The 46,455-nt window shown below is 71.1% G+C and carries 40 protein-coding genes, 3 tRNA genes and 2 pseudogenes; 21 read left to right on the forward strand and 24 right to left on the reverse strand.

The features are described from left to right. Positions 1-114: 114 nt before the first annotated feature. The 5 genes from LCD31_RS14790 to LCD31_RS14810 are packed head-to-tail and all read right to left on the reverse strand — an operon-like array spanning position 115 to position 5,398. Positions 115-1,095 carry a glycine betaine ABC transporter substrate-binding protein gene (locus tag LCD31_RS14790; RefSeq protein ID WP_224958790.1) on the reverse strand — a complete coding sequence of 327 codons (981 nt, stop codon included), beginning with the start codon at positions 1,093-1,095 and terminating at the stop codon, positions 115-117. 14 nt (positions 1,096-1,109) lie between these two features. Then, entirely contained in the window at positions 1,110-1,877 is a 768-nt protein-coding gene (locus tag LCD31_RS14795) for an ABC transporter permease (protein WP_224958791.1), read from the reverse strand. Continuing rightward, the gene (locus tag LCD31_RS14800) at positions 1,874-3,085 is read right to left on the reverse strand and encodes an ABC transporter ATP-binding protein (protein WP_224958792.1); all 1,212 of its coding nucleotides are present in this window, start codon (positions 3,083-3,085) and stop codon (positions 1,874-1,876) included. Before LCD31_RS14800 ends, LCD31_RS14795 begins: the two co-directional genes overlap by 4 nt. Continuing rightward, positions 3,078-3,725: an ABC transporter permease gene (locus LCD31_RS14805; RefSeq protein ID WP_224958793.1), complete on the reverse strand. Its 648-nt coding sequence runs from the start codon at positions 3,723-3,725 to the stop codon at positions 3,078-3,080. The genes LCD31_RS14800 and LCD31_RS14805 overlap by 8 nt, the downstream gene beginning before the upstream one ends. After that, the gene (locus LCD31_RS14810; protein ID WP_308011284.1) at positions 3,722-5,398 is read right to left on the reverse strand and encodes a BCCT family transporter; all 1,677 of its coding nucleotides are present in this window, start codon (positions 5,396-5,398) and stop codon (positions 3,722-3,724) included. Before LCD31_RS14810 ends, LCD31_RS14805 begins: the two co-directional genes overlap by 4 nt. Before the next feature lie 948 nt (positions 5,399-6,346). On the opposite strand from LCD31_RS14810, the gene LCD31_RS14815 reads away from it, so the two are divergent. Both LCD31_RS14815 and LCD31_RS14820 read left to right on the forward strand, forming a co-directional pair. Then, on the forward strand, positions 6,347-7,096 hold the full coding sequence (locus LCD31_RS14815) for a YcnI family protein (protein ID WP_224958796.1): 750 nt from the start codon (positions 6,347-6,349) through the stop codon (positions 7,094-7,096). After that, positions 7,093-7,614 carry a copper resistance CopC family protein gene (locus LCD31_RS14820; protein WP_224958798.1) on the forward strand — a complete coding sequence of 174 codons (522 nt, stop codon included), beginning with the start codon at positions 7,093-7,095 and terminating at the stop codon, positions 7,612-7,614. Before LCD31_RS14815 ends, LCD31_RS14820 begins: the two co-directional genes overlap by 4 nt. 203 nt (positions 7,615-7,817) lie before the next feature. Here the strand turns inward: LCD31_RS14820 and LCD31_RS14825 are convergent, their stop codons facing one another. The 3 genes from LCD31_RS14825 to LCD31_RS14835 all read right to left on the reverse strand — a co-directional run bounded on the left by LCD31_RS14825 (position 7,818) and on the right by LCD31_RS14835 (position 10,634). After that, the gene (locus tag LCD31_RS14825) at positions 7,818-8,123 is read right to left on the reverse strand and encodes a hypothetical protein (protein WP_224958800.1); all 306 of its coding nucleotides are present in this window, start codon (positions 8,121-8,123) and stop codon (positions 7,818-7,820) included. 131 nt (positions 8,124-8,254) lie between these two features. Further along, positions 8,255-9,163: a phosphotransferase enzyme family protein gene (locus LCD31_RS14830; RefSeq protein WP_224958802.1), complete on the reverse strand. Its 909-nt coding sequence runs from the start codon at positions 9,161-9,163 to the stop codon at positions 8,255-8,257. 100 nt (positions 9,164-9,263) lie between these two features. Continuing rightward, positions 9,264-10,634, reverse strand: a complete 1,371-nt coding sequence (locus tag LCD31_RS14835; RefSeq protein ID WP_224958804.1) for a helix-turn-helix transcriptional regulator — start codon at positions 10,632-10,634, stop codon at positions 9,264-9,266. 230 nt (positions 10,635-10,864) lie between these two features. On the opposite strand from LCD31_RS14835, the gene LCD31_RS14840 reads away from it, so the two are divergent. Together LCD31_RS14840 and LCD31_RS14845 are read left to right on the forward strand one after the other, a co-directional pair. After that, positions 10,865-11,140 carry a hypothetical protein gene (locus tag LCD31_RS14840; protein ID WP_224958806.1) on the forward strand — a complete coding sequence of 92 codons (276 nt, stop codon included), beginning with the start codon at positions 10,865-10,867 and terminating at the stop codon, positions 11,138-11,140. A 13-nt stretch (positions 11,141-11,153) separates the two neighbouring features. Beyond that, positions 11,154-11,492, forward strand: a complete 339-nt coding sequence (locus LCD31_RS14845) for a hypothetical protein (RefSeq protein WP_184483943.1) — start codon at positions 11,154-11,156, stop codon at positions 11,490-11,492. 469 nt (positions 11,493-11,961) lie between these two features. Here the strand turns inward: LCD31_RS14845 and LCD31_RS14850 are convergent, their stop codons facing one another. Next, positions 11,962-15,120, reverse strand: a complete 3,159-nt coding sequence (locus LCD31_RS14850; protein WP_224958808.1) for an L-tyrosine/L-tryptophan isonitrile synthase family protein — start codon at positions 15,118-15,120, stop codon at positions 11,962-11,964. Between the two features lie 704 nt (positions 15,121-15,824). Here LCD31_RS14850 and LCD31_RS14855 point away from each other — a divergent pair. Then, on the forward strand, positions 15,825-16,472 hold the full coding sequence (locus tag LCD31_RS14855) for a TetR family transcriptional regulator (RefSeq protein ID WP_224958810.1): 648 nt from the start codon (positions 15,825-15,827) through the stop codon (positions 16,470-16,472). Here the strand turns inward: LCD31_RS14855 and LCD31_RS14860 are convergent. Continuing rightward, the gene (locus LCD31_RS14860; protein WP_224958812.1) at positions 16,442-17,665 is read right to left on the reverse strand and encodes an amino acid deaminase/aldolase; all 1,224 of its coding nucleotides are present in this window, start codon (positions 17,663-17,665) and stop codon (positions 16,442-16,444) included. The two genes, LCD31_RS14855 and LCD31_RS14860, sit on opposite strands and share 31 nt — an antisense overlap. 120 nt (positions 17,666-17,785) lie before the next feature. Between LCD31_RS14860 and LCD31_RS14865 the strand changes: the two genes are divergently transcribed. Continuing rightward, positions 17,786-19,090 (forward strand): D-arabinono-1,4-lactone oxidase, encoded by a 1,305-nt coding sequence (locus LCD31_RS14865; protein WP_224958813.1) that lies wholly within the window; start codon positions 17,786-17,788, stop codon positions 19,088-19,090. A 71-nt stretch (positions 19,091-19,161) separates the two neighbouring features. On the opposite strand, the gene LCD31_RS14870 is transcribed toward LCD31_RS14865, so the two are convergent. The 3 genes from LCD31_RS14870 to LCD31_RS14880 form a co-directional block, all read right to left on the reverse strand. Next, complete coding sequence (locus tag LCD31_RS14870) at positions 19,162-19,818, reverse strand: SDR family oxidoreductase (RefSeq protein ID WP_224958814.1); 657 nt, start codon at positions 19,816-19,818, stop codon at positions 19,162-19,164. 51 nt (positions 19,819-19,869) lie between these two features. Continuing rightward, a complete protein-coding gene (locus LCD31_RS14875) occupies positions 19,870-20,499 on the reverse strand; it encodes a hypothetical protein (RefSeq protein ID WP_224958841.1) in 630 nt (209 codons plus the stop codon). Between the two features lie 256 nt (positions 20,500-20,755). Continuing rightward, complete coding sequence (locus tag LCD31_RS14880) at positions 20,756-21,538, reverse strand: IclR family transcriptional regulator (RefSeq protein ID WP_224958815.1); 783 nt, start codon at positions 21,536-21,538, stop codon at positions 20,756-20,758. A 288-nt stretch (positions 21,539-21,826) separates the two neighbouring features. Here LCD31_RS14880 and LCD31_RS14885 point away from each other — a divergent pair, with 288 nt between their 5' ends. Further along, complete coding sequence (locus LCD31_RS14885; protein WP_224958816.1) at positions 21,827-22,060, forward strand: hypothetical protein; 234 nt, start codon at positions 21,827-21,829, stop codon at positions 22,058-22,060. 341 nt (positions 22,061-22,401) lie between these two features. Further along, on the forward strand, positions 22,402-23,550 hold the full coding sequence (locus LCD31_RS14890) for a YqcI/YcgG family protein (protein ID WP_224958817.1): 1,149 nt from the start codon (positions 22,402-22,404) through the stop codon (positions 23,548-23,550). A gap of 42 nt (positions 23,551-23,592) precedes the next feature. Here the strand turns inward: LCD31_RS14890 and LCD31_RS14895 are convergent, their stop codons facing one another. Beyond that, on the reverse strand, positions 23,593-24,891 hold the full coding sequence (locus tag LCD31_RS14895) for an APC family permease (RefSeq protein WP_224958818.1): 1,299 nt from the start codon (positions 24,889-24,891) through the stop codon (positions 23,593-23,595). A gap of 124 nt (positions 24,892-25,015) precedes the next feature. On the opposite strand from LCD31_RS14895, the gene LCD31_RS14900 reads away from it, so the two are divergent. Continuing rightward, positions 25,016-25,909: a LysR family transcriptional regulator gene (locus LCD31_RS14900; RefSeq protein WP_224958819.1), complete on the forward strand. Its 894-nt coding sequence runs from the start codon at positions 25,016-25,018 to the stop codon at positions 25,907-25,909. A gap of 50 nt (positions 25,910-25,959) precedes the next feature. Here the strand turns inward: LCD31_RS14900 and LCD31_RS14905 are convergent. Further along, positions 25,960-26,045: transfer RNA gene (locus tag LCD31_RS14905), tRNA-Leu, on the reverse strand. A 221-nt stretch (positions 26,046-26,266) separates the two neighbouring features. Here LCD31_RS14905 and LCD31_RS14910 point away from each other — a divergent pair. The 7 genes and pseudogenes from LCD31_RS14910 to pknB all read left to right on the forward strand — a co-directional run bounded on the left by LCD31_RS14910 (position 26,267) and on the right by pknB (position 35,999). Beyond that, positions 26,267-27,562, forward strand: coding sequence for a DUF3662 and FHA domain-containing protein (locus tag LCD31_RS14910; RefSeq protein ID WP_308011283.1), 1,296 nt, complete (start codon positions 26,267-26,269; stop codon positions 27,560-27,562). Between the two features lie 46 nt (positions 27,563-27,608). Next, entirely contained in the window at positions 27,609-28,073 is a 465-nt protein-coding gene (locus tag LCD31_RS14915; protein ID WP_184483956.1) for an FHA domain-containing protein, read from the forward strand. Beyond that, complete coding sequence (locus LCD31_RS14920) at positions 28,070-29,482, forward strand: PP2C family serine/threonine-protein phosphatase (RefSeq protein WP_224958822.1); 1,413 nt, start codon at positions 28,070-28,072, stop codon at positions 29,480-29,482. Before LCD31_RS14915 ends, LCD31_RS14920 begins: the two co-directional genes overlap by 4 nt. Then, a complete protein-coding gene (locus LCD31_RS14925; protein ID WP_224958823.1) occupies positions 29,482-30,894 on the forward strand; it encodes an FtsW/RodA/SpoVE family cell cycle protein in 1,413 nt (470 codons plus the stop codon). The genes LCD31_RS14920 and LCD31_RS14925 overlap by 1 nt, the downstream gene beginning before the upstream one ends. Then, a complete protein-coding gene (locus LCD31_RS14930; protein ID WP_224958824.1) occupies positions 30,891-32,342 on the forward strand; it encodes a penicillin-binding protein 2 in 1,452 nt (483 codons plus the stop codon). Before LCD31_RS14925 ends, LCD31_RS14930 begins: the two co-directional genes overlap by 4 nt. Before the next feature lie 4 nt (positions 32,343-32,346). Next, positions 32,347-33,543 (forward strand): annotated as a pseudogene (locus tag LCD31_RS14935) (protein kinase); the annotation flags it as partial. Between the two features lie 470 nt (positions 33,544-34,013). After that, positions 34,014-35,999, forward strand: a complete 1,986-nt coding sequence (pknB, locus tag LCD31_RS14940) for a Stk1 family PASTA domain-containing Ser/Thr kinase (protein ID WP_224958825.1) — start codon at positions 34,014-34,016, stop codon at positions 35,997-35,999. Positions 36,000-36,138: 139 nt separating this feature from the next. Here the strand turns inward: pknB and LCD31_RS14945 are convergent, their stop codons facing one another. From LCD31_RS14945 to LCD31_RS14955, 3 genes are read right to left on the reverse strand one after another with little or no spacing between them, the layout of a single operon-like run. After that, positions 36,139-36,783 carry an aminodeoxychorismate/anthranilate synthase component II gene (locus LCD31_RS14945; protein ID WP_224958826.1) on the reverse strand — a complete coding sequence of 215 codons (645 nt, stop codon included), beginning with the start codon at positions 36,781-36,783 and terminating at the stop codon, positions 36,139-36,141. A 23-nt stretch (positions 36,784-36,806) separates the two neighbouring features. Then, positions 36,807-36,962, reverse strand: a complete 156-nt coding sequence (locus LCD31_RS14950) for a hypothetical protein (protein WP_224958827.1) — start codon at positions 36,960-36,962, stop codon at positions 36,807-36,809. After that, the gene (locus tag LCD31_RS14955; protein ID WP_224958828.1) at positions 36,962-37,762 is read right to left on the reverse strand and encodes a class E sortase; all 801 of its coding nucleotides are present in this window, start codon (positions 37,760-37,762) and stop codon (positions 36,962-36,964) included. The genes LCD31_RS14950 and LCD31_RS14955 overlap by 1 nt, the downstream gene beginning before the upstream one ends. Before the next feature lie 269 nt (positions 37,763-38,031). Here LCD31_RS14955 and crgA point away from each other — a divergent pair, with 269 nt between their 5' ends. Both crgA and LCD31_RS14965 read left to right on the forward strand, forming a co-directional pair. Then, entirely contained in the window at positions 38,032-38,298 is a 267-nt protein-coding gene (gene crgA, locus LCD31_RS14960; RefSeq protein ID WP_224958829.1) for a cell division protein CrgA, read from the forward strand. A 136-nt stretch (positions 38,299-38,434) separates the two neighbouring features. Then, positions 38,435-38,845, forward strand: a complete 411-nt coding sequence (locus tag LCD31_RS14965) for a PH domain-containing protein (RefSeq protein WP_224958831.1) — start codon at positions 38,435-38,437, stop codon at positions 38,843-38,845. Positions 38,846-38,848: 3 nt separating this feature from the next. Here LCD31_RS14965 and LCD31_RS14970 read toward each other — a convergent pair whose 3' ends face one another. Further along, positions 38,849-39,757, reverse strand: coding sequence for a rhomboid family intramembrane serine protease (locus tag LCD31_RS14970; protein ID WP_224958833.1), 909 nt, complete (start codon positions 39,755-39,757; stop codon positions 38,849-38,851). Between the two features lies 1 nt (position 39,758). Continuing rightward, positions 39,759-40,313 (reverse strand): peptidylprolyl isomerase, encoded by a 555-nt coding sequence (locus LCD31_RS14975; RefSeq protein WP_224958834.1) that lies wholly within the window; start codon positions 40,311-40,313, stop codon positions 39,759-39,761. A gap of 126 nt (positions 40,314-40,439) precedes the next feature. Here LCD31_RS14975 and LCD31_RS14980 point away from each other — a divergent pair, with 126 nt between their 5' ends. Both LCD31_RS14980 and LCD31_RS14985 read left to right on the forward strand, forming a co-directional pair. Beyond that, the gene (locus LCD31_RS14980) at positions 40,440-41,024 is read left to right on the forward strand and encodes a hypothetical protein (protein ID WP_224958836.1); all 585 of its coding nucleotides are present in this window, start codon (positions 40,440-40,442) and stop codon (positions 41,022-41,024) included. Between the two features lie 84 nt (positions 41,025-41,108). After that, the gene (locus tag LCD31_RS14985) at positions 41,109-41,609 is read left to right on the forward strand and encodes an SRPBCC family protein (RefSeq protein ID WP_224958838.1); all 501 of its coding nucleotides are present in this window, start codon (positions 41,109-41,111) and stop codon (positions 41,607-41,609) included. A gap of 38 nt (positions 41,610-41,647) precedes the next feature. Here the strand turns inward: LCD31_RS14985 and LCD31_RS14990 are convergent, their stop codons facing one another. Further along, positions 41,648-42,868, reverse strand: a complete 1,221-nt coding sequence (locus LCD31_RS14990; protein WP_224958839.1) for an aromatic acid/H+ symport family MFS transporter — start codon at positions 42,866-42,868, stop codon at positions 41,648-41,650. Between the two features lie 971 nt (positions 42,869-43,839). Here LCD31_RS14990 and dacB point away from each other — a divergent pair. Next, entirely contained in the window at positions 43,840-45,348 is a 1,509-nt protein-coding gene (gene dacB / locus LCD31_RS14995) for a D-alanyl-D-alanine carboxypeptidase/D-alanyl-D-alanine-endopeptidase (protein ID WP_224958840.1), read from the forward strand. A 460-nt stretch (positions 45,349-45,808) separates the two neighbouring features. Here the strand turns inward: dacB and LCD31_RS15000 are convergent. The 3 genes and pseudogenes from LCD31_RS15000 to LCD31_RS15010 form a co-directional block, all read right to left on the reverse strand. Further along, a tRNA-Ala gene (locus LCD31_RS15000) sits at positions 45,809-45,881 on the reverse strand. A gap of 131 nt (positions 45,882-46,012) precedes the next feature. Then, positions 46,013-46,120 (reverse strand): annotated as a pseudogene (locus LCD31_RS15005) (DLW-39 family protein); the annotation flags it as partial. Positions 46,121-46,193: 73 nt separating this feature from the next. Then, positions 46,194-46,267 (reverse strand) — tRNA-Ile (locus tag LCD31_RS15010). Positions 46,268-46,455 lie beyond the last annotated feature (188 nt).

Consider the following 46,455-nt stretch of genomic DNA (forward strand, 5'->3'; position numbering starts at 1 on the left):
CCCCCCCCCGCCCCCCGCGGGCGGGGGGGGGGGGCCCGGCCCCCCCCCCCCCCCCGCCGCGCGCCCCCCCCCCCCCCCCCCCCCCCCCCCCCCGCCCGCGTCGGAGGCGGGTCGTCAGAGCGTGACGAACCCCTGCCGCACCATCCAGTCGCGGGCGACGTCGGCCGGGTCCCGGCCGTCCACGTCGACCCCGGCGTTGAGGTCCAGCAGCTCCTGGTTGTTCAACCGGTCCGAGATCGGCTGGAACACGTCCTCCAGCTGCGGGTACTTCTCCAGCATGTCGACCCGCACCGTGACGGCCAGGTTGTAGCGCGGGAAGAACTTCTTGTCGTCCTCCAGCACCTTCAGGTCCAGCGCCTGGATCCGGCCGTCGGTGGTGAACACCTCACCGAAGTTGCAGGCCTTGCCGGTCGCCGTGGCCGTGTAGATGGTGCCGGTGTTCAGCGTCTCCACCCGGCCCGGATCGACCGCGAACCCGTAGGTCTCCGCGACGCCCGGCATGCCGTCGTTGCGGCTGGCGAACTCGCTCTCCAGGCAGAACGACAGCTCGTCCGGCTTCTCCTGGCCGAGCCGCTTGAGGTCGGACAGCGTGTGCACGCCGAGCCGGTCCGCGTTCTCCCGGTTCAGCGCGAGCGCGTAGGTGTTGTCCGAGTTCAGCGACGGCGCGAACCAGGTGACCCCGTTCTGCTCGATGTCGAGCTTGCGCACCGCCTCGTACTGGGCGATCGCGTCCGGGATCGGGTCGGTCTTGCCGTTGTAGCTGATCCAGGACGAGCCGGTGTACTCCCACACCACGTCGATCTGCTTGCTGACCAGCGCGTTGCGGGCGCTCGCGGAACCGGTGATGTTGCTCAGGTCCCGCACGTCCGCACCGGCGGCCACCAGCGCGAATTCGGCGATGTAGGCCAGCACGATCTGCTCGGTGAAGTCCTTGGAGCCGACGGTGAGCGGGACGCCTTCCAGCTCCGGGACCGGCTTGATCGAGCCGGGCCGGACGCTCAGCGGCACCGACGAGCCCGAGCTGAGCCCGCAGCCGGTGAGCGCCGCGCCCGCCGCGGCGGCCGAGAACAGCTTCAGCGCGCCTCGGCGGGACATCGGTGTTCCACGCATCATCGGAGCCCCCTCGGTGACAGGTACCGCTCGGCGAGCCCGCCGAGCCAGTCGACCAGCAGGGCCAGCGCCATGGCCAGCACCGCGCCGACGGAGAGCACCGTCCAGTTGCTCAGCTTGTACCCGGTGTCGATCAGCTCGCCGAGCCCGCCCGCGCCGACGAACCAGGCCAGCGTGGCGGTCCCGACCGCCAGCACCAGCGCGGTCCGCAGCCCGGCCAGGATGAACGGCACGGCCAGCGGCAGTTCGATGCGGACGAGCACCGAGAACCCGGACATGCCGATACCGCGCCCCGCGTCGATCAGCGACGGGTCGACCTGCTGGAGGCCGACCAGGGTGTTGCGCAGCACCGGCAGCAGGGCGTACACGGCGATCGGCAGCGTCGCGATCCAGAACCCGGTGGTTCCGTTGGTGAGCAGGAAGAACAGCACCAGCAGACCGACCGACGGCGCCGCCTGGCCCATGTTCGCCAGACCGATGATCAGCGGGCTCACCCGCCGCGCCCACGACCGGCTGAGCAGCATGCCCAGCGGCACCGCGACCAGCACCACGATCAACGCGACCGCCACGCTCATCAGCAGGTGCTGCCAGGTGAGCGTGAGCAGCGTGGAGGCGGTGATGTTCCGACTGGTGACGACGTTGTCCCGGTGGGTGAACGCCACGCCGACGACGACCACGACCAGCAGCAGCGCCACGAGCGGCTGCGCGAACAGGCGCAGCCGTTCCGCGGTGCGGGACCCGGAGTCGGCGGCGTAGGAACCGCTCATGACCGGTCCCCGGCGTCGGCGGGCTGATCGGCGTGGTCGTCGGCGTGCTCCTCGCGGAGGTCCTTGATCGTCGTCATCACGGTGTCGATGTCGACGACGCCGACGTACTCCCCGCGCGACCCGGTGACCACGGCGACGCCGTCGTCGTCGGTGAGGATGGCCTCCAGCGCGTCCTGCAGCGTGGAGGCGGGCGAGACGCTGTCCTCCACGGCGCGGCCGGCCCGCTCCAGCGAGGAGACGGCACCGGCTTCGCGGGCGGTGGCCCAGCGCAGCGGCCGCTTGCGGCGGTCCAGCACGAGGCCGATGGCGCCGCGCCGGGTGCCGAGGCGTTCCTGCAGCGCGCTGGGCTGCTCGTCGATCCCGGCGGTCGGCACCTGGCCGAGTTCGATCTCCCGCACCCGGCGCAGCGTGAGCTGCTTGAGCGCGGCACCGGCGCCGACGAAGCCCGCGACGGTGTCGTCGGCCGGGTTCGCCAGGATCGCCTCGGGCGTGTCGTACTGCAGGATCTTCGACCGCTCGCCGAGCACCGCGATGCGGTCGCCGAGCTTGACGGCCTCGTCGAAGTCGTGGGTGACGAACACGATCGTCTTGCCCAGGTCGGCCTGCAGCCGCATCAGCTCGTCCTGCAGCACGCCGCGGGTGATCGGGTCCACCGCGCCGAACGGCTCGTCCATCAGCAGCACCGGCGGGTCGGCCGCCAGCGCCCGGGCCACGCCCACGCGCTGCTGCTGCCCGCCGGAGAGCTGCCGCGGGTAGCGGCCGCGGTACTCGGCGGGGTCCAGGCCGACCAGGTCGAGCATCTCGTCGACCCGCTCCACGGTCCGCTGCTTGGTCCAGCCGACCAGGCCGGGCACCATGCCCACGTTCTCGCCCACCGTCATGTGGGGGAACAGCCCGGCCTGCTGGATCGAGTAGCCGATCTCGCGGCGCAGCTTGTCCGGGTCCAGGCCGAGCACGTCCTGGCCGCCGATGGTGATCCGGCCCGAGGTGGGCTCGATCAACCGGTTGATCATGCGCATGGTGGTGGTCTTGCCGCTGCCCGAGGGGCCCACGAACACGACGGTCTCACCGGCGGGGATCGTCATGGTGACCGATTCGACCGCGGACAGCTTCTGGCCCGGGTACCGCTTGGAGACCTCCTCCAGGCGGATTTCGACGCCGTGACCGCCGGCGCGGTCGTCGGTGTCGGGCTTGTTGTTCTCAGCCACGAATACCTCTCGAAGTCGTCAGGCGTCCGAGCAGCACGAACACCGCGTCCAGCAGCAGCGCCAGCACGATCACGCCGAGCGTGCCCGCGAGCGCCATGTTCAACGCGTTCGCGCTGCCGAGGCCGGACAGGCCGCTGAAGATCAGGTTGCCGAGGCCGGGCCCCTTCGCGTACGCGGCGATGGCGGCGATGCCCATCAGCATCTGGGTGCTCACCCGCATGCCGGCGAGGATCCCGGGCCAGGCGAGCGCCAGTTCGATCCTGGTCAGCACCCGGAACCGGTTCATGCCGATGCCGCGCGCGGCATCCAGGATCGGCTGGTCGACTGTAGACAGCCCGACGATGGTGTTGCGGACGATCGGCAGCAGCGCGTACAGCACCAAGGTCACCACCGACGGCGCGACGCCCAGCCCCAGCACGGGGATGAGCAGGCCGAACAGGGCGAACGAGGGGATGGTCAGCACTGCGCTGGACAGGGCGGTGGCCACCGCGGCCCCGGCGGGGCTGCGGTACACCGCAACCCCGACCAGGACGCCGACGATGGTCGCCAGCACGATGCACTGCACCACCATGCTGGCGTGCTGGTAGGAGTCCACCAGCAGTTGCTGCCACCTGGAAGCGACGTAATCCAGGAAACTCACGTGGTGGCCGCCCCCGGTTTCGCCGCCGACTCGCCCGAGCCGCCCTCGGCGCCGTCCTCCTCGGTCTCCGCAGGAGTCGTGACGAGCTGGAACTCGCCGTCGTGCTCCTCGGTACCGGCGATGACGGCCTGCTCCAGGACCTCGGCGCCCTTCTCGTCCCGCAGCGTCATCTCATCGCTGCGCAGGTCCTTGGTGAGCGCCACGCACAGCAGCACCATGACGATCGCGAACGGCAGCGCACCCATGAACGTCAGGTTCTGGATGCCCGAGAGCGCGTCGTCCTCGCCACCGCCGATCACCAGCATGATCGCGGCGACCGCACCGGTCGCGGCACCCCAGAAGATGACCACCCAGCGGCTCGGCTCGATGGAGCCGCGCTGCGAGAGGGTGCCCATGACCACCGAGGCGGCGTCGGCACCGGACACGAAGAAGATCGCGACCAGGATCATCACCAGCACCGAGGTGACCAGCGGCAGCGGCAGGTGCTCCAGCACCGTGAAGGTCTGCGCCTCGGCGCCGCCGTTGACGATGGCCGGGTCGGCCTTGCCGGTGTCGATCGCGGCACCGCCGAAGATCGCGAACCAGATGAGGCTCACCACGCTGGGCACCAGCAGCACGCCGCCGATGAACTGGCGGATCGTGCGGCCGCGGCTGATCCGGGCGATGAACATGCCGACGAAGGGCGTCCAGGAGATCCACCACGCCCAGTAGAAGACCGTCCAGCTGGACAGCCACGAGTGCATCTCGTCGCCACCGGTCGCACCGGCGCGGGAGGCCATCTCGCCGAAGTCGCTGATGTACGCGCCCAGCGAGGTCGGCAGCAGGTTCAGGATCAGCACGGTCGGGCCGGCCACGAACACGAAGATCGCCAGCACCGCCGCGAGCACCATGTTGATGTTCGACAGCCACTGGATGCCCTTGGAGACGCCGGACACCGCGGAGGCGATGAAGCAGATCGTCAGCACGACGATGATCAGCACCAGCAGCACGGTGCTGGTCTGCCCGATCCAGCCCGCGGCCTGCATGCCCGACTGGATCTGCAGCGTGCCCAGGCCCAGCGAGGCGGCCGAGCCGAACAGCGTGGCGAACAGCGCCAGGATGTCGATCAGCTTGCCGATCGGGCCCTCGGCGTTGCGCTTGCCGATCAGCGGCATGAACACCGCGCTGATCAGCTGCTTGCGACCGCGGCGGAAGCTGCTGTACGCGATCGCCAGCCCGACCACCGCGTAGATCGCCCACGGGTGCAGGGTCCAGTGGAACAGCGAGGTCGCCATCGCGGTGCCCACCGCCGCATCGGTACCGCCTTCGACGGTGCCGGGGGGCGGGGTCATGAAGTGCGTCAGCGGTTCGCTGACGCCGTAGAACATCAGGCCGATGCCCATGCCGGCGCTGAACATCATGGCGATCCAGGAGATCGTCCTGAACTCCGGCTTCTCACCGTCAGCACCCAGCGGGATGCGCCCGTACCGGCTGAACGCCAGGAACAGGGCGAAGATGACGAAGCCCGTGGCGGCGAGGACGAAGCCCCAGCCGGTGTTGGTGACCAGCCACTCCAGCGCGCTCTCGGCGAAGCCGCTCAGCGACTCGGTGCCCACCGACCCCCACGCCACCAGGATGAACATGATGGCGGCGGTGACTCCGAAGACGGTCCAGTCCGTCCTCGGCTTGCCGATGAACTCGGGTGACCCCGATGGTTCCGTTGCGTGGCCCGACGAGCCACCCTCTCGTAGATCTGCTTCAGTCGACACAGGTTCCGGCGCCCGAACTCGCGACGCCCCCTCCTCTCCGTACCTCACGTCACGACGGCCGGAACACTATTCACCTGTCACTGTCTGCTCGTGCAGGAAGAATTCCCGACCGTCCGCAACCCATAAACCGTGACCCATTCGGCGGATCAAGGCAAGCTCACTTGCGCTCAGCGTGGCCGAACCGACATCTAGGCTGGACATCCGTGGCGACCCGTTCCATCCCTGCGCGTGGCGCTGCTCGTGCGCTGCGCGGGCTGGTACTGACGGCCACCTCGGCGTCACTATCAGTAGCCGCACATGCAGCCGCGGGTGGTTCCACACCCGATCTCGGAACCACCATTTTGATCACCGCCTTGTTGTCCGGAGCCGGGTTGGCGCTCGCCGACCGCAGGCGAGGGTTGTGGAGCATTGTAGGGGCAGTCGGTGTCGGGCAGGTGTCACTTCACTTGTTCCTGCAGCTAGCGGCCTCGCACTCGGACTCGGCACCCCTGCGCGGACTGCCACTGGACCCCGTTACGATGACCCTGGGTCACGTCCTCGCGGGGCTCCTGGTAGCCGTCCTGCTGCACCGGGCCGAGGATGCACTCTTTGTAATCGTTTCAACCTTAAGGCTGACGCTTCCGCGGAAGATGCCAGCGCCGTTACCGCCTGTAACGACCAGATTCGCGATCTGCCTCCCGGCGGAGCCGCTCCTCCTGATCGAACAACTGATCCGGCAGCGGATCCACGCTCTGCGCGGACCGCCGGAACCGCCGAACGGCGGACCGGGATGACACCGAACGGCACCCGGATCGTTGCCCATTCGTATCCCCGATCGATTCGCAATTCTTGAATTGATGTGCGAAACCGCACAGATCAGGAGTCCAGATCTCCATGTCCACAACTCGATCTCTGTTCCGCACGACCGGCGTCACCGCCGCGATCGCATTCACCGCGATCGCCGGGGCGGGCACCGCCGCCGCGCACGTCAGCGCGACCCCCGAGCAGGCGGAGCAGGGCGGCCACGCCAAGATCGCGTTCCGGGTCCCGAACGAGCGGCCCGACGCGAGCACCGTGCGGGTGCACGTCGCGCTCCCCCTCGACCACCCGCTGAGCTCGGTGCGCACCAAGCCGCTGCCCGGCTGGACCGCCGAGGTGCGGAAGGTGCGGCTGGACCGGCCCGTCGACGTGGCGGGCGCCCAGGTCACCGAAGCGGTCTCCGGCATCACCTGGACCGCGCGCCCCGGCACCGCCATCGCGCCCGACCAGTTCCAGGAGTTCGAAGCCACCCTCGGCACCTTCCCCACCGACACCGACCGGCTGCTGCTGCCCACCGAGCAGACCTACGACAGCGGCGAGGTCGTGCGCTGGGACCAGCCGCCTGCCGCGGACGGCTCCGAGCCCGAGCACCCGGCACCGGCGCTGGCCCTGGTCGAAGGGGACGGCTCGGGCCACGGGCACGGCTCGGCGCCGGACGGCACCGGGCACGACGGCCACGAGGACGCGGCGGAGGCCGAACCGGCCGGAGCGGACGACACCGCGCGGGTGCTCGGCGGTGCCGGGCTCGCCGTCGGCGCGCTCGGGCTCGGACTCGGCGCCGGTGCGCTGCTGGCCGCCCGCCGCAAGAACGGGGGCCGGGCATGAGGCGACTGCTCGCGATCACCGCGCTGACCTTCGCGGCGCTGCTCGGCGCGGCGGGCCCCGCGTTCGCGCACAACACCCTCGTCGGCAGCGACCCCGCGGAAGGCGCGCAGCTGAGCTCCGGCCCCGCCGAGGTGCGGCTCACCTTCGACCAGCCGGTGCGCTCCGGCGAGGGCTACAACACGATCACCGTCGTCGGCCCGGACGGCAGCTTCTGGACCGACGGGCAGGTCCGCGTCGAAGGCACCGAGGTCGTCGCGCCGGTGCGCCCGCTCGGGCCGGCCGGCGAGTACACGATCGGCTACCGGGTGCTGTCCAACGACGGCCACCCGGTCAGCGGCAAGCGCGGCTTCACCCTGACCGAGGCGGGCACCGGCACCCCGGCGCCGCCGCCGGACGCCGACCGGGCCGAGCCCGACTCGGGCGGCGGGATGCCGATCTGGCCGTGGATCGCGGGGGCCGTGGTGCTCGTCGCGCTCGGCCTGGTGCTGGCGCTGCGGCTGGGCAGGTCGGGCGAGTAGCCGACCGGGCGGGCCGCTCCGGAAGGGGCGCCCCGCTCCCGCTCGGGAAGGTGCCACGTTCGGCGGTGCAGCGGCCGCCGAGCCGAACTAGAGTCGGACGATGCCGCGGAGCGCGCCCCCAGGAACGCCCGCGGCACTTCAGCCCGGCCGAACTCCGGGCTCGTTTTCCGCTGGGTGGAAAAGATCGGTTCGTCGCCGAACGGTCATTCGTGCTCGGTGAGCTGCTGCGCCCCGGACGAGGAGAGCGACTCCAACCGGCCCAGCGCACCCCGGCCGCGGCGTTCCAGCTCGCGCCGGCTGATCCAGCCGTAGGAGTAGTGCCGGTAGGCCTGGCTCAGCTGCACGAGCTCCGCGAGGTGGTCCACGGCGCGCTGCCGCGCTTCCCCGCTGAGCCCCGGCACCAGCCGGACCTCGCTGTTCACCACGTCGTCGAGCACCCGCGCCGAGTCCAGCGCCTTGCGCCCGCGCCAAGTGAGCTTGCGCCGCATCCGCGCGACGTTCCTGGTCATCACGTCCATCCGGGCCCCCCGTGCCGCAGACACTCACACATACGTATTACTTCAGACCTCGCTCGTCACCAAGAATCACCGACACGGCCCCCGCTCGTCGATGAACTTCGCCCGATCGTACGCATCAACCGCTACCTGTAGGGCTCCCACTGAGCCGCTGCGTCACCCTCCCGCATCGAGCGCAACCGGCTCCGCAGCTGGTCGCGCACCCCGGGGTTGCTGCGCAGGATCGGCAGCACGCTCACGGTGATCTTGAGCTCGCGCAGGTCCCGCAGCACCGGGAACCCGGACCACGCGGTGACGTCGAAGCCGTAGACCTCCGCCAGCCGGTGGTACCGCTCCGCGGGCGCGCCCAGCCGGAGCATGCCCACCGCCATCGGCGTCAGGTCCCACTCCGGCTGCCCCACGCACAACGAGTCCAGGTCGCACAGCAGCGGCCCTTCGGGCCCCGCGATCAGGTTGCCCAGGTGCGCGTCGCCGTGCACCACCGACGGCGGCAGCGGGAAGTCCAGCTCCGCCAGCCGCGCCTCCACGTCGTCGCAGCGCTGCTCCAGGAAGGCCCGGTCCGCCGCGTCCAGCTCCTCGGCGTCGGCCAGCCTCCGGCGCACGTCCGGCATCGGCTGCCAGCGCGGCAAGGTCGAGGGCTGCGGCAGGTCGTGCACCTGCCGCAGCAACCGGCCCAGGTCGGCGCCGTCCGGGGCGGGTCCCACCTCCGGGACCGCCTGCCACAACGTCGCCAGGTGCCCGCCGGTGCGCACCGGCTGCGGCACCCCCGGCAGCAACCGCACGGCGGGAACCCCGTGCTCGGCGAGCAACCGGCCGGCCTCCACCACGTTCACCGCGCGGTAGGCGAAGGACGGCGCGAGCACGATCCGGACGATCACCGGGTGCTCGCGCAGCAGGAAGACGCCGTTGTTGACGAACCGCACCAGCCGAGCGCCCCGCGGGTCGAGCCCCGCGGCCGCGCACACCTCCGCCAGTGCCAAAGCCAGTTTCGGCCGCGTGTAGCGGCCCTCCGCCGAGCGGGTCCCCGACGTCATCGGGGGCCAGCCCGGTCGTGCCGCTGCACCGCGCCCGGGAAACCGGCGCTGACCTGATCGCGCGAGGACCGCGCGCCGAACCGCCTGCCGCGCACCGGTCTCACGCCTCGCGGAAGCGGCGGATCTCTTCGGACAGGTCGCGGGCGTCGGAGTTCATCCGGTGCCGCCCGGCTTCCAGCTCCAGCGGCTTGAGCCGGTCGGCGACGCGGGCCGACTTGACCTTCTCGCCGATCTGCAGCGCCGACCGCCCGACCTTGATGCCCTCCTGGAGGTCACCGGCCCGGATGTGGTTGGTGGCCTGCAGGCTCAGCCCGAAGACGTGGGTCCGCTGCATGTCGGCGCCGTACGCCTCGTTGCACTTGATCGTCTCCGCGACGGCGAGCGGCGCGTAGCGGTCCGGATCGAACACGGCCAGCGCGTCGTGCGCCGAGCCGATCATCCCGTGCAGGTCGTTCTCGTTGAAGAACCGCACCCAGTCCGGGGCCTCGGCCACGTTCGCCCTGGCGAACTCGTCCTTGGTCCGGCCGACCATCTTCTGCACCTGGTCGGGCTTGTTGAGCATCCCGTAGGCCCAGGCCTCGTTCGCGCACAGCACCGCGACCGTCAGCGAGGAACCGGATTCCTGCGCGGCGATCTGGCCGAGCTGGAACAGCTTCAGCGCCTCGTTCGGTTCCTGGTAGTGCAGGTAGACGCGCCCCATCCGGTACAGCACGCTCGCCACGAGGCTGTCGTCCTCGGCCTGCTTGGCGAACTCCAGCGCCTTGCCGAAGTGGCCGCGCGCCGGGTCCAGCAGACCCGTGTCGAAGGAGGTCCAGCCCGCCAGGCTGTGCATGTCCGCCAGCGACACGTAGAGCTTGCGCTTGACCTGGTCGGACGCGTTGGCGTCGAGCAACTGCTGGGCCCAGGAGAGCTGGGCGACCACGGCGTCGCGGCAGGTGCCGCCGCCGTAGCGGTAGTCCAGGTCGCGCAACGCCTTGGTGGCCGCCTGGATCTGCTGCACGTCGGTCATGCCGATGCGCATCGGAGCAGGCGTCTGCACATTGCTCGGCACCCAGGTGCTCTCCTCCGTCCCGAAGACCGCGGCACCCATGGTCACCGCGGCCGCGTGGGACAGGAACTTCCGACGCTTCACCGACTCGTCCTCCTCAGCCTGGGGGCCGCTGTTCGACTTCGCGACCCTCATTGCCGTCGCCCCGTCGTAGGCGAGGCCCATGTACCCCCTCGGTATCCCGAGGCCGTCGGCGATTCGGGCCAGCACGTCATAAGCCATGACCTGGCGGCCCTTCAGGATCTCCGAGACCTCGGACTGCGACTGGCCCGTCGATGCCGCGATCTGGCGCTGCGAAACCCCGATCCGGCGCAGTTGCCGGTAGATCTCGCTGACGTTCCGCGCCGCCAACGCGTCCCGCATCTCACGGCCGTCCCAGACGTCTCGTGTAACGGGCGAGCCGTTCGAACCGATGGTGTTCATTTAGACCCCCTCACACTCTGCACGGGCGTCGGTCGCAGAGTAAGGGCACTTCGACGAGCCGGTGAAGTGCGTATCGGCAGAGGTGATCGGTGGGGGTGAAGTCCACCGACCGTTCGTCGTCGCCGTTGAGCCGGTCATCGCCTACCGGCTACCGCCCGCGTTCGACGCATTCCAATCTAGTCATCGGTAGCAACCGAGCACGGAGAGGAACCCGAACGGCAGTGGACGGGATGACGGAGTCCGACCCCCGGGGCGGCGTGGAGGTCACCGCGAACGCGGCGGTGCCCGAACAGGCCGGTTCCGCGGCGGGATCCCCCGACCGCCGTCGTTGGTGGCGGGTGCTGTGTCGCGACGTGGGGCACATCCGCCGCTACCTCACCGTGCTGGTCAACCGGGACAGGGTGGTTCTCGTCGGACCGCCCGGCCGCACCGTGGTGCTGTCGACCGATGGAGTCGGCGAGTTGAGCAGCGCACTACGGCGGGCCGCTGAGCAGGCGAGAAAGTGACGGTGAGGTTGCGGTGGACGAGATCTTGGGTCAGGTGCTGCGCAACGCGGTGTGGGAGCGGCTCGACGTGCTGAGCGAGCTGGCGAACCGCGCGGACGCCCCGTCCCTGCTGTCCGTGGCGCGTTCCGAACTCCCCCGGCTCACCGAGGGATGGCGGACGCTGCTGGCCGCGCACGACACCGACGACAAGGGCAACTGCATCGAGTGCTCTTCCCGATGGCGACCCCGCAGCGCACCGTGCTCGGTGTGGCGCTCGGCCTACGAGCACCTGGTCGCGGGAGCCCTCGCACCCCGTCCCGCACGGCACCAGCGACCGGCGCACGAGCTGCGCCCGGCGGCGCCGGTGCCGTAGACCGGCGGTCGCTCGGTCCCCCGGTCAGCACCACTCCCTCCCCGAACCGGACGGATCGAGCCACCGCCCCGGTGGCCGGCGAACCATCGCCGTGCACCCCCGACCACTGCAGTGGTCGTCGGCCACCACACAACTTCCAATTCCACAGTGGACGTGCTGGCGGCGCCCCGAAGGTCTCCTGATCCCCGAAGGCGTCCGGGCTCCCCCGAAGAGCTCCGATCCCCGCCCCGCTCCGAGTTCCCCCGAAGGACTCCGCGAGCTCAGGAGATCCGCCGCCGCACGAGTCTTCCGCGGGCCGGTGCTGCAGCACTCCCCTCCCCCGACCGGTACCGGTCCGCGGATTCCAACGACTCCGGTTCCCCTTTCCCCGAAGGGGCGCCGGGGTGGACGAGGGGTCCCGGTGCTCGTTTCCCCGGACGAGCGCCGGGACCTTTCTTGTCTTCAGACCCCGTCCGTCAGGTCCGGCCCGTCATTTGCGGCGCAGCCGAGCCGTGGCGGCGAACTCGGGGTCGAGGCGCATCCCGCCGCCCGCGCCGAGCCGGGTGTGCTCCGCGGGCACCGCGAACCACGGTTGCCGCGGCCCGAGCAGCGGCGTGTACACCGGCACGAATCCCCTGTCCTGCAACGAGACCGCGAAGTCGGCACCGATCCGGCCGCGCCGGTCCAGCGCGCCGGTGCCCTGCCACGGCAGCAGCCCGGACCCGCCGAGGTAGGTGAACCCGCAGCGGCCGGGCCGCGCGGCGCTGACGGTGAGCCGCACCCGGTTCGGGAACAGCAGCTCCTCGTAGCCGAGTTCCTCATCGACCCGCATCGTCGCCAGGTAGCGCACGACGGTGTGCCAGGCACGGCGCAGCACCTCCACCCGCGACTGCCGCAGCAGCGGCGGCACCGCGCCCCCGTCCAGGTCGTAGACGTTCGCGTAGACCGCGCGCGCCCAGTTCGCCCGGTCGACGCCCTCCGGCACCGACAGCGGGACGGAGAACACCACCGACATCAGCATTTCGCGGAACATCAGGACCGAGGCGGCGACCTCCTCCGGGACGCCGTCCGCGCGCCGGTCCACCTGGTCGAGGGTGCGCAGCGGGTCCTCGGAGATGTCCAGCCCGCGCAGCGCGTCCGCCAGCAGCCGCCGGTGCCGCGCGGTGCGCTCGGCCCGCTCGGCGGGCAGGTCCACGTCGAGCCGCCGGGCCGCGACCGCGTCCACCTCCTCGATGGTGGCCGCCTCCCCCAGCCCGGCGAGGTCGGCGTACTCGCGCAGGATCGCGCTGTAGGTGCCGGTGATCGACAGCGGCCGCGGCCGGAAGTGCCTGCCATCGGTGAGGATGCGGAACCGCAACCCCGGCGGGTGCACCGCGCTCGCCGCGCGCTGCATCTCGCGCAACCGCGCCAGCCCGCCGAACTCGGCGAGGTCGGGCAGCGGCCCGCTCGCCTTCAGCCCGTTCAGGCACTGCTTGATGGGGAAGCCCAGCAGCACCACGTCGATCGGTTCGCCCGCGCGCAGGAACGGTTCGACGTCGCGGCGCAGGTGCTCCACCTGGTAGTTGGACCGCGCCCCCTTGAGGAACTGCTTGCGGCCCAGCACGTGGTGCAGCGCGTGCACCACCCGTTCCCGGTGCTCCGGTTCGGGCGCGGGTTCGTCGAGCCGGAACCGGTCGCGGGCGGCGCGGGCCACCCGGTCTGCGGCGCGGTCGGCGTCGGCGAGGACGTGCCCGGCGAGCTCCAGCGCGGCGTCCCGGCCCAGGTGCACCGCCCAGCGCTGCGCCGAGCGGTTCGACCGCAGCGCGCCGATCTGCAGCTCCTCCAAGGAATGCGTGTGCGAGAGCAGGCCCGGGCCGGATCCGCCCGCGCGCGGCCGGGGTTCCACTTCGAAGGTGGCGATCGCCGGGGCGCCGTCCGGCAGCGGCCGTCCCGGGACGCGTTCGTGCACGAGCCCGGGCACTTCCACCGCGACGGCGAGCGCGCCGGGGAACTCCGCGACCAGCGCGGTGCGGTTGTCCCGCAGGTCGTCGAAGACGGCGACCACGTCGAGCTCGCCGAGCCCGCGCAGCCGCGCCACCTTCAGCTCCGGGATCGGCCGGGTGCGTTCGTCGGGCATGCACAGCAGCGGCGCGTCCGGCACGCCCGCGTCCCGCAGCACGGCCGCGGTGTGCTCGCGGACCCGTTCGCGGCGGCCGGTGCAGAACACGACCTGCCCGCCTGCGTCCCGGACGTCCCAGGTGAAGCGGGCCAACCCGGCGTTGACCTCGTCGGTGCGCAGCCGCTGCCAGGGCCGGGCGAAGGCGCGGAAGAACTCGGCGTGCACCGCTCGCCAGTCCACCGCCGGGTACTTCTCGGCCAGCCCGGTGCGGTCGAGGAAGGTGGGCCAGGTCGATTCGACGTAGGTCGGCAGCACCGGCAGCGCGTCCGGGTCGGCGAGCTCGGGGATGCCGTGCGGCGCGCCGGGCCGGGGCCCGGACACGGCGCGGGTGGCTTCGACGGTGCGCCGCAGCGGGACGATGCCGCACAGGTCGAGGTCGATGACCACGGTGGGGCGCGGGCGCTCCGGTTCCCAGCGGCGGCGCCGGGTCCGGTCCTGCACGGTGTCGAGCACCTGGCGCAGCACCTCGTGCTGGTCCGGGTCGACCGAGTGCGCGTGGGCGCGCAGGTCGGTGCGGGCCAGCAGCCGCGCGGTCCGCCGGTCGAGGTGCCGCAGCTCCTGGTCGAGCACCCGGTCGATGCCGGCGCGCACCGATTCGCCGCGCGGCAGCGGGTAGCCGATGCGGCGGAAGCCGTCGGCGAGTTCGGCGAGCACCGCGAGCAGCGCCCGCGCGGCGGAACGCACCGCCTGCTCGTCGGGTTCGGCGACGGCGGCGGAGGTGACGACGCGCCCGGTGGCCTCCAGCTCGGTGGACAGCTCGAAGGCGAGCGGGGCGGAGTCCGCGCCGTCCGCCGCGAACAGCGCGGTGCGCCGGTGCTCCAGCGCGTGCCGGAAGGCCCGCAGCGGTGGGCGGACGAAGTGCTCCAGGAAGAACCCGAGCTCGTGCTCCCGGTGCCCGAAGCGGTTGTCGATGACCAGCCGCAGCAGCCCGGGCGCCCCGTCGGGTCCCGGCGCCAGCAGCGCGTCCGGCCGCACCGCGACGGTGCCGCCGGGGTGCTGCGGATGCGGCGGAGACGGCAGCGCACCACCGCGCGGGCCGGTCTCCGCGCCACGGCGCGCGGGTCCGGGGACGACGGTGGCGCAGTGCATCCGCAGCACCGGGTCCTCGCGCACCGCGCGCGGCAGCGGATCATCGTCGGGGCCGGTGCGCGGCGGGAGCGCCGCACCGAGGGTGCCGGTGAGCGCCCGCAGCCAGTCGGGGTCGTGGTGCCGCCGCCTGCGGCGCAACCGGACCAGCAGCCGGTACAGCTCGGCCCAGGTCGGTTCGGGACCGAGCGGCAGACCGTCGCCCGCGCCGTCGCCGACGAGCCGGAACTCCCCGCCGTGCCGGCGCAGGCGCAGCCGGTACCCGCCGTCGTGCAACATCCGGTCGGCTTCCGGCACCGGCAGCGGCGACCACAGGTCCTGGGCCGGCCGGTCCGTCCACATCGGGACCAGTGCGGCCGGGAGCGCTGCGGTGCTCGGCCGGGAGACCGGCGTGTGCGCGGTCACCGGGCGAGCTGGCGCGGTGCCGGCGCGGGGAACGCGCGCGGGCCGGGCGGAGCGGGGTGGTGGTGCGCCGCCGGAATTCTGCTGGGGGCGATCCGGTCCTGGCCGGCGGTGCGCCCCGGCGCGAAGTCGCGGGGAGTGCGGATGCGGGGAGAACCAGGCGCGACGCCGCAGTAGCTCACGATCACCTTTCCATCACAGCTCGGGGAGGTCGACTCACGCTAGATAGTGACAATGCGCGTCGGCAACGTGACCGAATGCATACGCCCGTACCGTAACCCCGACCCGATAGCAGTGACCTGGAACACTATGAGGGTGATCTGGATCCGCAAGGCACCCCTTCCGCCGAGCGGGACGCCCCCGCCCAGCGGCACCCCTTCGGTGGACACCGGCCCCGGCATGTCCACTGCCTGCGCGGACGGAGCGCGCGGCACACTGGGTCCCGATCGACCGAGCGCTGCGCACCGTCGTCCCGCACCACCCCCGATCCGGAACGACGAGCACCGGCGCTCCGGCCGGGGGCGCGGTTCCGCCCGCGCGCGAACCGGCTCCGAGGATGGTGATCTCGTCGATTGAGATGATCTCGGACGCAAGGACCTGGGATGATCTCGCGGCGGGACCGCAACGGGGAGTACGCCGACCGTCCACCGCGCACCCCGCCGGACGCCCCTCCCACGACGGTCCGCACGAGTGATCAAGGAGACGCCTTGTCCGCCGAAGTCGCACCGCTGCGGCGCAAACCCGTCCAGCAGCGCAGCACCCAGCGCGTGGAGAAGATGCTGGAGTCCTGCGCCCAGCTCATCGACGAGCTCGGTTACGAAGGGGTGACCACCACCCTGATCGCCGAACGCGCCGGCGTCGCCGTCGGCTCGCTGTACCAGTTCTTCCCGGACAAGCGGGCGGTCGTGCAGGAGCTCACCCGGCGCAACCTGAACCGCTTCGTGGAGGCGATCGGCGAGCGCTTCGCCACCGCCGAGCTCGCGAACTGGTGGGACGCGGTGGACACGGTGATCGACGTGTACATCACCATGCACCGCGACGTGCCCGCGTTCAGCAGGCTGCACTTCGGCGACGTGGTGGACCTGCGGCTGCTCGACGAGAGCAAGGACAACAACGCGGTGATCGCCGACAAGCTCGTCGCGCTGCTCGGCGAGCGGTTCCCGCTGGACGGCGAGCAGCTGCTGCTGCCGCTGTCGGTGGCCGTGGAAGCGGCCGACGCGGTGCTGAACCTGGCGTTCCGCCGCGACCCGGCGGGCGATCCGCAGCTCGTCGCCGAGACCAAGGAACTGGTGCGCGGCTACCTGTCGAACCGGATGCCCGACGATCAGCCGAACGACATGCCCTCGCCCCGGTAGGTGGGCACGGCGCCGACCAGCTGGTTCCCCTCCACCAGGTGGTACTGGGCGAACCGCTCGGCGAGCTCGCCCGCCTTCGCGTGCCGCAGCCACACCCGGTCGCCGATCCGCAGCCGCCGCGCCGCCGCCCCGGACACCGGGGTCTGCACCTCCCCGGCCCCTTCGGCCGCGGTCAGCTTCAACCCGCGCGGCAGGTGCACGCTCGGCGCCCGGCTCGGCCCGGTGGGGCCGGAGGCGATGTAGCCGCCGGTGAACAACGTGGCGAACGACCGGCTCGGCCTGCGCACCACCGGCAGCGCGTAGAGCACGGCGGGACGCGGCCGGAACGCCCGGTAGGCGTCGAACAGGGTCGGCCCGATGAGCCCGGAACCGGCGGCGATCTCGGTGACGCTGCGCTCGGCGCCGGTCGTCTCGATGCTGCCGGTGCCGCCGCCGTTGACGAACTCCAGCGGCGCCACCGCGCGCACCCGGGCGACCGCATCGGCGCGGCGTTCGGCGAGTTCGGCGGCGGACCGGCGCTGCATCCAGCGCAGCGCGGACGCGAGCAGCGGTTTCCCGGGCGGGGCGTCGCCGAGCCCGGCGATCTGCCCTTCGTAGGCCATGATCCCGACCAGCCGGAACCCGTCGCGCCGCACGATCCGCTCGGCGAACCGGCGGGCCCGGGCCGGGGTGTGCACCGGCGACCGGCGGGGGCCGACGTGCGCGATCCCGCCGGGAATCGGGTGCCAGGCGGCGTCGAGTTCGAGACAGACGCGCAGCGGTTCGCGGTGCGGCCCGACGACGTGGTCCACGTGGTCGAGGTGCTCCTCCGAGTCGACCAGGAGGGTGATCGCCGCGGCGGCGGCCGGGTCGGCGGCGAGCGCCCGCAGCGCAGCGCGGTCGGCGGTCGGGTACGCGACGAGGATGTCGTCGGAGGCGCCTTCCCGGTGCAGCCAGAGCGCTTCGGCCAGGCTGTAGGCCATCAGCCCTTCGAACCCGGGGGTGCCGAGGACCCGGCCGAGCAGGTCCCGGCAGCGCACGGACTTGGACGCGACCCGGATCGGGGTGCCGGCGGCGCGGCGGCGCAGGTCCGCGGCGTTGTGCCGGAACGCGTCGAGGTCGACGACGGCGAACGGCGGGTCGAGGTCGCGGGTAGCCCGGTCGAGCCTGGCGCGGTCGGCTTCCGGGTCGGGCTGCGGTGAGGTGTGGGCCACTCCGCCACGGTAGGCGGCCGGGGGTTGTTATGTGAATCTCATTCACTTAATTTCTTCGGCACCGCCGCCGCACCGGCCTCGAGCAGCAGCACCGCCCGGGCCACCAGGAGGTCTGCCGCAATGCCTCGACCAGGTTGGACGAACTGGGCCCGCACCGTCAGCCGCGCACCCGGCGGCACCGCCCGGCCCCGCGACGTCGCCGAAGCCGCCGTCCTGCTGCGCACCGCCGCCCGCGGCGGCCGCACCGTGCGCCCCCTCGGCAGCGGGCACTCGTTCACCGGCGTCGGCGCCCCCGACGACGGCGCGCTCGCCCTGGACCTCGCGCACTGGAGCGGCATCGAGCGCGTCGACCCACCGCACGTGACGGTCCGCGCGGGCACGCCGCTGCACCGGCTCAACCACGAGCTCGGCGAGCTCGGGCTCGCACTGCCCAACCTGGGCGACATCGACCGGCAGACCGTGGCGGGCGCGATCTCCACCGGCACGCACGGCACCGGATCGGCGCTCGGCGGGCTCGCCACCCAGGTCACCGGGCTGGAGCTGCTGCTCGCCGACGGGCGGACGGTGCGCTGCTCGGCGACCGAGCACCCCGACCTGTTCGCCGCCGCCCGGATCGGCCTCGGCGCGCTCGGCGTCCTCACCAGCGTCACGCTGCGCTGCGTCCCCGCGTTCCACCTGGTCGCCGACGAACGGCCGGAACCGCTGGACGAGGTGCTGGAGCGCTTCGAGCCGCTCGCCGCGGACAACGACCACTTCGAGTTCTACTGGTTCCCGCACAGCAGCCGGACGCTGGTCAAGCGCAACAACCGGCTGCCGGCCGGGGCCGCACCGCGGCCGCTGGGCAGGCTCCGCGACTTCGTCGAGTACGAAGTGGTGGAGAACCGGGCGTTCGGCGCGCTCTGCCACCTCGGCCGGTTGCAGCCCCGGCTGGTGCGCCCGCTCAACCGGTTCTGCGCGGCGACCTGGTCCGCCCGGCACTACAGCGACCACGCGCACCGGGTGTTCGTGACGAAGCGGCGGGTGCGGTTCCTGGAGTCGGAGTACGCGGTACCGCGTGCCGCGCTGCCCGACGTCCTCGGCGAACTGCGGGCCGCGGCCGCCCGGCTCGCCGAACCGGTGATGTTCCCGGTCGAAGTGCGGGTCGCCGCGGCCGACGACATCTGGCTGTCCACGGCGCACCGGCGGCCGAGCGCCTACATCGCGGTGCACCAGTTCACCGGCATGCCGCACCGCGAGTGGTTCGAGGCGTTCTGGTCGATCGCGGACGCGGCGGGCGGGCGCCCGCACTGGGGGAAGATGCACCGGCTCACCGCCGACGACCTGCGGGAGCGCTACCCGCGCTTCGACGACTTCCGGGCGTTGCGGGCCGAGCTGGATCCGGGCGGGCTGTTCCGCAACCGGTACCTGGACCGGGTGCTGGGCTGAACGGGCTCCCCGCGATCTCCCGGCACGCGTCGGCGGGCGACGACCGGCGGAGATCGCGGGAAGCCGCCCGGTCAGGCGACGGCGGCGCGCACCGCGTCGACGACCGGCACGTCCCCGTTGATCAGCGTGAGGACGCGGCCGGTCGACTTCGGCTCGTCCAGCAGGGCCACCAGCACGGCGGCCACGTCCGCGCGGGTGATGTCGTCCCGGCGGGTCCGCTCCGCGAGCTCGACCCGGCCGGTCGGCGCGTCGTCGGTGAGCGAGCCCGGACGCAGGATCGTCCAGTCCAGGTCGCGCGCCCGCAGGTCCTGCTCGGCGGCGAGCTTCGCGTCCAGGTAGGCGCTGAACACCTCGCCCACGTCCGCGGGCTTCGGCTGGTCCACGTTGATCGCGCTCACCTGCAGGAAGCGCCGCACGCCCGCTTGCTGCGCGGCCTCGGCCAGCAGCACCGAACCGGCGCGGTCCACGGTGTCCTTGCGCTCGATGCCGCTGCCCGGCCCGGCTCCCGCGGCGAACACGACCCCGTCCGCACCGGTCAGCTGCGCGGCGAGGGTGGCCGCGTCGGTGGACTCCAGGTCGAGCACCACCGGTTCCGCCCCGTCGGCGCGCAGGTCGTCGGCGTGCGCCGGGTCGCGGATCAACCCGACCGCCGTGTCACCCCGCTCGGCGAGCAGCCGCCCGAAGTGGCGGGCGATCTTCCCATGTCCTCCGGCTACCACGATTCGCATGCCCCCACCCTAGGTCCGGGCGCGCGGCCACCGCGCGCTCCGGACCGGGCGTCAGCTGCGGGACGGAGCCGGGGCCTCCGCGGCGAGCAGCTGCTGGTAGACGACCTCGTTGACCCAACGGGACACGGCGGTGTGCTCGATCGGCGGGGCGTCCGCGAAGGAGCGGCCCGGCAGTTCGACCTGCACGTCGTCGGCCTCCGCGCTGAGCACGGCCACGCCGAACTGCCGCGCCCGGATCAGGCAGGTGGACATGAAGTCCTGCGCCAGCGTCACGCTCTTCGGCACGATGATCGCGGTGCTGGTGAACCGGGCGAACGGCACGGCCGCGGTGAGCGCGGTGCGCCAGTGCCTCGCCGGCGCGAGCATCCCGACCAGGTGCGCGCTCGGCGGCGGCACCCGGCCGTCCATCTCCGGCCACACCCAGGTCGCTATCTCCGCGCGGTCCAGCACCGGCTCGCTGCCGAAGCACAGCCGTTCGGCGTGCGCGTCGGGGACGAGCTCGGCGACCGGCACCACGTGCCTGCCGAGCATCTTCACCGGCGGCAGCACCGTGCCCGACCAGGCGAGGGCGTCGGCCGCCAGCGAGGTCAGCCTGCCGATGGAGGCCGGTAAATCGAGCGGAGATCGTGCGTGGGTAGAGCTGATCCGGACCTCGTTGTCGACCGTGGCACGTCCCGGCATTCCGGTCACGGCTCCCCGCCTCCCTCGATGCACTGGCTGCAACAAAAAGTGCTCACTCGCCCGGCACTCGTTCTTCCCAGGCAGTTCGACTAAAACAGGTCGAGGGCGATTCCTCTGCGCTGACGCGGTGCTCCTGCGACCGGCGGCGGCGAGCGGTCGGTGACCGGTCGGTGAGCGGTTCAGCGACTTCAGTCCGGCGGTGCGGCCAATCAGGTGACGCTCGGAAGGGGATGATTCCGCGATCCGCGAACGCGGCTCAACCAGCGTCGGAACGGGCCGGATCGTGCTCGGCCAGTCGTTTCCCGATCGCCTCCGCCGCGGGGAGCAACGGCTTGACCAGCTTGGAATGTTCGGTCCGGACACTGCGTGCGACCAAGCCGAGCGCGGCGACGACCGCGCCCCCGCCGCCCCGCACCGGAACCGCCACCGAGCAATTACCGAGCGTCATCTCCTCCGACGTTCGCGCGAACCCCCGACTGCGCACGGCCTGCAGCTCCCGCGCCAGCCTGCCGGGCTCGGTGATCGTGTAGGGCGTGTGCCTGGTCAACCCGCCCTCGCAGTACTCCTGCACCACCCGCGCGGGCGCGTGCGCGAGCAGCACCCGGCCCACGCCGGTCGGGTGCAGCGGCAGCCGGCCGCCGGCGCGCGAGATGATCGGGACGGAACGGGGCGCGGCCAGCTTCTCCACGTAGAGGGCCTCCCACCGGTCGCGCACCGCCAGGTGGACGTTCTCCCCGGTCAGCTCGCACAGCTCCTGCATCAGCGGCAGCGCCGCCGCTCGCAGCGCGGTGTGCACCGGGGCCAGCAGGCCGATCTCCCACAGCCGCAGCCCGATCTCATAGCACCCGTCCGCGGCGCGCTGCACCGCGCCCCAGGACTCCAGCTCGCCGACGAGCCGGTGCGCCGTGGCCAGCGGGATCCCGGCACGACGGGCGATCGCGGTCAGCGTGAGCCTGGTGTGCTCGATGTCGAACGCGGTGAGCACGCTCAACGCGCGCCCCGTCACCGAACGCCCCGCGTCCCGGCTGTTGCCCGCCATCCCGTCCTCCCGGCCGGCTCCTCGTCACGCTTCCAGCCCAGCACAGTCCCGCTCGGCAGCCAAGGGCCGTTCGCCGAGCCCGGTGGCCGGGCGGCCGAAGAGGTCGAACGCCGGCCTCGGACGTGCGGTCACCGCTCCCCCGCGGCCGGGCGGCGGACGCGTCCGCTCCCCGCCGCCCCGGGCGGGTGCGGTCACCAACCGAGACCGGTCGGTTCACTCCACCGATATCTACTGATCGCACACCATCGCGGTTAGCGTTCACCGGACCGCCAGGCTCGGGGAGGCGCGATGCGGGAAACGGTGTACTGGCTGGTCGGGCCGGGTGCGAAGGTGCGGCACGCGGTGGAGTTCGCACCGGGCGCGTTCCCCGGTGGCCAGCTGCTGCCCACCGTCTGCAACCGCTGGATCAAGGTGCCCTTCGCCGGCCGGGACGCGGCCGTGGACGCGATCACCGCGCGCTGCCCCGATTGCACCGACACCGTCCGCCCGCACCAGCCCTGCGAAGTCACCTGGAACGCCTGAGCACCTGCACCGGACCCGGTCCGGGAAGCGCTCCGATCGGCGGGCAGGGCTTGATCACTTCGTCAGGGCCTGATCACTCCGGCAGAGCCTGATCACTCCGGCAGGGCTTGATCACTCCCGCAGGGCGTGATTACTCCGTCAGGGCCTGATGTCGACCGCGTCCTTGCCCGCAGTACCGAATCGGTGAATGCTGGTCGGCAGCGGAATCCACTGGGGGCAGTCGATTCCAGCCGTCGATCGAATCCGACGAAGCCGAATCGGAACGATGCGAATCGGAATCCGATTCCTCTTACCACTGAGCGACGCAGCCACCGAGCGACGCAGCCACCCTGGGGGAACATGTGTCCACTGGAACGACCGATGACGCCCACGAACAGCTCGACACCGCACTCCTGATCCCCGGCAGCACCCCGGACGAGGACTGGGAAAAACGCGCTCTCGCGGAATTCGAGCAGCGAATGCTGGATGCCGAAGAACCGTTCCCGTGCATCTTCGGCGTGGACGCGGTGCGCCGCGGCACGCTGCGCTACGCGTTCGTGCGCCGCGGGCGGCACCGCGCCTCGGACCTGGTGGCCGCACTGCGCGAGTACGCGGACGGCTGCGCCGGACTGGGACGCCGCACCTCGCTGGTCACCTTCTTCGAGCACGATGCCGAGATCCGCGGCCTCCCCGCGCACTGGGCGGAGTTCTGGCGACTGCTCCGCACCGTCCGCGACGCCGACGAACAGCCCTGGCCCGCCGGTATCGACCAGGACACCGAGAGCCCCACGTGGGAATTCTCCTGCTTCGGGAAATCGTTCTTCGTGGTCGCGAACACCCCGGCGCACGAATTGCGGAGAAGTCGACACCTCGGCCACTTCGCGATCACCTTCCAGCCGCGCTTCGTGTTCGACGGGCTGTCCGCGGACACGACCGCGGGGAGGAATGCGCGGAGCATCATCCGGGAGCGGCTCGACAGGTACGACCGAGTCGCACCGCATTCCGGGCTCGGTGATTTCGGGGAGCCGGGAAACCGGGAGTGGATCCAGTACTTCCTGCCCGATACCGACCGAGGAATCCCAGCGGAGCAGCGGTGCCCGCTGTCCGCGCGAACGGAAGGAACCACCATGACCGGTCCGGCGATCATCGACTCCGAGGCGCTCCCGTTGCCCGGTGAGCTGGAATCACTGCTGCCCGACCAAGGTGCCGTCGAGCTCCAGCACGACGGGCCGGGGAAGACCTTCAGCTGGCACGAGCACAGCGTCGACGAGCGGTTGTACGTGATCCGGGGCGAGCTCACCCTGTTCTGGCACGACCCCGCGACCGGCTACCACGAGCGGCGCTGCTCACCCGGCGCGGTGATCGCGCTGCCCGCGGGAACCGTGCACGGGTCGACCGCAGGTCCCGGCGGCGCCTACTACGTGATCCGCCCGATGGGCCCGAACCCGGAAACCCGGTTCCTCCCCGAGCAGGACTGGCCGCACCCGCTGCCCGGTGAGGAGGGCAGCTGACGCAGCCGGCCGCCCGGTGCGCCCCGCCTGCGGCCGGGCCGGTCACGTCCATCGGCCGCGGACCAGTCCCACGCCCGCACCCGCGGCGAACAGCGCCATCGGGTAGCCGATGGTGATCAGGTCGAACCCGACCAGCGCCACGACGAGCAGGCACACCGCGAGGACGATCCCGAACGCCCTGGCGGCCGCACCGTCCGCGACCTTCCCGTACACCGCCGCGCACAACACGTAGAGCAGGAAGAAGTTCTGCCCCGCGACCTCGAACATGCCGGTGACCGTGATCAGGCCGGTGGCCGAGCACAGCACCACCAGCAGGAACAGGCCGACCGTGGCGAGGACCGCCCGCCGCGGCACTCCGCCGACCCGGCTCACCGCCGCCAGCGAGCGGGGCAGCAACCCCTCGTCCGCGCTCGAGTAGACGAGCCGGGAAGCGCCCCACACCGCGCCGACCAAGTTGGCGGCGAGGATCAGCACCCCCAGCACGGAGACCAGCGTGGCCGCGGTCGGGGAGAACGCCGTCTCCACCAGTTCGGCCAGGGGTGCGGTCTCGACCCGCGGCGAGGAGGGGTCCAGCACCGCCTGCACACCGGCCGCGAGCAGCAAGTACACCCCGATCACGATCAGGAAGCTCAGCGCCACCACGCGCGGGAAGTCCCGGCGCGGATCGCGGTACTCACCCGTGGTGAACGCGATCATCTCCCAGCCGGTGAAGCCGAAGAAGACGATGCCGACCACGGTGAAGGCGTGTCCCCAGCCCTCCGGCCCGAAGTCCGGCGGGCTGAACTGCGCGCCCGGCGCGAACAGCCCCAGCGCGCCTACCGCCAGCAACGCGGCGGTCAGGACTGCTGCCAGCACGGTCTGCACCCGCGCGGACAGCGCCGTGCCCGCCGTGAGCATCGCCGCGACCGGCAGGAGCAGCACCACCGCCCCGATCCACGCCTGCGACGCCGGCCAGTTCAGCGCCGCCGCCAGGTACCCGCCACCGCTGAGCGCGATCGCCGGGATCCCGAGGCCGAAGGTGCCGATCAGCACGACCTCCACGCCCGCCGCGCTGATCCGGCCGAAGCCGGCCCCGGCGAAGCCGGCGATGCCGCCCGCGGACGGGAACCCCGCCCCCAGCCTGGCGAACACGAAGATCAGCGGGAGGGTGATCACCGCCGCGAGCACCCAGCCCAGCAGTGCGTCGTTCCCGGCCTCGCGCAACGCCGCACCGGGCAGCACCAGCGCGCCGCCACCGATCACCGTGGTGACCGCGAGGGCCGTGGCGGGGACCACCGTGAGGTGGCGGCGCAGCCCGGCCGGCGGGCTTTCGGTGGAGTTCGCACCTGTCGTGTCGCGCACTGTGAGGAACCTCGCTTCCACCCGGATCCGATCGACTCCAGCTTGCTGGCGACGGACAGATGAGAAAAGCGAATTGTTCTAAGCTCGACCAAGTAGCACTTCTCATCTATTCGTGAGGGCCTGCGTGAACCTCGAACGCCTGCGGCTGCTGCACGCGGTCGCCACCGAAGGATCGGTCGCCAGGGCCGCCGCCACGCTCGTCGTCACCCCGTCGGCCGCGTCGCAGCAGCTGGCGAAGCTCGAGAAGGAGACCGGTCAGCGGCTGCTGGCGCGGGACGGGCGCGGGGTGCGCCTCACCGACGCCGGTCACCGGCTGGTGGACCACGCCAAGCGGATCCTCGCCCTGGTCGAAGAAGCCAGGGCTGATCTCGAAGAACACCGCGGCCGGGTTTACGGCACGCTCGCCGTGGCCTCCTTCGCCACCGCCGCCAGGGGCCTGCTCCCCGAAGTCATGGCCCGGATGGCGGCACGCCACCCCGAGCTGTGCGTCGAACTGCGCGAGCAGGACCCGGGCGAGTCGATCCCGGCGGTGGCCCGCGGTGCCGTCGACGTCGCCCTGGTGCAGGACTGGGCGACGGAGCCGCTGGTCGTGCCGGACGGCTTGGCGACGACCGCGCTGTTCGACGACCAGGTGGACGTGGCGCTGCCCGCCGAGCATCCTTCGGCCGGGCGCGAGCAGATCGATCTCGACGAGGTCGCGGGCCAGCGGTGGATCAGCTGGCCGTCCGGTTCGATCTGCCACGCCTGGCTGCTGCACACGCTGCGCAGCCGGGGCGTCGAACCGCTGATCGCGCACACCGTGGCGGAGCACTCCACGCAACTGGCGCTGGTCGCCGCCGGCCAGGGCATCGGGATCATCCCCCGTCTCGGCCGCGGCCGGCTGCCCGGCGGAGTGCGGGTGGTGCCCGTGCGCCCGGCGCTGTCCCGGCGGGTCCACGTGGTGTGGCGCACCGGCGCGGGCCGGCGTCCCGCGATCCGGGCCGTGCTGGACGTGCTCACCACCACTCCCCCGGGCTGAACGGCGTCCGGAACGACGAAAGGCCCCCGGTTGAACGGGGGGCCTTTCGCTGGTGGGCGAGGAGGGAGTTGAACCCTCACGTCCTTACGGACACACGGACCTGAACCGTGCGCGTCTGCCATTCCGCCACTCGCCCGTGGCTTGGTCGAAGCTTATCCTGCCCGCTTCGGCCGTCTGCACCGGGGTCCGTTCCACCTGACTGGTGTTCCGCGCCCCCGTCGTGCTGGCTGGGAAAGATTAGCACCCCGCCGGAGGTGACTTTCAGCGGGGGTGGCACGAGTTGGGAACTGGTCGGTGTCCCGCCCCGTTGACCCAGATACGATGGGTGCCGGAGTCGTACGCGTGGAGGGGATTGTCGTGGGCCTCGTGCAGCGCTTCGAGCGCAAGCTCGAAGGCATGGTCGGCAATGGCTTCGCGCGCGTGTTCGGCGGGAAGGTGGTCCCGCAAGAGGTCGCGCAGGACCTGCAGCGTGAGGCTGAGGTCCAGCTGCGGGAGCTCGCGGGGGGCCGCCTGCTGGCGTGCAACCACTACGTGGTGCTCCTCAGCCCGTCCGACCACGAACGGCTCACCGGTGATGAGGCCCGGGTGACCGACCTCCTCACCGACTGCGTTCAGGAGCACCTCACCGAGCAGGGGTGGGACACATATGGTGACGTCGTAGTCTCCCTGGAGCGCTCTGAGACGCTGCACACGGGACAGTTTCGTATCAAGTCGTCAGTCGACCCCGACATCAATCGGCGGACGGCAAACCCTCGTACCGCAGGAGACCGACCCATGAGCCAGCCACCCGGCCACTACCCCCAGGGAGATCCGTACGGCCAGCAGCAGGGGCAGTACGGCTACGACCAGGGCTACGGCCAAGGTCAATACGGGCAGGACCCCAACTACGGCTACGGCCAGCAGCCCGGTTACGACCAGGGCTACGGCCAGCAGCAGCAGCCTGGCTACGGCCAGCAGCCGCCGCAGCCGGGTTACGACCAGGGCTACGGACAGCAGCCGGGTTACGGGCAGCAGCCCGGCTACGACCAGGGCTACGGGCAGCAGCCCGGTTACGACCAGGGCTACGGCCAGCCCCAGCCGGGGTACGGCCAGCCCCCGCAGCCGGGTGGCGGTTACCCGCCGAGCACCCCGGGCGGTTTCCCGCAGCAGCCCGGCTACGACCAGGGCTACGGCCAGCCGCAGGGCTACGACCCCGGTTACGGGCAGCAGCCCGGTTACGACCAGGGCCAGGGTTACGGCCAGCAGCAGCCCGGTTTCGACCAGGGCTATGCTCAGCCGCCGCAGCCGGGTTTCGACCAGGGCTACGGACAGCCCGGTGGGGCCTACCCGCCGAGCGCTCCGGGTGGCTACCCGGAGGCGCGCCAGCAGACGGCGATGCTGCAGCTCGACGACGGTTCCAACCGCTCGTACACGCTGCAGCACGGCTCGAACGTGATCGGTCGCGGTCAGGAAGGCCAGTTCCGGCTCCCTGACACCGGTGTGTCCCGCAAGCACATCGAGATCACCTGGGACGGCATGTCCGCGATGCTGGCGGATCTCGGTTCGACCAACGGCACCACGGTCAACGGCACCCCGGTGCAGACTTGGCAGCTGGCGGACGGGGACGTGATCCGCGTCGGCCACTCCTCGTTGGTGTTCCGCAGCCAGGGCTGACCCGTCGGTCCCGGCTCACAAGACGGAGTAGGAGCGTTCACAACAAGTGCCAGAGCTGGTGATTCAGCTGACCAGAGCAGGGTTCCTAGCCCTGCTCTGGTTGTTCGTGCTGGCCGCGCTTCGCGTGGTTCGCTCCGATCTGTATTCCGCCTCCGGCATGCGGGTGTCGATGCCGGGGGCGGGCAAGACGTCGAGCAAGCAGGCCCGCGGCAAGAGCAAGGCGCCACGGCAGATGGTCGTGACGCACGGTCCCCTCGCGGGCACCCGCATCTCGCTCGAAGGTCGGCCGATCATGATCGGCCGGGCCGACGACTCCACGTTGGTGCTGGACGACGACTTCGCGTCGACCCGGCATGCTCGGTTGTCGCTCCGCGGCACCGACTGGTACGTGGAGGATTTAGGCTCCACTAACGGCACATACCTCGATCGGGCGAAGGTCACGGGAGCCACGAAGGTCCCGCTCGGCGTTCCGATCAAAATCGGCAAGACGGTGATCGAGCTGCGCTCATGACCCTCGTCCTTCACTACGCTGCCCGCAGCGACCGCGGCCTGGTGCGCTCGAACAACCAGGACTCGGTCTACGCCGGCCCACGACTTCTCGCCCTCGCGGACGGCATGGGAGGCCATGCCGCCGGTGAGGTCGCCAGCAAGGTCGTCATCGCGGCCCTAGCGCCGCTCGACGACGACGAACCCGGTGACGACCTGCTCGGACACCTCCGCCAAGCGGTGCTGTCCGGCAACGGTGCGATCTCCGAGCTCGTCTCCCAGGACCCCGACCTCGACGGCATGGGGACCACGCTGACCGCGGTGCTGTTCGCGGGAAGCAAGCTGGGGCTGGTGCACATCGGCGACTCCCGCGCCTACATGGTGCGCGACGGCGAGCTATCCCAGATAACCCACGACGACACCTTCGTCCAGTCGCTGATCGACGAGGGCCGGATCACCGAGGAGGAGGCCGCCAACCATCCGCAGCGCTCGTTGCTGCTGAAGGCGTTGACCGGCCACGAGGTCGAGCCCAGCCTCGCCGTGCGCGAGGCCCGGGCGGGCGACCGCTACCTGCTCTGCTCCGACGGCCTCACCGGTCCGGTCAGCGAGGAGACGATGGCCGACGCCCTGCGGATCCCCGATCCGCAGGCCTGCGCCGACCGCATGATCGAGATGGCGTTGCGCGGCGGTGGCCCCGACAACGTCACCGTGATCATCGCGGACGTCGTGGACGTCGAATTCGGCGAGGACGCCCCGATCGTCGGCGGCGCCGCGGGAAACGGAGAGGAGGATCCGCAGCCGGACTCTTCGGCGGCCCGCGCGAGCGCGGCCACCATGCCGAAGCCACAACCGCAGCGGTACGAAACAGCCCCCCCTCCTGACCAGGGCACGCACCGGCGAGGCTGGCTGCGTGCACTCTTCGTCGTAGCCGCCGCGATCGTCGTGCTCGTGGGAGCGGGCCTGGTCGGGCGCTGGTGGCTGCTCCAGCAGTACTACATCGGCGTCAACGAGGCCGACGACGTGGTGATCTTCCAGGGCCTCCAGGGCAGCGTCCTCGGCGTGTCGCTGCGCTGGCAGGTCGAGGATTCCTGCCCGGAGGGCTCCGCACCGGACTGCCAGCCGATCGGCATCAACGATCTGCAGGAAGCCCGGCGCACCGACGTGCGCAGCGGCATCACCGACGTGGACGGGCTCGACTCCGCGCGCGACGCGATGCGGCGGCTGCGGATGACCGCGCTGCTGCCGCAGTGCGAGGAACCCGACCCGGCTCCCCCGGTGAACTCGCCCTCGACGCCGCCGGAACCACCCGCGCCCCCGGGGCAGACCACGGAGCCGGGCGAACCGTCCGCACCCGGTGCTCCCCCGTCGCCGACCGACACACCGCTGGCGTCGGCTGAGCAGACTCCCGGGGTCACCTGTCGGACGGTGAGCTGATGTCCCAGCCGGGCACGTCCGCCGAAAGCACCTCCGGCTCGAACACGGCCTCGTCGGGCGACACCCGGCGGGGCACCGAGCTGTTCCTGCTGGTGTGCAGCGCGGCGATCGTCACCTTCGCGCTGATGCTGGTCGAGATCAGCCAGGAGAACACGATCACGCGCCAGCTGTTCATCTACGGCGCCGCGTACCTCGCGCTGTTCGGTGGCGCGCACGTCGCGGTGCGCAAGTGGGCTCCGTACGCGGACCCGCTGATGCTGCCGCTGGTCGCGCTGCTCAACGGCCTCGGGCTGGTGATGATCCACCGGATCGACATCGCCAAGGAGACCGAGTACGCGGTGCGGCAGATCGCGTGGCTGACGCTGAGCCTCGTCCTGTTCGCGCTGGTGCTGGCCTTCATCAAGGACCACCGCGTACTGGCGAAGTACAGCTTCACCTGCGGTTTCGTCGGGCTCGTGCTGCTCGCGCTGCCCGGCCTGCTGCCGAGCGCCATCTCCGAGGTGAACGGCGCCAAGCTGTGGATCAAGTTCGGGCCGCTCGGGCAGGTTCAGCCGAGCGAGTTCGCCAAGATCCTCCTGATGATCTTCTTCGCGTCCTTCCTGGTGTCCAAGCGCGAGCTGTTCACCACCGCCGGCCGCAAGTTCCTCAACGTGGAGCTGCCGCGGCCGCGGGACCTGATGCCGATGCTGGTGGCCTGGGTCGCCGCGATCGGCATCGGCGTGCTGGAGAAGGACCTGGGCACGTCGCTGCTGTTCTTCGGCATCGTGCTGGTGATGCTCTACATCGCCACCGAGCGCGCCATCTGGGTCGTGCTGGGGCTCTCGCTGTTCGCCCTCGGCGCGGTCCTCGCCTGGCAGACCGTGACCCGCGTGCAGTCCCGGGTGAACGTGTGGCTGGACCCGCTTTACCACGACGACGGCTACCAGCTCAAGCAGGCGCTGTACGGCCTGGGCAGCGGTGGTATCGGTGGAACCGGCCTGGGCAACGGCAACCCGGAGATCGTGCCGTTCTCCAACAGCGACTTCATCATCACGTCGATGGGTGAAGAGCTCGGGTTGGTAGGCCTGATCGCGATCTTCCTGATGTACCTGCTGCTGATGATGCGCGGCTTGCGGAGCGCGCTCGCGGTGCGGGACTCGTTCGGCAAGCTGTTCGGCGGGGGCCTCTCGTTCACCGTCGCGCTGCAGCTGTTCGTGGTGGCGGGCGGTGTGACCGGGCTGATCCCGCTGACGGGTCTGACCGCGCCGTTCCTCGCCTACGGCGGCTCGTCGCTGCTGGCGAACTACATCCTGATCGCCATGCTGCTGCGCATCTCGGACGCGGCCCGCAGGCCGCAGACCCCGGCGAAGCCGAAGCCGCAGCAGGCCCCGATCGCCGAAGCACACACCGAATTGGTGGAACGTCCCCGATGAACAAGCCGCTCCGACGAGTCGCCCTGGCCATGATGGCCATGGTGCTGCTGCTGATGGCCAACGTGACCTACGTGCAGGTCATCCAGGCCGACGACCTGCGTCACGGGCCGGGCAACAGCCGCACCCAGCGGGCCGAGTACGCCAAGCAGCGCGGTCAGATCATCGCGGGCGGCCAGTCGCTGGCGAACTCGGTGGAGAGCGGCGACGAGCTGAAGTTCCAGCGCACGTACCCGAACGGGCCGCTGTACGCGCCCGTCACCGGGTTCGACTCGCCGACCTACGGTTCCAACGGGATCGAGCGGGCGATGGACTCCATCCTCAACGGGTCCGACGACAGCCTCGCGTTCAACCGGCTCTCCGACATGATCACCGGTCGGGCGCCCGCCGGCGGTGACGTGGAGCTGACCATCAACCCGGCGATGCAGAAGGTCGCCTACGACGAGCTGACCAGCAAGGGCTTCCAGGGTTCGGTGGTCGCGCTGAACCCGAAGACCGGCGAGATCCTCAGCATGGTCAACTCCCCGTCGTACGACCCGAGCCCGCTGGCCTCGCACGACAACAACGTCGCCGCCGAGCACTGGCAGGCGATGGAGAACGCGGACGGTTCGCCGATGAGCAACCGCTCCGTCTCCGAGATCTACCCGCCCGGTTCGACGTTCAAGCTGATCACCACGGCGGCCGCGCTGGACGACGGCTACCAGCCGAACTCGACGGTCACCGACGCGGCTTCGATCACGCTGCCGGGCACCAGCACCAAGCTGCCGAACTACGGCGGCAACACCTGCAAGGGCAACACGCTGACCGAGGCGCTGGCGCACTCCTGCAACACCGCGTTCGCCGAGATCGCGGGCAAGGTCGGCGCCGACAAGCTGCGCGAGACCGCGGCCAAGTTCGGCTTCAGCAACGACCTGCAGATCCCGATGACGGTCGCCAAGTCCGACCTCGGGCCGATGTCCGACGACGCCTCGCTGTACCAGAGCGGCATCGGCCAGCGCGACGTCCGCGTCACCCCGATGCAGAACGCGATGATGGCCGCGGCCATCGCCAACGGCGGCAAGCTGATGAAGCCGCAGCTGGTCAAGAGCACGCGGGCCCCCGACATGGAGGTCATCGACGAGCTCAAGCCGGAGCAGATGAGCCAGGCCGTCAGCTCCACCGTGGCCGACCAGATCCGCGCGATGATGCTCAAGTCGGAGCAGTACACCAAGGGCTCCGGCAAGATCTCCGGGATCGACATCGCCTCCAAGACCGGTACGGCCCAGCACGGCGACGCCGCCGACAAGCCGCACGGGTGGTACGTGGCGTTCGCCCCGGCCGAGGACCCGAAGATCGCGGTGGCGGTGATCGTCGAGAACGGCGGCGACGAGGGCGCGGAGGCCACCGGTGGCTCGCTCGCGGCCCCCATCGGCCGCGAGGTGATCCGGGCGGGCCTCCAGGGAGGTGGCTGATCCCGTGCTGACCTCCGGCCAGTTGCTCGCCGACCGGTACCGGCTGGGTCGGCGCATCGCCGTGGGCGGAATGGGCGAGGTGTGGGAGGCCGTCGACGTCCGGTTGGACCGGACCGTCGCGGTGAAGGTGCTCAAACCGGAGCTGTGCGGAGACGCCGAGTTCCTGCACCGCTTCCGCACCGAAGCCCGCACCACCGCCTCGCTGAACCACCCCGGCATCGCCGCCGTGCACGACTACGGCGAGACCGCCGCCATCCCGGACGGGCCGGAGGACACCGCCTACCTGGTGATGGAACTCGTCGAAGGGGAACCGCTGGCGGCCGTGCTGGCCCGCGAGGGCCGGATCGCCGTCGAGCACACCCTGGACATGCTGGAGCAGGCGGGCAACGCGCTGCAGGCCGCGCACGAACGCGGCCTGGTGCACCGCGACGTCAAGCCCGGCAACATCCTGATCACCCCGACCGGCACGGTGAAGCTCACCGACTTCGGCATCGCCAAGGCCGCCGACGCGGCGCCGGTGACCCGTTCCGGGATGGTGATGGGCACCGCGCACTACATCGCGCCCGAGCAGGCGCTGGGCAGCGAGGCAAGCCCGTCCAGCGACGTGTATTCGCTGGCCGTGGTGGGTTACGAATGTCTCAAGGGGCACCGGCCGTTCCTGTCCGACAACGCGGTTACCGTCGCGATGATGCACATCCGTGAAGTGGCCCCGCCGCTTCCGCCGGACGTGCCGCCGGGCGCTCGCGCGTTGATCGAGGCGACGCTGGTGAAGGATCCGCGCAGGCGCTACGGCGCAGGCGGTGAGTTCGCGAAGGCGGTCGCCGCGGTCCGCGCCGGATTACCGCTGCCGACACCTGCCGCGATGGTCGTCCATCAGCAGGCACCGAGGAATGTGGGGGCACCCGCGGGCGGCGTGCCCCCGCTGCATGTCGGGCAGCCGTCGCCGCAGCAGCCACCGATGGGCGGCACCTACCCGCCCGGCATCATCCCGCCGCAGGGCCGGATGCCCGCGGCGCCGCAGCTGCCGCACCAGTCCGGGCCGCCGACCTCCGGGATCCCGGTGGCCGCGCCGTACCCGCAGGCGCAGTCGCAGCCGAAGCAGGCCCGCGCCGGGTTGTGGATCGTGCTGGCGCTCGCCGGCCTGGTGCTGCTGGTGCTGCTCGGATTCGGCCTCTGGTACCTGCTGCCCGCGTCCGGTGGTCCGGCGGCGCTGCTGGTCGCCGGTGCGCCGCGGCTGCGCGCGCGGGACGACCGGCGACGCCCGGGTCGTCCGATGGGAGTACCGGAATCCGCCGCGGGCGGCTCTGCGACCATGGGGGTCACTCGCGTGGACCCGCAGCGGTGGGCCGGGAAGCGGACGCTTCTAGATTCTTCGGACCAGATCCGACAGACTGCGCTACGGAAAACCGGTCCGGAACGCGCGCGCCACCACGGCGCCGCGCTCCGGCGGCCGGAACGGCGTCGGTCCCACCGCTGCCGGGTCGGTCTCGGCAACGGCTGGATCGGTGCCGAGACGCGTGCCGCAGCGGTCGGGTTCGCATTCGACGGTTCCGGCACACCGAAGTCGGGTACACACCGCGCGGTTCATCGCCACCGGACGGCGGCGATCTGCAGTGCGCAGCGGGTCGGCATGATGGGACGATCATTGACAAAGATCGGGACGACGCATCGATGAGCTCACCGCGACTTCTCAACAACCGCTACGAAATCGGGGACACGCTCGGTTACGGCGGTATGTCGGAGGTCCACCGCGGCCGGGACATCCGGCTGGGGCGGGACGTGGCGGTCAAGGTACTGCGTGCCGACCTGGCCCGGGACCCCACGTTCCAACTCCGGTTCCGCCGCGAGGCGCAGAACGCCGCCGCGTTGAACCACCCGGCGATCGTCGCCGTCTACGACACCGGTGAGACGGACACCGAAGAGGACCAGCTCCCGTACATCGTCATGGAGTACGTGGACGGCCGGACGCTGCGCGACATCGTCAAGTCCGAGGGTCCGCTGCCGCCGCGCCGTGCGATGGAGGTCATGGCGGACGCGTCGGCGGCGCTGGACTTCAGCCACCGGCACGGGATCGTGCACCGCGACGTGAAGCCGGCCAACATCATGATCACCCGCTCCGGCGCGGTGAAGGTGATGGACTTCGGCATCGCCCGGGCGCTGGCCGACGGCCAGGCCGCGGTCACCCAGACCGCCGCGGTGATCGGGACCGCCCAGTACCTGTCGCCGGAGCAGGCGCGCGGCGAGTCCGTCGACGCCCGCTCCGACGTGTACGCCGCGGGCTGCGTGCTGTTCGAGCTGCTGACCTCGGAGCCGCCGTTCACCGGTGACTCCCCCGTCGCGGTCGCCTACCAGCACGTGCGGGAGGACCCGCGCAAGCCGTCCGACGTGAACCCGACGGTGCCCGCCTCGCTGGACGCGGTGGTGCTCAAGGCGCTCAGCAAGAACCCGGCGAACCGGTACCAGTCGGCCGCGGAGATGCGCGCCGACCTGGTGCGGGTGCTGTCCGGCCAGCGCCCCAAGGCTCCGATGATCATGTCGGAGGAGGACCGCACCTCGATGATGGCGCCGCCCGCGGCGACCGAGGTGTTCAGCCCCGGCAGGCACCGCTCCGCGGAGCGCCACACCGGCTCCACGGCGACCGTGGCCGCCGCCGACTACGACGACGGCAAGCGCCGCCGGAACTGGTTGATCGCACTGGTCACGCTGGCCTGCGTCGGCGTGTTCATCCTGGTGGCGTGGCTGGCGACGACGTTCTTCGCGCAATCCGACGAACCGCGCAAGGAAGCCGTCCCGCCGCTGGAAGGCATGACGATGAGCGCGGCCCGCTCGCAGCTCAACGCCGGCAACTGGCTGTTCGACGTCAGCCCGCAGAAGTGCGAGTCCACCGCCGAGCAGCTCGGCACCGTGGTCAAGGTGACCCCGGCGGCCGGCACCCAGGTGGTGAAGAAGGAGCAGCGGCTCCAGCTCTGCGAGGGCGGCGGACCCGCGATCGTCAGCGTCCCCGACCTGTACGGCAAGGAGAAGAGCGAGGCCTCCACGCTGCTGCGCGACCAGGGCCTGGTGCTGGGCCTGGACGACGACGAGGTCGAGGTCGAGGACTCCAACCTGGTCGGCAAGATCGTCGACTGGGAGAGCAAGGACGGCTCCGTCGCCCGCGGCACCACCATCAACGTGACCGTCGGCAAGGAGGTCGCGAAGACGCAGGTCCCGGACGTGCGCACGCTCTCCTACGAGCAGGCGAAGGCCACCCTGGAACCGGCGGGCTTCAAGATCCAGCGCGAGGAGCGGGACTCCGACCAGGACGCGGGCACGGTGATCGACCAGAACCCGTCGCCGGGCACCAGCGTCAAGAAGGGTTCCGAGATCACGCTGGTCGTGTCCAACGGCGCCCAGCTCACGATGCCGCCGCTGACCGGCAAGTCCAAGGACGAGGCGGAGCAGGCCCTCAAGGCGATGGGCTGGAACGGCAGCATCAAGGAGGAAGAGGTCGAGACCGACGACCTGAGCAAGGACGACCAGGTCATCGGCAGCTCGCCCGGCTCCGGCCAGAAGATCGGCAAGAACCAGACGGTGACCTTGCAGATCGGCAAGTACGACGCCAACCCGAGCACCAGCAACCCGCCGACCTCCGACGGGTTCTTCCCCGGATTCGGTTGAAGGGGCCCTCGGGACTGAGGCACCGGTGCCCGGAGGCACGGTTCGCGCGCTCGCGCGGGCCGCGACCTCCGGGCACCGCTACGTTCCGGGCGGTTTCACGTGGAACGGTCGTCCACGCAGGTCAGCGCACTCCGAACGATCAAGAACGCTGCGCGGCGGCGGCGAGCGAGCGCATTCCGCGCTCCAGCTCGTCCACCAGTTCCGCCTGCGGCGGGTGCCCGGCGGCGGTCATCCAGTTCGCCAGCATCCGGTGCCCGCCGTCGGTGAGCACGGACTCGGGGTGGAACTGCACGCCTTCGACGGGCAGCTCGCGGTGCCGCATGCCCATCACGATGCCGTCGGCGGTGCGCGCGGTGACCTCGAAGTCGTCCGGCACGCTCACCGCCCGCACGATCAGCGAGTGGTAGCGGGTCGCGACGAACGGCTGCGGCAGGCCGGCGAACACGCCCGCACCGAAGTGCTCGATCAGCGAGGTCTTGCCGTGCAGCAGCTCCGGCGCGCGTTCCACGACACCGCCCCAGGTGGCGCCGATCGCCTGGTGCCCGAGGCACACCCCGAACAGCGGGCGCCGGTCGCGGGCGCAGGTCCGGACGAACTCCATCGACCGGCCGGCCCGGTCCGGTGTGCCAGGCCCGGGGCTGAGCAGGACGCCGTCGGACCAGGCCACGTCCTCGTCGGTCACGGCGTCGTTGCGCCGCACCGCGCAGTCCGCGCCGAGCTGGGCGAGGTACTGCACGAGGTTGTAGACGAAGCTGTCGTAGTTGTCGACGACGAGTACGCGCACCCCACCAGCCTACCGGCGAGGCATCACACGGTGGTGACGTCGTTGAACGGCAGCAGCGGCTCCAGCCACGGGAAGACCACGAACAGCAGCAACGCCACGACCGCGAGCACCAGCACGACCGCCTCGACGAGCTTCACCGGCAGCGGGCCCGGCAGGTGCCGCCAGATCCAGTGGTACATCAGGACTCCTCGAGCTCCGCGGGGCGCAGGTCCCGGTGCACCGGGTCCTTCGGGTACTGCTTGACCAGCAAGCCGTGCACGATCAGCCGCTGCGCCGCGGACCACCGCGGGTGGCAGGTGGTGAGGGTGATCAACCGGGTCTGCTGCTCGCGCGGGAGCTCCTCGCGCGGGCGCCACGGCACCGGGTAGATCACTTCGCCCTGCTCCGGGCGGACGATCTCCTGCCCGACCAGGCCCTGGTACGGCCCGCCGATCGGCGCGACGCCCGCGCAGCGCGGGGCGGCCGCCGGGCCCCACCCCGCGACCTGGTCGCGCATCGGCAGCACCCGGTACACGTACCAGTCGGTCGCGGTCTCCACGACGATCGCGTCGCAGGCGGCCAGCCGGTCGAGGTCGCCGAACGGCGCGCCCTTGCCGATGCGGTGCCCGGCGATGGCCAGGTTGCCCTGCTCACCGGGCAGCGCCGTGCCGGTGTAGTGGCCGGGTCCCGCGGCGAGGGTCGTCGCGTCGGTGCCCTCCAGCACGGTGTAGCGGAAGTCGGGGCCGAGCGCCGGGATGTGCAGCTCGGCGAACCCCTCCCCCTCCGCGGCGGGCGCGGCGGAGGCCGCGGGGCGCTCCCACTCGACGCGCAGCCGCTCGCTCGCCTCCGCCTGCCTGCGGGCGCTGGTCCAATCGGTGACGTACACGGCGTAGAAGACGAACAGCAGGAACACCAGACCGAGGGTGATCAACACCTCGCCGGTGATGCGGATGCCGCCGCGCAGCCGCTCACCTCGGCGATCCGGGGGCGGAGCGGTCACCACCTCAGACGATTCCAACGGTATCCCTCTCATCACGACCCGCTCCGCACCGCGCAGGGGTGTTCGGTCGGGCGCGCGATTACGTTAACGTGTGAGTGGACAACGAGACGCGTCGTGATCGGTTCCGCTGTTGTGGCCAGGCCCGCTCCGATACGTCGACCCGGGCCGTCCCGGCGCGGCGAACCGGTAGAGCGGCGGCCGTCGGCCGGTCCCGGCGCGTTCACCGAACGCGAGCAGGGCTGCGGCCCGCACCACCTGGCGAGGACACCATGCCGAAGTCAAAGGTCCGCAAGAAGGACTCCGCTGCCACCCCGGTGGACCGCCGCACGCCGGTGAAGGCGAAGTCGGTCGGCCCGTCGCACCCGATCTACGTGGTCGTGATGCTCGGCGTGATGCTGATCGGCCTGCTCTGGCTGGTGGTGAACTACCTGGCCGGCGAGCAGATCCCGTTCATGACCGAGCTGGGGCCGTGGAACTTCGCGGTCGGGTTCGCGTTCATCATCGTCGGTCTGCTGATGACCATGCGGTGGCGCTGACGCGCTCCCCCGTCCGGGCGGAGCGGTTCACGCGCACGTGCGGCCGAGTCACCGAACCACACGCGTGTAACTCATCCCCAGTGTGGACAACTCCTGTGGACAACTCCGTTCGGCCCAGGTGCGGGACACTGGCGAGGTGGATGTGAACACCGTGCGCGAGTGGTCCGCTCCCCTGGGCCTGGTCACCTGCGGTTGGGCGCTGGCCGCCTGCAGCGCCGTGTGGTGGTGGCTCGCCGAGACGCCGTCCGACCGGTTGTTCGTCGGGCTGCTCGTCGTCGTGCTGGCCGTCGCCGCGGGCTCCGGCAGCCTGCTGCGCCCCCGGTTGCGCGCCGACCCGTCCGGGATCGCGCTGCGCGGCTTCACCGGGACCCGGTACCACCCGTGGGCGCAGGTGCGGGTCGAGGTGCGGTCGCGGCAGCGCTTCGGGCTGAGCACGTCGACGCTGGAACTGGACACCGAGTCCGGTGAGCTCGTCGTCCTCGGGAAGCTGGACCTCGGCGAGGACCCGCAGGACGTGGCCGACGCCCTGGACGTGCTGCGCGGCTGACGTTCAGCCGCCGAAGCAGCGGTCGGCGATGCAGTGGATCGGGCCCATCGACAGGTCCCGGGTCACCACCACGACGACCAGCAGGAGCAGCAGTCCGCCGAGCGCCGCGGCCTGCACCGGCACCCGGCGCTCCCGCGGCGCGTACACCAGCGCCGCCGTCGCGGCCGCGCCCAGCGCCAACCCGCCGAGGTGCCCGAGCAGCGAGATGCCCGGGATGGAGATGCTCAGCACGATGTTCAGGGCGATCACGATGAGCACCGGCCGCAGGCTCACCTTCAGCCGCAGCGCCGCGATCGCGATCCCACCCATCAGCCCGTAGACCGCACCGGACGCACCGGCGACCGGCTGGTCCGCGGCGCCGAGCAGGAACACCAGCGCGCTGCCGCCGAGCAGCGACAGGAAGTAGACGGCGGTGAAGCGCAACCGCCCGAGCACCGTCTCCAGGTCCCGCCCGATGATCCACAGCGCCACCATGTTCATCAGCAGGTGGATCGGACCGATGTGCAGGAAACCGGAGCTCAGCAGGCGGATCCACTGCCCGCCCGCGACGCCCACCGGCCACAGCGAGAACTGGTAGAAGACCTCGGAGGCCGCGTTGTTCTGGATGCTGCCCGCCTGGAACGCCATCGCGGCGAACGCCAGCACGTTCAGCACGATCAGCACCGGCACCACGACGGGCTTCGCGTTGATCCGCGCCCCGGCGACGGTCACGGCCTCCCGGCCGCCGCGGGAGCTCTGCGCCAGGCAGTCCACGCAGTGGTAGCCGACGGAGGCCTCGCGGAGGCAGTCCGGGCAGGCCGGGCGCTCGCAACGCGTGCAGCGCAGCCCGGTCGGCCGGTCCGGGTGGCGGGCGCACCCGGGCAGGGGCGCCGCTTCCTCCGGACCGGCCGGTTGACCGGGTGGAACGCTCATGTCACTCGCCGAGCTCCACGGAGACCTTCTCGATGACGATGTCGGTGAGCGGGCGGTCCTGCGCGCCGGTCGCGGTGTGCGCGATGGCGTCCACGACCTCGCGGGACTCCTGGTCGGCGACCTCGCCGAAGATGGTGTGCTTGTAGTTCAGGTGCGGCGTGCGCGCGACCGTGATGAAGAACTGCGAACCGTTCATGTTCGGCCGGCCCGGGTTGGCCATGCCCAGCACGTACGGCTTGTCGAACTGCAGCTCCGGGTGGAACTCGTCGACGAACTCGTACCCGGGGCCGCCACGGCCGGTGCCGGTCGGGTCCCCGGTCTGGATCATGAAGCCGTCGATGACCCGGTGGAAGATCACGCCGTCGTAGAACGGGCCGGAACGCTCACCGCGGGCGTTCGGGCTCGTGTACTCCTTGGTCCCTTCGGCGAGCCCCACGAAGTTGCCCACCGTTTTCGGCGCCTGGTTCGGGAAGAGGTTGATCCGGATGTCGCCCTGCGAGGTGTGCAGGGTCGCGGTCACGGTCTTCCCGACGAGCGATCCGTTGTCTTCAGCCACGCACCCATCCTGCCATCGGAAAGCGGGAACCACGTGCCTGGGTGCAGTATTGGTGGTGATCGTCGCGTGCCGGATACGGTTCGGCACGGCAGGACGACCGGTGAACGCCGGCCAAGGAGGCACACGATGGACGAGGTGGAGGCGATGGCCCGAACTGGTGAGAACGTGGGCAGGGCGGTCGGCACGGGGGTGCGCACCGCGCGCGAAGGTGCCGTCCGAGCGGGCAAGTACGGTCGCACGGCGACCAAGCAGGCGATCGCCCGCGCGGAACAGGAGCTGACCGAGCGGGGCCTGGCCCCGGAGCACCTGCCGGAGCTGCTCGCCCAGAAGGCCACCGGGCTCTCCCGCGATGACCTCGCCGAGCGCGGCCGCAAGGCCCGCAAGCAGTGGGAGAAGACCCGCAAGGACTGGGACAAGAAGACCGCCAAGTCGCGCAAACGGCTGGCGAAGAACGCCGAGCAAGCCCGCAAGGAGCTCGCGAAGAACGCCGACCAGGCGCGCAAGGAGCTCGCGGCCCGCATCGACCCGGCACCGAAGTCGCGCCGCAAGTGGCCGTGGGTGCTGCTGGTGCTGGCCGCGCTGGGCGGGGTGGCCGTGGTGGCGCTGTCGCGCCGCCCGGAGGAGCTGCCGATCGCCGAGGCCGAGGACTTCCCGACCCACGAGGACGGGCTCTCCCGCAACCCCGACGCGCGTCCCGACGCGGACCGCTGAGCACGTGCCGACGCGGCGGTGCCCTCCGGGGCGCCGCCGCGTTCACGGCTCCACGCACCACCCGTACGGGGTACTGTCGATCTAGTGACTCATGACGACACCCCCCGGTTGGACCTGCAGCACTCGACCTCCGTCGCCGCACCGCCGGAACGGATCTACCCGCTGATCAGCGACATCACCCGGTACGGCGAGTGGAGCCCGGAGAGCACCGGCGGTGAATGGCTGTCCGGCACGCCCGGTGAGGTCGGCTCCCGGTTCCGCGGGGACAACGGCAACGGCGAACGCACCTGGTCCAGCGAGTGCGAGGTGCTTGTCGCCGAGCAAGACCGCCGCTTCGCGTTCGGTGTGCTGCCCGGTTCGGAGCGGCCCGACAACTCCGTGTGGTCCTTCGAGATCGAGCCGGAGGGCTCGGGTTCCCGGCTCACCCAGCGGTACGTGATGCAGGCGCTGACCGCGCCGATCCAGGAGTTCCTCTCCCAGCAGGAGGACGGCGGCGCCCAGTTCGTCGAGACCCGCACCGCGCAGCTGAAGGATGCGCTGCGCCAGACCGTGGACGGCATCAAGAAGGCCGCTGAGCAGGGCTGAGCAGCACCGGTGGCGCCGTGCGGGAGCGGCGCCACCGCTCACCCGCGTCCCGGCGCCCGCACCAGGGCGATGCCGAGCGCTCCCAGCACCCCGACGGCCGCGTACGCGTAGAAGCCCCACGGGTACGCGATGCCCGCGGTGAGCAGCGCCCCACCGAGCAGCGGCCCGCAGATCGCGCCGATGCGTCCCACACCCGCGGACCAGCCGAGCCCGGTGGCCCTGGTCTCCGCCGGGTAGGCGCGGCCGATGAACGCGTACACCAGCACCTGCGCGCTGAACACGAAGCTGCCCGCGACGAAGACCGCCGCGTACACACCGGCCTCCGGCAACCGGATGCTGAGCGCGGCGAGGAACACCGCGGCCGCGAGGAACCAGCCGATCGTCACCGTCCTGATCCCGGCCCGGTCCGCCACGAACCCGGCGACGACGAGCCCGAACACCGCGCCCAGGTTCAGCGCGAGCAGCAGTCCCAGCGCCGCCCCCAGCGGATAACCGGCCACCCGCATGATCTCCGGCAGCCAGGTGTTGAGGCCGTACACCAGCAGCAGGCCCATGAACGAGGCCGCCCAGAACGCCAGCGTGCTGCGCGCGAACCCGCCGCGGAACAGGCCGGCGACGGTGTCCAGCCCGCCGCGCACCCCGGCTCCCGCCGTCGCCGAACGCCGGAACGACTCCGACTCGGGCAGGTACCGCACCATCAGCGGGACCAGCACCAGCGCGGGCGCCGCGCCGAACAGGAACATCGACCGCCAGCCCAGCGCGGGCAGCACCAGGATGCCGAGAACGGCGGTGAGGATCGCGCCCACGTGGTACCCGGTCATGATCGTGGTGCTGGCGGCACCGTTGCGTCCGGGCCGCGCGTGCTCGGTGACCAGCGCGATCGCGGTCGGCACGCAGCCGCCGAGACCGAGCCCGGCGAGGAACCGCAGCACCCCGAACACCAGCAACGAGGGCGCCACCGCGCACAGCGCGGTGAGCAGCGAGAAGCCGGCGACGGACACCATCAGCGCGGTGCGGCGGCCGATCACGTCGGTGACGGTGCCGAAGCCCAGCGCCCCGATCGCCATCCCGAGCAGCCCGGCGGTGGACGCGAGCGAGGCCGTCGCCGGGGTGAGCCCCCACTGCCCCTGGTCGAGCAGCACCGGCAGCACGCTGCCCAGCACCACCAGGTCGAACCCGTCGAGCAGCACCGCGCTCCAGCACAGCGGCACCACCCACCCGGCGTGAGCGACACGTCCGGCGCCGGTTCCGGTAGCCACGCCAGGCCCCCTTCGACGGTTGATCAGGTAATCGACCTCACACCTGCTGCCGACGCATCGTGCCCGCCGGCTCACCCGCCACAACGCCGCCCCTTCCACTCACCGAAAACCCACTGCCTGGCCCGTTGGACCGAACCGCTCGGTCGATACCAGCGCCTTCCAAGGAACACACGACCTCGCCCCGTTGCGGATCTGCGGGGAGTCACCCCTTCAGAACAACGACGCTCGGGAAAGTCGAGACCCACAGGCAGAACCCGATTCATTCCTCCCTCCGAGTGGGGGCTGTGCTCGGTATTGATCATGCTGTCCTGATCGTGCGGTGACGCCGGAGGCGTTAATGCGAGTTCTCCCTTTGGTCGTGGTGTTCGCTGAGATATGGGGGGAGCGCCATGCCATGATCGGCGACGTACGACTTGCAGAGCTGAGGCGAACGCCGTCTGGTCGATGTCGGCGGAATATCGGCCAGTTCGTTGTCGTCGAGGCGCACTGGCTTGAGAGGGACCCGTGGAAATCCCACCGCAGCGATGCACTCGCGGTGGGCCCTGCGCACGTGGCCCGGCCGACCGCGACAAGGCTCGCCATGAGGACGGCGGTCCGCCTCCGCGAGGGATGTCCGCATGGCGCACGGCGAGCCCCAGCGCACCGACTACCGAATCTCCGGCCTGGATGACACCACCAGCCCGCGTGAGCTCGTGGAACTGGCCGAAAGCCGGTGACGAACTCGAACAGGGCCTCGGACCGCACCATCTCGGTGGCTGCGGGACGACGGGCCGGTACCGCCACATGAAGCTACGACCACAAGCTCCCGCGCCGGCCGGACCCGGTACGCAGTCCCGCGAGAACCGCGCACCCTGCTCACCGTCCGGACCGGCGTCTGCCGTCAACCTCGCCAACCCAACGAGCAAGGAGGCGCGATGCGTCGATGGGTGTCCGTTCTAGTTCTGTTACTGCTCGGCTTCGTCGTCGGGCCGGTGACTTCCGCACCGATCGCATCGGCTTCGGCCGAAGCCGATGCGCTACGGGGTGATCTGGACAAGATCCTGGCCGATCCACGCCTGACCGATGCCCATGCGGGAGTGGTGGTGCGGGATCCGGAGACCGATGAGGTGCTCTACGACAAGCAGGCCGAGGCGCCGGTGACACCTGCCTCGAACGCGAAGCTGCTCACCTCGGCGGCGGCCCTGGAGGAACTGGGCCCGGACTACCGGTTCAACACCCAGGTGCAGGCCGCCGCGCCGCGAGACGGATCGGTGCTGCGCGGTGACCTGTACCTGCGCGGCACTGGTGATCCGACGATGCGGCCCGCCGATTACGACCGGCTGGCCGAACAGGTCGCGGCGTCCGGCGTGCGGACCGTGCAGGGCCGGTTGCTGACCGATGACACTTGGTTCGACAACGTGCGGCTGGGCACCGGCTGGGACCCGGCCGACGAGCCGTACCCCTACGCGGCCCCGATCTCGGCGCTGACGGTCGCCCCGAACGAGGATTTCGACGCCGGCACCGTCCAGCTGCGCGTGTCCCCGACGCCGGTGGGCGCCCCGGTTCAGGTCGCAACGGAGCCCGCGACCGACGCCGTGCGGCTCGACGTGCAGGCCACGACCGGGCAGCCCGATTCGCCTTCGACCTTGCAGGTGACTCGCGAGCAGGGCAGCGACCGGGTCATCGTGTCGGGCTCGTTGCCTGCGGGCTCCGAGCCGGTGGAGGAACTCACCACCGTCCCCGACCCCACCGCCTACGCGGGGGACGTGTTCGCCCGCGCACTCCGCGCGCACGGCGTCGAGGTCGCCGAAACCGGTTCCGGCGTGGTTCCGGCGGACGCGGACGTACTCGCCGAACACGAGTCGATGCCGCTGCGCGAGCTGCTCACCCCGTTCCTGAAGCTGAGCAACAACGGTCACGCCGAGGTGCTGACGAAGGCGATGGGCAGGCAAGCTCGCGGCGAGGGCTCGTGGCCCGCCGGAATCGAGGTGATCACCGAGCGGCTCGCCGGGCTCGGGTTGGATCCGGCCGCACTGCACCTCGTCGACGGCTCCGGGCTCTCGCCGATGGACGAAGTCTCGCCGGAGCAGTTGACGTTGTTGCTGGACAACGCACGGCAACGCCCGTGGTTCGCGGATTTCCACGCAGCGCTGCCAGTGGCGGGAGACGCGGACAAGTTGGTCGGCGGCACGCTGCGCAACCGGATGGGTGACACGGCGGCCGCGGGCAACGTGCACGCGAAGACCGGCTCACTCACCGGTGCGACCGCGCTCTCCGGCTACGTCACCGCCGCGAACGGGCGTCCGCTGGTGTTCTCGGTGATCTTCAACGACTACCGGGACGCTGCGCCGAACGATCTCCAAGATGCGATCGCCGTGCGGCTGGCCGAGCACTCGGGCGCGGACGAACAATCGCGCCGCCCGACCACCGTGCTCAAGAAGATCGTTCCGGCCGCGGGCGCTGATTCGGGCTTGGAATGCTCTTGGATCAAGTCCTGCTGACCAAGAGTGACTGACCAGCTGGTGTCAAGGGTTCGGCATCTGGCGTCACCGCGCCGCCGAGTTCGTACCCTTGACACCAGCTCTTGACCGTTGTGGAGGTCGACAGGATGGGGACGTGCCCGGACGCAGCTGCCGCGCACAGCCCCATCCTGTTGGTCTGCCAGCCCGGCGGGGACATCTCTTCCACCTCGTAACGCACGGCCGCGGCCGTGCGTGCCCCGGATGTGCCCAAGCCGGATCATGAAAAAAGACCAGGTGCATGACCTGGTCTCACGAGGTGAAAGTTGCGGGAGCTCACTCGAGCACCGAGCCGTTGATCAGTGCGCGGATCGAGAACGCTCCCCAGCGAAAGACACCGACGAACCTCGACCACCGCACTGTGCGGGCCTACGGGACCCGACCCCCGTACAAGCAAAAAGGAGCCGCGACGACACGCTAGCGTCGACCAGACTCCTCGGAGTGGAGACGAGGGGAATCGAACCCCTAACCCCCGCCTTGCAAAGGCGGTGCTCTGCCAATTGAGCTACGTCCCCGTTGGTGCCGGAGCACCGGGCCGCCGGATCTCTGCGTCTGCTCCGAGCGTACTCAGGCGACCACATCAGGGTCGAGCGCAGAGCCCCGCGACCACTGGGGCCGACGGCGAGCCGGAGGCTCACACCTCGCCGGCGGTGGCCTCGCGCCAGAGGTCGGCCTCGGCCTTGGCGGCGCGGTTGCGGCGGACGACGAACAGAACGGCACCGGCAACGACGGCGAGTGCGAGAAGCTTCTTCATTTCCGGTCGCCTCCTAGAACGGGGCACCCGCGGAACCGCGGGCAATCGGGAGAACATCCTTGAACAGGAAGGGTGGGCCTAGAAGGACTTGAACCTTCGACCTCTTCGTTATCAGCGAAGCGCTCTAACCGCCTGAGCTATAGGCCCTTGGTGTGACTCGAAGATTACACGACGCCCGTGCGAGTCCACGCAGGGGGGTCCCGGCGGGGGGGGGGGGGGGGGGGCCCCCCCCCCCCCCCCCCCCCCCCCCCCCCCCTCGACGTTGACGGTGCCGCCGCCGCGCATGTCCCGCGGCGCCCACGTCTGCTGCAGCAGCGAGTGCGGCGGGTCCAGCA

Origin of the sequence: Saccharopolyspora sp. 6M (assembly GCF_020176775.1) — a bacterium.
In the GTDB taxonomy this organism is placed as follows: Bacteria; Actinomycetota; Actinomycetes; order Mycobacteriales; family Pseudonocardiaceae; genus Saccharopolyspora_C; species Saccharopolyspora_C gregorii.

Excerpts from the sequence above, each read along its gene's own strand:
- LCD31_RS14790 (WP_224958790.1), bottom strand. The coding sequence starts at position 1,095 with ATGTCCCGCCGAGGCGCGCTGAAGCTGTTCTCGGCCGCCGCGGCGGGC.
- LCD31_RS14795 (WP_224958791.1), bottom strand. The coding sequence starts at position 1,877 with ATGAGCGGTTCCTACGCCGCCGACTCCGGGTCCCGCACCGCGGAACGG.
- LCD31_RS14815 (WP_224958796.1), top strand. The coding sequence starts at position 6,347 with ATGTCCACAACTCGATCTCTGTTCCGCACGACCGGCGTCACCGCCGCG.
- LCD31_RS14820 (WP_224958798.1), top strand. The coding sequence starts at position 7,093 with ATGAGGCGACTGCTCGCGATCACCGCGCTGACCTTCGCGGCGCTGCTC.
- LCD31_RS14825 (WP_224958800.1), bottom strand. The coding sequence starts at position 8,123 with ATGACCAGGAACGTCGCGCGGATGCGGCGCAAGCTCACTTGGCGCGGG.
- LCD31_RS14830 (WP_224958802.1), bottom strand. The coding sequence starts at position 9,163 with ATGACGTCGGGGACCCGCTCGGCGGAGGGCCGCTACACGCGGCCGAAA.
- LCD31_RS14835 (WP_224958804.1), bottom strand. The coding sequence starts at position 10,634 with ATGAACACCATCGGTTCGAACGGCTCGCCCGTTACACGAGACGTCTGG.
- LCD31_RS14840 (WP_224958806.1), top strand. The coding sequence starts at position 10,865 with ATGACGGAGTCCGACCCCCGGGGCGGCGTGGAGGTCACCGCGAACGCG.
- LCD31_RS14865 (WP_224958813.1), top strand. The coding sequence starts at position 17,786 with ATGCCTCGACCAGGTTGGACGAACTGGGCCCGCACCGTCAGCCGCGCA.
- LCD31_RS14870 (WP_224958814.1), bottom strand. The coding sequence starts at position 19,818 with ATGCGAATCGTGGTAGCCGGAGGACATGGGAAGATCGCCCGCCACTTC.
- LCD31_RS14875 (WP_224958841.1), bottom strand. The coding sequence starts at position 20,499 with ATGCCGGGACGTGCCACGGTCGACAACGAGGTCCGGATCAGCTCTACC.
- LCD31_RS14880 (WP_224958815.1), bottom strand. The coding sequence starts at position 21,538 with ATGGCGGGCAACAGCCGGGACGCGGGGCGTTCGGTGACGGGGCGCGCG.
- LCD31_RS14885 (WP_224958816.1), top strand. The coding sequence starts at position 21,827 with ATGCGGGAAACGGTGTACTGGCTGGTCGGGCCGGGTGCGAAGGTGCGG.
- LCD31_RS14920 (WP_224958822.1), top strand. The coding sequence starts at position 28,070 with ATGACCCTCGTCCTTCACTACGCTGCCCGCAGCGACCGCGGCCTGGTG.
- LCD31_RS14925 (WP_224958823.1), top strand. The coding sequence starts at position 29,482 with ATGTCCCAGCCGGGCACGTCCGCCGAAAGCACCTCCGGCTCGAACACG.
- LCD31_RS14930 (WP_224958824.1), top strand. The coding sequence starts at position 30,891 with ATGAACAAGCCGCTCCGACGAGTCGCCCTGGCCATGATGGCCATGGTG.
- pknB (WP_224958825.1), top strand. The coding sequence starts at position 34,014 with ATGAGCTCACCGCGACTTCTCAACAACCGCTACGAAATCGGGGACACG.
- LCD31_RS14950 (WP_224958827.1), bottom strand. The coding sequence starts at position 36,962 with ATGTACCACTGGATCTGGCGGCACCTGCCGGGCCCGCTGCCGGTGAAG.
- crgA (WP_224958829.1), top strand. The coding sequence starts at position 38,032 with ATGCCGAAGTCAAAGGTCCGCAAGAAGGACTCCGCTGCCACCCCGGTG.
- LCD31_RS14970 (WP_224958833.1), bottom strand. The coding sequence starts at position 39,757 with ATGAGCGTTCCACCCGGTCAACCGGCCGGTCCGGAGGAAGCGGCGCCC.
- LCD31_RS14980 (WP_224958836.1), top strand. The coding sequence starts at position 40,440 with ATGGACGAGGTGGAGGCGATGGCCCGAACTGGTGAGAACGTGGGCAGG.